Annotated in this window: 55 protein-coding genes, 1 pseudogene and 1 riboswitch (1 of these 57 cut by a window edge); of the genes and pseudogenes, 26 read left to right on the top strand and 30 right to left on the bottom strand. The window is 64.7% G+C overall.

Annotation, left to right across the window (positions count from 1 at the left end; genetic code table 11):
- Nucleotides 1-51 precede the first annotated feature (51 nt).
- Nucleotides 52-447, top strand: a pseudogene (locus V2L18_RS20725) (type II toxin-antitoxin system HicB family antitoxin).
- Between the two features lie 210 nt (nt 448-657).
- Here the strand turns inward: V2L18_RS20725 and V2L18_RS20730 are convergent.
- The 7 genes from V2L18_RS20730 to V2L18_RS20760 all read right to left on the bottom strand — a co-directional run bounded on the left by V2L18_RS20730 (nt 658) and on the right by V2L18_RS20760 (nt 8,034).
- Entirely contained in the window at nt 658-1,926 is a 1,269-nt protein-coding gene (locus V2L18_RS20730) for a cytochrome c peroxidase (protein WP_336180251.1), read from the bottom strand.
- A 194-nt stretch (nt 1,927-2,120) separates the two neighbouring features.
- Nucleotides 2,121-4,214 (bottom strand): CRTAC1 family protein, encoded by a 2,094-nt coding sequence (locus tag V2L18_RS20735; RefSeq protein ID WP_336180252.1) that lies wholly within the window; start codon nt 4,212-4,214, stop codon nt 2,121-2,123.
- Nucleotides 4,215-4,471: 257 nt separating this feature from the next.
- A complete protein-coding gene (locus V2L18_RS20740) occupies nt 4,472-5,434 on the bottom strand; it encodes a phospholipase D family protein (protein ID WP_336180253.1) in 963 nt (320 codons plus the stop codon).
- A 54-nt stretch (nt 5,435-5,488) separates the two neighbouring features.
- Nucleotides 5,489-6,001 (bottom strand): transcription termination/antitermination NusG family protein, encoded by a 513-nt coding sequence (locus V2L18_RS20745; protein WP_336180254.1) that lies wholly within the window; start codon nt 5,999-6,001, stop codon nt 5,489-5,491.
- Between the two features lie 14 nt (nt 6,002-6,015).
- The gene (locus V2L18_RS20750; protein ID WP_336180255.1) at nt 6,016-6,321 is read right to left on the bottom strand and encodes a hypothetical protein; all 306 of its coding nucleotides are present in this window, start codon (nt 6,319-6,321) and stop codon (nt 6,016-6,018) included.
- Between the two features lie 7 nt (nt 6,322-6,328).
- The gene (locus V2L18_RS20755) at nt 6,329-7,276 is read right to left on the bottom strand and encodes a DUF1376 domain-containing protein (RefSeq protein ID WP_336180256.1); all 948 of its coding nucleotides are present in this window, start codon (nt 7,274-7,276) and stop codon (nt 6,329-6,331) included.
- Nucleotides 7,273-8,034, bottom strand: coding sequence for a DnaB-like helicase C-terminal domain-containing protein (locus V2L18_RS20760; RefSeq protein ID WP_336180257.1), 762 nt, complete (start codon nt 8,032-8,034; stop codon nt 7,273-7,275). The genes V2L18_RS20755 and V2L18_RS20760 overlap by 4 nt, the downstream gene beginning before the upstream one ends.
- Before the next feature lie 55 nt (nt 8,035-8,089).
- On the opposite strand from V2L18_RS20760, the gene V2L18_RS20765 reads away from it, so the two are divergent.
- On the top strand, nt 8,090-8,854 hold the full coding sequence (locus tag V2L18_RS20765; RefSeq protein WP_336180258.1) for a site-specific integrase: 765 nt from the start codon (nt 8,090-8,092) through the stop codon (nt 8,852-8,854).
- 306 nt (nt 8,855-9,160) lie between these two features.
- Here V2L18_RS20765 and V2L18_RS20770 read toward each other — a convergent pair whose 3' ends face one another.
- Nucleotides 9,161-10,057, bottom strand: coding sequence for a LysR family transcriptional regulator (locus tag V2L18_RS20770; RefSeq protein WP_336180259.1), 897 nt, complete (start codon nt 10,055-10,057; stop codon nt 9,161-9,163).
- A gap of 106 nt (nt 10,058-10,163) precedes the next feature.
- On the opposite strand from V2L18_RS20770, the gene V2L18_RS20775 reads away from it, so the two are divergent.
- The 4 genes from V2L18_RS20775 (at nt 10,164) to bluB (ending at nt 15,261) form a co-directional block, all read left to right on the top strand.
- Entirely contained in the window at nt 10,164-11,450 is a 1,287-nt protein-coding gene (locus V2L18_RS20775; protein WP_336180260.1) for a TauD/TfdA family dioxygenase, read from the top strand.
- A 50-nt stretch (nt 11,451-11,500) separates the two neighbouring features.
- Nucleotides 11,501-12,697 carry an MFS transporter gene (locus V2L18_RS20780; protein WP_336180261.1) on the top strand — a complete coding sequence of 399 codons (1,197 nt, stop codon included), beginning with the start codon at nt 11,501-11,503 and terminating at the stop codon, nt 12,695-12,697.
- Nucleotides 12,698-13,203: 506 nt separating this feature from the next.
- Nucleotides 13,204-14,013, top strand: a complete 810-nt coding sequence (locus tag V2L18_RS20785) for a hypothetical protein (protein ID WP_336180262.1) — start codon at nt 13,204-13,206, stop codon at nt 14,011-14,013.
- Between the two features lie 259 nt (nt 14,014-14,272).
- A riboswitch (cobalamin riboswitch) is annotated at nt 14,273-14,477 on the top strand.
- Between the two features lie 49 nt (nt 14,478-14,526).
- A complete protein-coding gene (gene bluB / locus V2L18_RS20790; RefSeq protein ID WP_336180263.1) occupies nt 14,527-15,261 on the top strand; it encodes a 5,6-dimethylbenzimidazole synthase in 735 nt (244 codons plus the stop codon).
- A gap of 60 nt (nt 15,262-15,321) precedes the next feature.
- On the opposite strand, the gene V2L18_RS20795 is transcribed toward bluB, so the two are convergent.
- From V2L18_RS20795 to V2L18_RS20825, 7 genes are all read right to left on the bottom strand, one after another.
- A complete protein-coding gene (locus V2L18_RS20795) occupies nt 15,322-16,296 on the bottom strand; it encodes an MBL fold metallo-hydrolase (protein WP_336180264.1) in 975 nt (324 codons plus the stop codon).
- A gap of 142 nt (nt 16,297-16,438) precedes the next feature.
- Nucleotides 16,439-17,143: a MerR family transcriptional regulator gene (locus V2L18_RS20800; RefSeq protein WP_336180356.1), complete on the bottom strand. Its 705-nt coding sequence runs from the start codon at nt 17,141-17,143 to the stop codon at nt 16,439-16,441.
- Nucleotides 17,144-17,599: 456 nt separating this feature from the next.
- On the bottom strand, nt 17,600-17,905 hold the full coding sequence (locus V2L18_RS20805) for an integration host factor subunit alpha (RefSeq protein WP_336180265.1): 306 nt from the start codon (nt 17,903-17,905) through the stop codon (nt 17,600-17,602).
- Between the two features lie 205 nt (nt 17,906-18,110).
- Nucleotides 18,111-19,091: a beta-ketoacyl-ACP synthase III gene (locus V2L18_RS20810; protein ID WP_336180266.1), complete on the bottom strand. Its 981-nt coding sequence runs from the start codon at nt 19,089-19,091 to the stop codon at nt 18,111-18,113.
- Nucleotides 19,088-20,170, bottom strand: coding sequence for a phosphate acyltransferase PlsX (gene plsX / locus V2L18_RS20815; RefSeq protein ID WP_336180267.1), 1,083 nt, complete (start codon nt 20,168-20,170; stop codon nt 19,088-19,090). Before plsX ends, V2L18_RS20810 begins: the two co-directional genes overlap by 4 nt.
- Before the next feature lie 389 nt (nt 20,171-20,559).
- Nucleotides 20,560-21,177: a DUF177 domain-containing protein gene (locus V2L18_RS20820; protein ID WP_336180268.1), complete on the bottom strand. Its 618-nt coding sequence runs from the start codon at nt 21,175-21,177 to the stop codon at nt 20,560-20,562.
- 14 nt (nt 21,178-21,191) lie between these two features.
- The gene (locus tag V2L18_RS20825; RefSeq protein WP_336180269.1) at nt 21,192-21,752 is read right to left on the bottom strand and encodes a ubiquinol-cytochrome C chaperone family protein; all 561 of its coding nucleotides are present in this window, start codon (nt 21,750-21,752) and stop codon (nt 21,192-21,194) included.
- 213 nt (nt 21,753-21,965) lie between these two features.
- On the opposite strand from V2L18_RS20825, the gene V2L18_RS20830 reads away from it, so the two are divergent.
- The 19 genes from V2L18_RS20830 (at nt 21,966) to V2L18_RS20920 (ending at nt 38,737) form a co-directional block, all read left to right on the top strand.
- Entirely contained in the window at nt 21,966-22,391 is a 426-nt protein-coding gene (locus V2L18_RS20830) for an outer membrane protein assembly factor BamE (RefSeq protein ID WP_336180270.1), read from the top strand.
- 276 nt (nt 22,392-22,667) lie between these two features.
- Nucleotides 22,668-23,072, top strand: coding sequence for a hydrogenase maturation nickel metallochaperone HypA (gene hypA / locus V2L18_RS20835; protein WP_336180271.1), 405 nt, complete (start codon nt 22,668-22,670; stop codon nt 23,070-23,072).
- Nucleotides 23,073-23,403: 331 nt separating this feature from the next.
- Nucleotides 23,404-24,108: an ABC transporter permease gene (locus V2L18_RS20840; RefSeq protein ID WP_336180272.1), complete on the top strand. Its 705-nt coding sequence runs from the start codon at nt 23,404-23,406 to the stop codon at nt 24,106-24,108.
- Nucleotides 24,101-24,955: an ATP-binding cassette domain-containing protein gene (locus V2L18_RS20845; RefSeq protein ID WP_336180273.1), complete on the top strand. Its 855-nt coding sequence runs from the start codon at nt 24,101-24,103 to the stop codon at nt 24,953-24,955. Before V2L18_RS20840 ends, V2L18_RS20845 begins: the two co-directional genes overlap by 8 nt.
- Nucleotides 24,948-25,778, top strand: a complete 831-nt coding sequence (locus V2L18_RS20850) for a substrate-binding domain-containing protein (protein WP_336180274.1) — start codon at nt 24,948-24,950, stop codon at nt 25,776-25,778. The genes V2L18_RS20845 and V2L18_RS20850 overlap by 8 nt, the downstream gene beginning before the upstream one ends.
- 763 nt (nt 25,779-26,541) lie before the next feature.
- Nucleotides 26,542-26,865 carry a 4Fe-4S dicluster domain-containing protein gene (locus tag V2L18_RS20855; protein WP_336180275.1) on the top strand — a complete coding sequence of 108 codons (324 nt, stop codon included), beginning with the start codon at nt 26,542-26,544 and terminating at the stop codon, nt 26,863-26,865.
- A 4-nt stretch (nt 26,866-26,869) separates the two neighbouring features.
- Nucleotides 26,870-28,678, top strand: coding sequence for an aldehyde ferredoxin oxidoreductase family protein (locus V2L18_RS20860; RefSeq protein ID WP_336180276.1), 1,809 nt, complete (start codon nt 26,870-26,872; stop codon nt 28,676-28,678).
- A 55-nt stretch (nt 28,679-28,733) separates the two neighbouring features.
- The gene (locus tag V2L18_RS20865) at nt 28,734-29,006 is read left to right on the top strand and encodes a ubiquitin-like small modifier protein 1 (RefSeq protein ID WP_336180277.1); all 273 of its coding nucleotides are present in this window, start codon (nt 28,734-28,736) and stop codon (nt 29,004-29,006) included.
- 10 nt (nt 29,007-29,016) lie between these two features.
- The gene (locus V2L18_RS20870) at nt 29,017-30,876 is read left to right on the top strand and encodes an NADH-quinone oxidoreductase subunit L (protein WP_336180278.1); all 1,860 of its coding nucleotides are present in this window, start codon (nt 29,017-29,019) and stop codon (nt 30,874-30,876) included.
- A 70-nt stretch (nt 30,877-30,946) separates the two neighbouring features.
- Nucleotides 30,947-32,173, top strand: a complete 1,227-nt coding sequence (locus tag V2L18_RS20875) for a proton-conducting transporter membrane subunit (protein WP_336180279.1) — start codon at nt 30,947-30,949, stop codon at nt 32,171-32,173.
- Nucleotides 32,174-32,187: 14 nt separating this feature from the next.
- On the top strand, nt 32,188-32,673 hold the full coding sequence (gene nuoB, locus V2L18_RS20880) for an NADH-quinone oxidoreductase subunit NuoB (protein ID WP_336180280.1): 486 nt from the start codon (nt 32,188-32,190) through the stop codon (nt 32,671-32,673).
- Nucleotides 32,670-33,578, top strand: a complete 909-nt coding sequence (locus V2L18_RS20885) for a complex I subunit 1 family protein (RefSeq protein ID WP_336180281.1) — start codon at nt 32,670-32,672, stop codon at nt 33,576-33,578. The genes nuoB and V2L18_RS20885 overlap by 4 nt, the downstream gene beginning before the upstream one ends.
- 19 nt (nt 33,579-33,597) lie before the next feature.
- Nucleotides 33,598-34,116 carry a 4Fe-4S dicluster domain-containing protein gene (locus tag V2L18_RS20890; RefSeq protein WP_336180282.1) on the top strand — a complete coding sequence of 173 codons (519 nt, stop codon included), beginning with the start codon at nt 33,598-33,600 and terminating at the stop codon, nt 34,114-34,116.
- On the top strand, nt 34,116-34,586 hold the full coding sequence (locus tag V2L18_RS20895; RefSeq protein ID WP_336180283.1) for an NADH-quinone oxidoreductase subunit C: 471 nt from the start codon (nt 34,116-34,118) through the stop codon (nt 34,584-34,586). Before V2L18_RS20890 ends, V2L18_RS20895 begins: the two co-directional genes overlap by 1 nt.
- A gap of 11 nt (nt 34,587-34,597) precedes the next feature.
- Nucleotides 34,598-35,677: a nickel-dependent hydrogenase large subunit gene (locus V2L18_RS20900; RefSeq protein ID WP_336180284.1), complete on the top strand. Its 1,080-nt coding sequence runs from the start codon at nt 34,598-34,600 to the stop codon at nt 35,675-35,677.
- 9 nt (nt 35,678-35,686) lie between these two features.
- The gene (locus V2L18_RS20905; RefSeq protein ID WP_336180285.1) at nt 35,687-36,739 is read left to right on the top strand and encodes a ThiF family adenylyltransferase; all 1,053 of its coding nucleotides are present in this window, start codon (nt 35,687-35,689) and stop codon (nt 36,737-36,739) included.
- The gene (locus V2L18_RS20910) at nt 36,736-37,887 is read left to right on the top strand and encodes an aminotransferase class V-fold PLP-dependent enzyme (protein WP_336180286.1); all 1,152 of its coding nucleotides are present in this window, start codon (nt 36,736-36,738) and stop codon (nt 37,885-37,887) included. Before V2L18_RS20905 ends, V2L18_RS20910 begins: the two co-directional genes overlap by 4 nt.
- 107 nt (nt 37,888-37,994) lie before the next feature.
- Nucleotides 37,995-38,492 (top strand): DUF2478 domain-containing protein, encoded by a 498-nt coding sequence (locus tag V2L18_RS20915; RefSeq protein WP_336180287.1) that lies wholly within the window; start codon nt 37,995-37,997, stop codon nt 38,490-38,492.
- 62 nt (nt 38,493-38,554) lie between these two features.
- Nucleotides 38,555-38,737, top strand: coding sequence for a hypothetical protein (locus V2L18_RS20920; RefSeq protein WP_336180288.1), 183 nt, complete (start codon nt 38,555-38,557; stop codon nt 38,735-38,737).
- Nucleotides 38,738-38,912: 175 nt separating this feature from the next.
- On the opposite strand, the gene V2L18_RS20925 is transcribed toward V2L18_RS20920, so the two are convergent.
- From V2L18_RS20925 to V2L18_RS20970, 10 genes are all read right to left on the bottom strand, one after another.
- Nucleotides 38,913-41,045, bottom strand: a complete 2,133-nt coding sequence (locus tag V2L18_RS20925) for a sodium-translocating pyrophosphatase (RefSeq protein WP_336180357.1) — start codon at nt 41,043-41,045, stop codon at nt 38,913-38,915.
- Between the two features lie 178 nt (nt 41,046-41,223).
- Complete coding sequence (locus V2L18_RS20930) at nt 41,224-42,441, bottom strand: MFS transporter (RefSeq protein ID WP_336180289.1); 1,218 nt, start codon at nt 42,439-42,441, stop codon at nt 41,224-41,226.
- 626 nt (nt 42,442-43,067) lie between these two features.
- Nucleotides 43,068-44,060 (bottom strand): thiamine-phosphate kinase, encoded by a 993-nt coding sequence (thiL, locus tag V2L18_RS20935; RefSeq protein ID WP_336180290.1) that lies wholly within the window; start codon nt 44,058-44,060, stop codon nt 43,068-43,070.
- Nucleotides 44,061-44,069: 9 nt separating this feature from the next.
- Nucleotides 44,070-44,615: a transcription antitermination factor NusB gene (gene nusB, locus V2L18_RS20940; protein ID WP_336180291.1), complete on the bottom strand. Its 546-nt coding sequence runs from the start codon at nt 44,613-44,615 to the stop codon at nt 44,070-44,072.
- A 2-nt stretch (nt 44,616-44,617) separates the two neighbouring features.
- The gene (gene ribH, locus V2L18_RS20945; protein WP_336180292.1) at nt 44,618-45,064 is read right to left on the bottom strand and encodes a 6,7-dimethyl-8-ribityllumazine synthase; all 447 of its coding nucleotides are present in this window, start codon (nt 45,062-45,064) and stop codon (nt 44,618-44,620) included.
- A 291-nt stretch (nt 45,065-45,355) separates the two neighbouring features.
- Nucleotides 45,356-45,958, bottom strand: a complete 603-nt coding sequence (locus V2L18_RS20950; RefSeq protein ID WP_336180293.1) for a riboflavin synthase — start codon at nt 45,956-45,958, stop codon at nt 45,356-45,358.
- A 4-nt stretch (nt 45,959-45,962) separates the two neighbouring features.
- Nucleotides 45,963-47,168: a bifunctional diaminohydroxyphosphoribosylaminopyrimidine deaminase/5-amino-6-(5-phosphoribosylamino)uracil reductase RibD gene (ribD, locus tag V2L18_RS20955; RefSeq protein WP_336180294.1), complete on the bottom strand. Its 1,206-nt coding sequence runs from the start codon at nt 47,166-47,168 to the stop codon at nt 45,963-45,965.
- Nucleotides 47,165-47,656 carry a transcriptional regulator NrdR gene (gene nrdR / locus V2L18_RS20960; RefSeq protein WP_336180295.1) on the bottom strand — a complete coding sequence of 164 codons (492 nt, stop codon included), beginning with the start codon at nt 47,654-47,656 and terminating at the stop codon, nt 47,165-47,167. The genes ribD and nrdR overlap by 4 nt, the downstream gene beginning before the upstream one ends.
- A 9-nt stretch (nt 47,657-47,665) precedes the next feature.
- Complete coding sequence (gene glyA / locus V2L18_RS20965) at nt 47,666-48,979, bottom strand: serine hydroxymethyltransferase (protein ID WP_336180296.1); 1,314 nt, start codon at nt 48,977-48,979, stop codon at nt 47,666-47,668.
- Between the two features lie 462 nt (nt 48,980-49,441).
- Nucleotides 49,442-49,645 carry a serine hydroxymethyltransferase gene (locus V2L18_RS20970; RefSeq protein ID WP_336180297.1) on the bottom strand — a complete coding sequence of 68 codons (204 nt, stop codon included), beginning with the start codon at nt 49,643-49,645 and terminating at the stop codon, nt 49,442-49,444.
- Nucleotides 49,646-49,766: 121 nt separating this feature from the next.
- Between V2L18_RS20970 and V2L18_RS20975 the strand changes: the two genes are divergently transcribed.
- Nucleotides 49,767-50,225 carry a GFA family protein gene (locus V2L18_RS20975; RefSeq protein ID WP_336180298.1) on the top strand — a complete coding sequence of 153 codons (459 nt, stop codon included), beginning with the start codon at nt 49,767-49,769 and terminating at the stop codon, nt 50,223-50,225.
- A gap of 153 nt (nt 50,226-50,378) precedes the next feature.
- Here the strand turns inward: V2L18_RS20975 and V2L18_RS20980 are convergent, their stop codons facing one another.
- From V2L18_RS20980 to V2L18_RS21000, 5 genes are all read right to left on the bottom strand, one after another.
- On the bottom strand, nt 50,379-51,692 hold the full coding sequence (locus tag V2L18_RS20980) for a L,D-transpeptidase family protein (RefSeq protein WP_336180299.1): 1,314 nt from the start codon (nt 51,690-51,692) through the stop codon (nt 50,379-50,381).
- A gap of 402 nt (nt 51,693-52,094) precedes the next feature.
- On the bottom strand, nt 52,095-52,607 hold the full coding sequence (locus V2L18_RS20985; RefSeq protein ID WP_336180300.1) for a MarR family winged helix-turn-helix transcriptional regulator: 513 nt from the start codon (nt 52,605-52,607) through the stop codon (nt 52,095-52,097).
- Nucleotides 52,608-53,209: 602 nt separating this feature from the next.
- The gene (locus V2L18_RS20990) at nt 53,210-53,623 is read right to left on the bottom strand and encodes a DUF6163 family protein (RefSeq protein WP_336180301.1); all 414 of its coding nucleotides are present in this window, start codon (nt 53,621-53,623) and stop codon (nt 53,210-53,212) included.
- Nucleotides 53,624-53,734: 111 nt separating this feature from the next.
- The gene (locus tag V2L18_RS20995; RefSeq protein WP_336180302.1) at nt 53,735-54,799 is read right to left on the bottom strand and encodes an enoyl-CoA hydratase/isomerase family protein; all 1,065 of its coding nucleotides are present in this window, start codon (nt 54,797-54,799) and stop codon (nt 53,735-53,737) included.
- Nucleotides 54,800-55,209: 410 nt separating this feature from the next.
- Nucleotides 55,210-56,275, bottom strand: the 3' portion of a protein-coding gene (locus tag V2L18_RS21000) for an acyl-CoA dehydrogenase family protein (protein ID WP_336180303.1). Its footprint extends 74 nt past the window's final position; 1,066 of the gene's 1,140 nt are visible here — the last part of the coding sequence; its start codon lies off the right edge, out of view — the gene reads right to left on this strand; the stop codon is at nt 55,210-55,212.

Genomic DNA, 56,275 nt, shown 5'->3' on the forward strand with positions numbered 1-56,275 from the left:
GTCCCGGTGTTGGCGCAGGCCTGCTAGGGGCCGAATACCGATTGAAAGACAATGCAACTCCATTTCGCTCTTGTCCATCAGGACGAAGGAAGCGCCTTCGGCATTCAGTTTCCGGATCTCCCGGGCTGCTTTTCCGCAGCCGATTCCGAGGAAGACTTGATCACGAATGCGCAAGAGGCTCTGGCACTGTACCTTGAGGACGAGGCAGCACCTCAGGCTCGATCCGTCATCGAGATCAACAATGACCCAGAGGTCAAAGCCGAGCTGGCAAAGGGCGCTTTCCTGATCGCCGTGCCATGACTCACGCTTTCTGGCCGGACAAAAAAGGCAAACATCACCCTGGATGCGGGCCTGCTCGATGCTATTGATGAAGCCGCCAAAGCGAGGAAGCTGACGCGCTCAGCCTATCTTGCAGACCTTGCCCGGCGAGACCTCAACGCGGCGTGACCCATAGGTCTCACCACCAAGAGGCCACTATGGCTCGCAATCCTGATCGTTGCCCGACGCATCCGGGTGAAATTCTCCGGGAGGATGTGATCCCGGCCACGGGGCGGAGCAAGGCGGAATTGGCCCGCGTCCGTTCACGTTCGGCTTTGTATGCGTCGCCCGCGAATTTTCCTGAGTGACAGCGAGCCCGCAGTCAGCCCGCAGACACTCCTAATCAACGGGCAGGCCGCTGGGCACCGTGTCGGGGCGGCCCATCGGGCGTTTTAGTGCGGCTTCTCCGGTCAACGCATTCAGGAATGCAACGATATCTGCAATCTCGGCGTCGGTGACGGACGGCAGATCGATATCGACCCTCGACCGGACCCGATCATTCTCAGCCACGTTGTCACGCAGAGCGAAATCGCTGGAGGCAAGCCACGGAACCGGCGGCAGGATCGCCATCTTGGCGCGCCACTCGACATTGCTTTCCCGCGGCTTGAGGTGATGGCGCACCATCGCTTCAAGCGTCGGCATGGCGCCATCGTGACCATACGGTGCTGTCAGCGCGACATTTCGCAGGAATGGCACGCGAAAGCGGTAAGCATCCTCAGGCGCATCGGAAACGGCCATGCGGCCCACATCGCGGGCAATCGGGTCGTTCAGCAAAGTGCGCCCCGGCCCTAACGGCGGCAGCGCCAGCGCCTGAAAGCTCTGGTTCGACAGCATCGGTCCCGCATGGCAACTTGAGCAGCCGACTTTGCCGTAAAACAGTTCCATCCCGCGCTTTTGCGCATCGTTCAGGGCTGTTTCGTCACCCTCTAGGTATTTGTCGAAGGGGCTATCGAAATTGCGATACTCCGTCCCCTCGAAAGCGGCGATGGCATTGGCGATTTCGACGATCGTGATGTCGGAAGCCTCGTTCACATTGTCGAAGGCGTCTATGAACATCGGGACATAGGCATCGACATTGCGAACACGTTCCGCGACCAGCGGCCAGACGTAATGCGCGCCTTCATACGCCGCCCCCGCGATCGCGTTCTCGCCGGGCTGCCCGGCCATTTCCGTTTCCGAAGCCATCGGGAACAGAACCTGCGCCGCAAGAACAGAATTCAGCCCCTTTGGCAGAAATATCCAGGCCGGGGTCCTGAAACCGTTGCCGAAATCGTCGGAAACCTCGACCCGCCCATCAAGGAACATGAACCTGACATCCCGATGCCCCAGATTCCAAAGGGCCGGCGCATTGCGCGGCACCCGTTCGAGGATTCGGTTTGCCCCGGTTCCGCCAGAGCGATGCATGCCAAGCCCGACGCCGCCCTCACCGATACCAAGGCTTACACCGTCGGAGCCGTTGAAGTCGTGATGATGGCAGGTGGCACAGGCGATATTCTGGTTGCCAGAGAGAATCTTGTCGTAAAATAGCAACTGTCCAAGTTGCACCTGGGCTGGTTCGAACCGGATAAAATCGTCAAGCGTCAACGGGTCCGGCAAATCGAGCGCCATGGCAGGCGCAACCATGGTCACGGATAGCAGACAAGCGCACAATTTTGCTCGAACGGATATCACACTGCATTCCTCGTTTGAGCCTACTTCCCCAAGGTTACATGCATCCAAAGTACCGCTCCAAGCGCTTTTTGTTGCACTCCTCTTGGGTGGCAGCGCAGGAGGCACGGAGCCGCACCCCGTGGCACCGCGCATCAGTCGCGGGTGATGCGATAGATGGCGCCGGCGGCAAGGGGGCTAGTGATTTCGGTAATTCCGCCGTCGGCCCAGTGGACCGTGAGACGAGCGATTTCGCCAGCATCGCCAAGTCCGAAATGCGCCACCGGGGCATCGAACGACATGAAGCCGCCGCCCGATTGCAGCTCGCGCATCATCCGGGTGCCATCGGGCAATTCGGCGACCAACCGCGCCCCCAGCCCGTGGCTGTTGCCTTTGGCATCGCGCAGTTCCACCTCGATGGCATTGCCCGTCTGAGAACCGTTGAGAAACAGCGCCACCGGGCCGTTGACCGGTTGGGTGATGATATCGAGGTCGCCGTCATGGTCCATGTCGAAAGCCACCGCACTGGCGGTCATCAGGTAATCCTCCAGCCCGAAGGGGCCGGAAGCCTCGGTGAAGGTTCCATCGCCCTTATTGCGGAAGAACAGATTTGACGGACTGACCTCGTTCGGGACCCACGTACCGTTGACGATATAGACGTCCTGCCAGCCATCATTGTCGAAATCTGCGATTTTGGTATCCCAGGACCAGCCGCCGATCTCGAGCCCCTCGGCCGAGGCCGTGTCGGTATAGGCGCGGCCCTGCCAGGTCAGCAGGACGTTCGTGCGCAGGATCTGGCGGATCGTGGTATCGAAATCCGCCTGCTGCGGCCTCTTCCATGGCTTGAAATGGATGTCGCAAAAGGCGCGCGTGGTTCTCTGGTCGGCGGGGATCAAGGAGCAGATCGTCGGATCCTGTTTCTGGATCGCCAGATCCTTGACCAGCATCGCCTTGCACTCGGCCTGCAGTGCGCCCTTGAGCTCCTGGCACTTGGCCGCATAGACCGGGTCGAACCGGTTGCCGGACTTATACCAGGACTTGATGGCCATGTTACGGAGGCAGAGCGCCTTGGCCGCGGCGTCTTCGATGGCATCGCAGTATTTCGACAGAGCCTGCATTTTCAGCCGCTCGGACACAAGCGACGACCGCCCGGCGATCTGCGCGAAAAAAATCTCCGGCATCCCGTCGTTGTGAAGATCCGCCGTCTTTATCGCCATGGTGGTTGTGGTGGTGTGCGGGATCAGGTTGTCAGCCCGGGTGACGGCTCTGAAGCCGCCCTCTCCGTCACCGAGATAGATATAATCCGGCAGTTCGAAATCGTTGCCGACCAACAGATCGGCGGTGCCATTCAAATCTATATCGCTGAACAGGATGACGAGCGTTTCGCCGGGCAGACCCGGCAGTTCGGCGAAGTGACTGCCATCCAGCGTGCCGTTTTCATTGAATATCAAACGGTTGCGCGATTCTTCGCCGGGGATGCGCCGATACCAGCCGGCGGCCCAGTTACCCAGGGCGACGTCCAGGTCGCCGTCGCGGTCGAAATCGGCGAAGCTCAGCGAAATCGACAGCATCGCGTCGTCGCGATTGGCCACCCGTTGCAGCTTGTCGGTAACGAAGGTGCCCTGCCGGTTGTGAACGATGAAATTGCCGTCCAGGTATGTGGCGAGAAACAGGTCGAGCCAGCCGTCATTGTCGATATCGACCAGTGCGGCATTGAAAACGTCCAGATCGGCCAGCGGACCAGGCTCGTACGGCAGCCGACTGAACCTGCCGGCGCCGTCATTTTCGTAGATATAGACGCCGCGTTCGGTGGAGGCGATCACCAGATCGAGATCGCCGTCATGGTCAATATCGCCGGTCGACAGGCTGCGCCCTTCCCAGAACGGCGGCCACATGTCCTTCATCGACAATTCCAGTGGCTTATCGATGCCGCGGGTTGACGCTTCGACGCGCTGGAAGACCGTCTCATAGCCGGGCGAACGCCGGGCGAAAGGGCGCGATGTAATCCGGACCGGGCGATCGGACGACATTTCCGCCGCCTCCGCCGCCGCAGGCAGGATCAGCCGTTCCAGCCCCCAAAGGATGCCAAGCGCCCCTGGGCTCTGAAACTGGATGGCGCCCGATATCCGCGTCTTTTCATCGAGTTGTGGCAAGCGCGACAGGGGCCCGAACAACGCCGCAAGGACCGCAACCAAGATCACGGCAAAGCCCACGCGCCGTTTGGCGTGTCGCGCGTCTGATCCGGTCATCAATCCCCCCTTACGGCCCGCGCCAAGTCCAAAAAAGCCGCGCCGCTTGCTGCTCGCAATACCCCGATCATTCGCTAATCAGGCATGCATTTCAACTGGCCTCCCCAATTTAAATTACCCTACGTGATTCAGAGACCGTCGAAAGCGCGTCTCCAGATATATTTGGTCTCGATCCCTTGTGAGGGGTGACACGCCGACCGTTTTGCTATTGATGACCTCCACCATCGCCTCCTGCCCGTCGAGCTATCCCGAGCGGATCACGGAGATAAGAGTTTGTAAGCATCCGCGAGATCAATAATGGCATTGCGCCCGCCGTCTGCCGAATGCCCCATCAACACCGCTGGTGCAATTTCACCAAGCCGAGAGATGTCGCCTTCATTTAATTTCAGACGTCCCATGCACTCCAGGGTCACATTTTTTACTTCATTTACCAGCTGTAGATTGGAACGGTGGGATTTTTCAGGCCACGCTTTCCAAATGCCCGTGAAGCACGCGCGCCCTTCAGACATGTCGAAATCCAACAACCAATCATTCGCTGAAATCCGATCGTTCCAGCCACTATATGCGGAGATTGTATGCGGGAGTCGTCCGGCCTCCTCCTCTCTGTCAAGCCAAGCCTGATCGCGTTTTTCGAGCAAATCCGTCCAATACGCCAATTTGACTCGTCGCCAAGCGGGATGATCGGGAGCGTTGGCAAAGGCAGTCATCAGATTTCCCGTCAACGGCTTACCCGTTGGCGCCGCATTCACCCGACTTTTCCATACGAGTTCAGCCCGGTCGAGGTCGGCATCACAGATCACTATTCCCTCAGCAAATATTGCATCGAACCACTCCCCGATATCATTTAACTCTTCCGGATCATCTAGCCGAACATTGGCTTCGGCCCAGGCTTCAGCAGCATCGCCCTCGAGCGCGAGACCGTTTGCCGATGCGTTAGACGACCCAATTACAGCCCCTTCGGGGGGCCAGTAGACCTTGGCATGGAGCTTCGCGTACGATCTCAATTCAACATTTGAGAGCTTTCGGATCCGTCGCAGCTCATCCGGATTGCAGGCCCCCGACTCGAGATTGCAGAGAATTTTCAACGTCAACCCAGCCCGGTCGAGACCGAGCCGATCGACAGCCCCCGCGCCCCAAAAAGCGACGGCTAGCGAGGCGCGTTTAGCTCCGCTAAGTAGCTCGCGAATCTCCGTTAAGGCAGCATGTTCATCGAGGAGCATCATAGATCCCTTGCAGGTTAGAGCACCGCACCAGCGCTTTGACTGACTTTAGCGCTAAGCCGCCTTCTCGACCCCCTCAAAATCCACCACCACCCGCAAGCCCGTCTCCAGCGACACGGCAACCGTCTTGCTGTTAACGACCTCCACCGTCGCAGCCTGCCCATCCAGCCATCCGGACCGGATGACGACGTGCTCCCCAATCTCGAACTGCACCCGCTGCCGGGCCTTGCGGAAGTCAAACATCCCCATATCCTGGGCGACCTGGAGTGCTTCGACGCGGTCCGCGCGGATCTCGACCGGTCGGCCATGGGCCGCGATGAACTGCGCAACGCCATCGCATTTCCGCGCAGCTCCGAACGCCAGATCATCGGCCGAAAACCCCGCGAACACGTATCCGCTGAAGAGCGGCATTTCGATATCCTTCGTCCGGCGCTTGCCGCAGATCACCCGCTTGCGTCGGACCTGCTGCATTGGGCAGAAGGCTTCAATGCCGGCCTCTGCGAGTGAGACGATAGCCCGCCGCTCGCAACGCGGATTGGCCCGGATGACGTACCAGCGCTTTTCCATGCTTCCCCCTGCCCTTATGCCGCCCACTCGATGCGCCGGCCCATTTCCTCAAACCGTTGCGCGTTGAAGTGCGCTTCGACTTCTGAGAACGCAGGCGCCGCGTCGTCGTGCATGCGGCCATCGCGCAGGATCTCGATTGCCCGGTCCCGGTGGTGATGGAGCGCGCGCCGAAGAAACCCCTCGTCGGCCGCACGGGCTTTCAGGCGCCTCTCGGCGTCGCCGGCCAACCAGAGGAATTCCTGCCTCTCATCGAGCGGCGTGGGCTCTGCGTAGCTGCGCACTTCGATGTGCGGCCCGGTTCGTTTGCTGGTCACATCCAAGCCTTTCTCAAGCGATCATTCGCGGCTGAAACGGGATGATTTCGGATTTGGGCTTCGAGCGCTCAGCGATGACGGCCCGAACCTCGGAAACGAGCGCCGGCGGGATCACGCAGCCCGGCTTGCCCGGCTCGAGCCCGAGCTTGTCGGCCGGCCATGTGCGGGCGCCCGTCAGTGCCTCGAAGACAACGCGCTTGATGCTCTGAGCGGTGTAGACGCGGCCGTTGAGGGTGACGGCCTGTGCCGTGTCCGGGGCGCTTGTGCCGGCGCCGGCCCGCACGTCTTCGGGCTTGAGCCAGTCGGCCCGAAAGCCGCGCCAGCCGCGTTCGCAGCACAGCGCAACGGCGCGGGAGAACGATATCCCCGCCTTGTCGGCTTCGCGTTCGATGCCGGCCCATGCGGTTGCCGTGACCGGGGCACGATGCTTGCGACGAAGGGCGAGGAAATCGGACCAGAGCTGTTCGGGAATGCTCTCCGGTTTTTCGATCTGATCCTTTGACCGCCTGGACACAGGGCGCGCAGCGCTTTCCCCCTCGGGGGGATTAAGGGGGGTATTATTCTTATTTGTATTTTTATCGTTGGGCACCCGCTCAACACCTGTTGAAGCCGCCCTTTGTTTTTGCTGCCTTTTTTCGGCTGAAATTTCGCCAGCCCGTTTCTTGTTTTTCAGATTGTCCGCACGGTTTGAAATTTCGAATTCGGCGCGCGCATTCGTCAGGCAGTCGCCCCGGATCTCCAGCTTGCCCAGCTCGACGAGCTTTCCCAACACCTTGCGAAACGTGCTCTCGCGCATCCCGCAATAGGTATACAGGCGCAGATAGTGGAGATCGACCGGGCCGTTCTCCTCGTAGATGCGGCACAGGAGCATCGTGTAGACGCCGACCTCCTGAGGCGACAGCCCGCGCACCCCGTTCATGAAGTCCGCCGGGTAGAAGTTGAAGTAGGGAATGCCGCTCATCGTGCGCTCCCGTTGTCGATGAAGTTGATTGCAATGTCGCAGTAGAGATCGAGCGAGCCCGTCGCCCCGTCGCGGGACTTGGCGACAATCGCCTCAAGGCGGTTCTCGTCATTGAAGGCGAGAGGCGTTGCATCGCGGATCGCGTAATATTCCGGGCGGTAGAGAAAGACGACGGAATTGGCGTCCTGTTCGATGGAGCCGGACTCGCGAAGGTCGGAGAGCTGCGGCCGGCAGCCCTCGCGCTTCTCAACCTCGCGGTTCAACTGGCTGAGGAGGACGAGGGCAACGCCGAGCCGCTTTGCCATGGCGAGGCAATGGGCCGTGATTTCGGTCAACTCCGCCGTGCGGTTGCCGCGGTAGCGGGCCGAGGGGCGCAGAAGGCCCAGATGATCGAGAAAGATCACATCGAGCGATTGCCCGCGCCGCCCCCACGTCGTCCTGAGCGCCCGCGCTTTCGCCTCCACCTGGGCGATGGTGACGCCCGGCCGGTCATAGATGCGGATGGGCAGGTCTTTCAGCTCGTAATGGGCCTCACAGACCGCGTTCGCTTCCCTGTCGCTCAGGCCGGCCTTGCGCTTGATCTGCTGATATTCGATCCGGGCCTTGTGCCGGCGGAAGATCTCGTGAGAGGCCATGCGCGCCCAGAGATCGGCGGCGGGAACCTCCAGCGAGAAATAGGCGGCACCGAACGGGCTCCCGTCGCGCCTCATCGCCGCCATCGAGCGCCCGGCGACAAAGAGCTGGACGGTCGGAGACATCTGGGAGGAATGCCGGAAGGACAAGGAAGCGCTCGGCCAGATCACCGCGACCAACATGCGCTTCCACTGGCGGGCTCTGCAGCCGGAGTTCGTGGCCAAATTGCCGGACGGGATCACCATCCACGATTGCCGCGCCTATGCGGCGCGACGCCGCGAGCAGGGCAAGGCCCTCAACACGGTGATTGCCGAACTCAAGCACCTGCGGCTCGCCCTGAACTGGGCGGTCAAGCACAGCCTCATCGACAAGGCCCCGTTCATCGAGGTGCCTTCGGGCGGCGAGACCCGCGACCGCTATCTCACGAAGGACGAGTTCCGCAGGCTCTACGATGCCGCGATCATGCCGCACATCAAGCTCGCGATGGATCTGCTGATTGCGACCGGCGCCCGCGTCGAGGCGATCCTGAGCCTCACCTGGGACCGGGTCGATCTGGAACGGCGCAAGATCCACCTGAACGATCCCTTCACCGGCCGGCGCATGAAGGGGCGAACCTCCATCGTCATTCAGGAGGATCTGTTGCCGGTGCTCCTTGCCGCGGAACGGGGCCGCACATGTGCGTTCGTCATCGAACGCGGCGGGACGCGCGTCGGGTCGATCCGCCGGGGCATCGGGAACGCGGCTGAGCGCGCGGGCCTCTCCGGCGTCTCTCCGCATGTCTTCCGCCACACCGCCGCCGTGTGGATGGCGGAGGACGGCGTGCCGATGGAGGAAATCGCCCAGTACCTCGGCCACCGGGACGTGAGCACGACGCGAAAGGTCTATGCGCGCTATTCGCCGGAATACCTCGCGAAGGCCGGGCGGTCGCTCAGCTGGCGGCAGTAAAGTGCACCTTGTATCACTCGAACCAAAACGGGGGCGGCAGGGGTGAACAAAAGGGGGAAATGGCCAAAAATAAAGTGTTCCTCTCACGGAAAGTCAATGGGTTAGCAGGGGATCACGTGACTGAGGGTCAAGGGGTCGTGGGTTCGAATCCCGCCGCTCCGACCATTTTTCTTCAAAAAATCGTCGGCCTCTCCGCAACGCTCTTCTTGCGCGCTCTCCCGGCAGGACACCCGCGAGACATTTGAGTGCGCGGGCCCGTCGCCTTACCCAAAGCTGAATTCGCAGGCCTTTGTCACGACCAGCACGTCAAAGCACAAGCTGGCGGAAGTGATCGACCAGGAAATCGACAAGCGCCCGGATACGTCGCGGGACCAGATCCATTTCCGGGCGGACGATCGAGATCGACGTGTCCGATTCAGGATCGCGGTATTCGTCGAGCAGCGGAACGAGCAGACCCGCGTCGATATCCTGTGCCACCAGAAACATCGGCAGCCATGCGATCCCGTGGCCCGCCCGACAGGCGGTGTGGAGGGTTTCGAGCGAGTTGCACGCAAAACCGCGGCCGAGCTCATGGCGCTGACCGCCCTCCCACTGAAGCCCCCAGTCGTTGAACGCACCGGGAAGATTGAGCCGCATGCAGCGATGATCCGCCAGATCGCGCGGCCGCCGCGGCCGCCCGTGCCGGTCGAGATAGCTTGGCGCGGCGCAGACGATCCGCCGGTTGGTGATCAGCTTGCGGCTCATAAGACTTGAATCGGGCAGTTTCGCGCTGCGGATCGCAATGTCCATCCGCTCGCGCAACAGATCCACGATCCCGTCGGTGATCGTCAGATCGATCTCCACCTGCGGATGCTGGCGCATGAATTCCAGCAATGCGGGAACGACATGCATCTGCCCCAGCGCGTTGGAGGTCGTCACCCGGATCCCGCCCCGGAGCTCCCCAGTCCCTTCCGAAATCTCGTCCTCGATCGTCTCCAGCCGGCGCAGGATTTCACGTGTTTCGCGGGAATAGAGCTCTCCGGCCTGTGTCAGATGCATCTGGCGGGTCGAGCGGACCAGCAGTTGCACGCCAAGCCGCTCTTCCAGCTGGCTGACCCGCTTGCTGACGGCGGAGTGGGTCATGCCGAGCGCCCGCGCGGCGGCCGAAAAGCTGCCGGCGTCAAGCACCGCATGAAAGATCGAGATATCGAGATCGTGCCTCATCTGTTCCAGTTAGGCACAGGTGATGACGAGGTTCAATAGCTTCTCAGGCAAATCGAGCGAAATTACTCTTGGCCTATTCCGAACCGAATACTTTTTGGAGGCCAAAATGTTCATCTTCCCCACCGTTGATCAAAGCCAAAGCACCCCGATCGAGACAGCGCCGGACCGCAAATGCGACGGGCAATGCAAGGGGCAATGCAAGTGCGCGTTGCCCTCGGTCGATATGGCCGATCTTCGCCGCTACCGTTTCGATATTCCGCTGACCCGCGTCACCAGGATCTCCGATGAAGCGATCCGGGTGACCTGGAAGGATGGCGAGGAAGACGACTTCCACTTCGCGTGGCTGCGTGACAACGATCCGCATCCCACGTCGCGTCATCGCCATTCCCGCGAACGGCTGGTGCGTCTGCTCGACGTGTCCTGCGACATTCGCCCCGCCGAGGTGTCCATTCAGGACGATGGCGCGCTTCTGATCCGCTGGTCGCAGACCGATTGCGACCATCAAAGCGCCTTCGACGCGGGCTGGCTGCGTGCGCATCGCTACGGCCACGTGATCCGCAACGGGTCCCGGAGCGCGGCCCGCATGCCCAGCCGGCCCCGCCCGATCGAGGTCGACTGGAACGCCGTCATGAACGACGATGACGCGCTCTTTTCCTGGCTCGAAGGATATCTGACGCGCGGCTGGTCGATCATTTCCGGCGTGCCTGACGAAAAAGGCCCGGCGGTCGCTTTTGGCCAACGCATCGGCACCGTTCGCTCCAGCAATTTCGGCTTCTGCTTCGACGTGCGCTCCAAGGCGGCTCCGATCTCGAACGCCTATACGGCGCATTACCTGCCGCTGCACACCGATCTGCCGCATTACGAACTGCCGCCGGGCCTGCAGATCCTGCATTGCCTTGCCAACGAGGCCGAGGGCGGCGCATCGCTCATGGCGGACGGGCTCGCGGTCGCCCACCTGCTGCGCCGCACCGAACCGGACGTCTTCGCCCGGCTGTCGGGCACCCCGGTCGCGTTCCGTTTTCAGGATGCCGAAAGCGAATTCAACGCGCGCCATCCCATCATCGAATGCGATGGGGCGGGAAACCCGGTCCATGTGAACTGGTCGAACAGCACGCTCGCCCCGCTCGATGCTCCTTTTGAGGACATGCCGGCACTGCGCGCCGCGATCCAGCGCTTCGTCGCGCTGATCGAAAGCCCCCGCTTTCTGATCGAGCGCAAGCTGGAAGCCGGCGAGATGCTGGTTTTCGACAACCGGCGGATGCTGCACGGCCGCACGGCCTTCAAGCCGGAGACCGGCGCCCGGCACTTCCAGGGCTGTTACCTCGATACCGCCGAGGTGCTCAGCCGGCGGAACGCCCTCGCCCGCCGCGATCCGTTTCTGCGCTTTGTTTGAACCATTCCACCCCGCTCGCATGTCGGGCGGGGCCTATCGGGAAAAGTCCAATGTCCATTCACACCTCCTCCCCTACCCGCATTGCCGATAACGCGAACATTTTCGGTCTCGTCCGCGCCTTTGGATACATCCTCACCGGTGTCCTCGCCTTCGGGCTGGCAACGGGCGGGCTGTTTCCGCTGATCGGATTGCGTCTTCAGGAACAGGGCGCAAGCGACCTGCTGATCGGGCTGATCACCTCCGTCTTTTTCGCCGGAACCTTCGCCGCCTCCCTCCTGACGGAGCGCATCATCGCGCGGATCCGCCACGTGCGGACGTTCTCCTTCCTCGCGGCGACCGCGGGCATCAGCACCATCGGCCTCGCCCTGAGCGACGCGGCGATCGTCTGGGTCGTGCTGCGCTTCGTCACCGGCTTCTGCCTCGGCGGCTATTACGTCGTCGTCGAAAGCTGGATCAACTACGCGGCGTCGAACAACACGCGTGCCCGTGGCATGTCGATCTATGAGGCCACCCGCATGCTCGGCATCGCCATCAGCCCCTTCGTGCTGGGCTTCGGCCTGGGCGGAGAACCCTACGTGCTTGCGGGGCTGCTGTTCATCCTCGCGATCATCCCGCTCGTCTTCTGCACGCTTGAAGAGCCGCGCCAGAACGCGCCGGGCACCTTGCCGTTCACCCGGCTTCTGGCCGCCGCGCCGCTTGGCATTCTCGCGGCCTTCGTCTCCGGCTCCGTCAATGCCGCCTTTTACGGCATGTCGGGGGTGTACGGTGCGCGGGCCGGACTGTCCTCGACCGAAATCGCCTTCTTCATCGCCGCGATGCTGATCGGACCGACCTTCAGCCATCCCATCATGGGCGCCGCGGCCGACCGTGTGGGACGCCTGCCGGTTCTGCTGATCGCAGCCGTGGGCTCGGCCACCGCCGCGGCGATGATCGCGCTGCTGACGCCGGGCTTCTGGGGCCTTGCCGGCCTCAGCTTCCTGGTCGGCGGCTTCAGCCACCCGGTCTATTCCCTCGGCGTGGCCTACGTGAACGATCAGCTCGATCCGGGCGACTTCGTGCGCGCCGGCGGGGCTCTCCTGATCGCCTTCTGCCTGGGCACGACATTCGGCCCGACGGCGGCGGCGCTCACCATGTCCGCCTTCGGCGATATCGGCCTTTACATCTTCCTGGCGGCAATCCTGCTGAGCGTCGCAGCCGCCGTCGTCGTGACGCAAGGCCGCACGAACCGGGTCATGCAGACCCTGTAACGTTCACGACCGCCCCTCCAAACGACAAAGACAGCCGGCCACGCGCCGGCTGTCTTTTCGTGCTGTCGTGTTGTGGAAATGGCTGCCGATGAGATCGAGCGACCTCCCGTTGAAAATGCACTGCCCGCACGGTGGAAATCGTCACACCGCCCCCTTCCCCTCTGACCGACCTTGCGAAGATCGGTCCGGCGACGCGTCCGCACCAGAGCACGGGTATTCGGAAAGCACGTATCGGGAAAACGGCGTCCCCGGCCCGGCCGTGCCAGAAGGTTCAAACTTGCCGGACGTCTCGGGCGCCCAGAGCCCGCATGCACGCCCGACGTCCCGTTCAAATTCAGCCCGCTTTTTTTCGTATTCCTGAAGTTTTGATTTTGATGTATGAAAATATACCTCGATCCAATAAATAATAAATATATTATTAGTTAATATATTTATTGAATACGAAAATATCGAATTGATATATTCCGTTTATATGCAATTTTACTCATCTCCCGGGAGGATTTTCGATGCTTGGAAACCGCCGCCTCGGAAATATTCAGCACATCATCGACAAGTTCCAGCTGGATCCGTCGAAACCCGCACCGGATTCGCTCTTCTTCAAGATGTGGGATGCCGCCAAGCCGATCGCCGAGGCCACCTATGAGCTGCCCTTCTTGCAGGGCATTCTGAAAGGCACGCTCGACCCGAACAGCTATGGCGCCTACAACGTTGCCGACGCCTATTATTGCGACAACGGTGCTGAGGACTACGGTACGGCAGCCGGCCGCGCCGACGGATTTCCGGTGCTCCGGGAGTTCCTTCTCTACAAGAAGCAACGATACGAGAAATACAACGACAGCTTCTCGCAGACCTGGCATCTGAAAGGCACCGACGGCATCGCGCCGCCGAAGGCGGTGAGCATCTATGTTCGCTACGAGGAGATCGTCACATCCCTGCTGACGCCCGCCTATTGCCTGGTGGCGATGCTGCCGTGCGAATACCTTTGGTACTGGCTGGCGCATGAAATGGGCACCCCGAAAAGCGGCAATCTCTATGCCTCCTGGATCACCGGCAACGATTATCCCGATGGCGCCTATGCCATGGGCAATGTTCTGGACACTTACCAGAAGGAGTATCCCCACCTCGTGGAAACCGATCAGGCCGTCTGGCTCTACCAGTTCGCCACCTATTGCGAATACGCGGATTTCGCGTCCGGCACCGGCGCCATCACCCGTCTGCCCAGCAGCCTCGGGCTGAAGGCGCCCAACACCGCCTGGGCCAATGGCTGGAGCGAACTCAACCGCCTGTACGAGGAGTTCGAAAACCTCGCGATCTGACGCGACTTCGCTCTCGTCCACGCCTCGCCGGCGCGGAAATCGCTTGGCCGGGAGAAGGCGAATGCCTCTCTTCCGGCCCACCGCGGCCACACGTTTCCCCCGTCACCTTCCCCCTGGCAGACGCAAGTGGCCTGCCCTTCCAGACGACCGCCCGGATGAGCGCTTCCGCACATTCCTCAGAGCCCAGCGCCTCAGACCCCCTCGCCTCAGAACCCGGCACGAAAATGATATCGATCGCTTCCGCCGGACCATGAAACCCTTTATCACGAGCCCGTCCGGTGCCCCCATGCGCGATGCGGCGGGAATAATCGGGAACACGGTGAAAATCCGTGACGTGCCCAACGCTGTGAGGTGGACCGGGCGGCTTATGCCACTGGCTTGCGGGGAACAGCCCCCAAGGCCGGGAAGGCGCCGCTGCGGGGCGAAGCCAAGTCAGAAGACCGGCCGGACGACATTGCCCCCGACGCACGGACAGCGTCGGAGGGCTCAGGCGTGTCGGACAGGGGATATGTCATGCAGCCAACGGAAAAGCCCGCCTCATCGAAACCGGCCCAACCGAACCAGGCCCAACGGAAACCGGACCATCTGAAACCGGCCGGCCCCTTCAGCGCACAGGAACGCGCGGCCGTCTACCGCGCCATCCACGAACGCCGCGATGTGCGCGGCCAGTTCCTGCCCCATCCGATCGATGACGACGCGCTTGCCCGCATTCTCGGCGCGGCGCACGCAGCACCCTCGGTCGGCTTCTCGCAGCCGTGGAACTTCATTCTCGTGCGAGATCCCGGCGTGCGCGCGGCGGTGCGCCAGGCCTTCGAGCGCGCCAACGCGGAAGCCGGCGCTATGTTTCAGGGCGAGCGCCGGGCGCTCTACCCCAGGCTCAAGCTGCAGGGTATCGACGAGGCGCCGCTCAACATCTGCGTCACCTGCGATCGCGAGCGCGACGGCCCGGTCGTGCTCGGCCGCACGCACGACGCCGACACCGATCTCTATTCCACCGTCTGCGCCGTGCAGAACCTGTGGCTTGCCGCCCGCGCGGAGGGCATAGGCGTAGGCTGGGTGAGCATTTTCCACGGCGAAGACCTCGGCCGCATCCTCGCCCTGCCCGATCATGTGGTGCCCGTCGCCTATCTCTGCCTTGGCCACGTGCGCGAACTCTACGAGGTTCCCGAGCTTCAGTTGGCCGGCTGGGGGCGCAGGCAGCCGCTTCAGGATCTCGTCTTCACCGACCGCTGGGGCGGCAAGCCCTAGCGCGACACGTCGCGGGGCGCGGAGCCCGAAGCTCAACGTCCCGCGCCCGGTATCCTGCGTTCAGCAGCCCGCCACGCAGGTGCCGCCTTCGTCGAATTCCATCGTCTTGCCGGAAAGCGGAACGTGGGCCGGCACCTTCACCGCCATCAGGAAGGCTTCGGTGCGGGTGCCCTTCACGACCTCGCCGTTCTGCGTCGCCTCCTCGTTGGCGTGCGAGGGGATGACGGAGGCCGGGTGCACCAGTTCGTCGACAACCCAGGCCGCTTCCTTGGGGCCCGTGGTGAACGTGTCGCCGATATTGATGACGACGAGCTTGGCGTCGTAGAAGCCGCGCACGACGGTTTCCTGCTCCGCCGTCATGCCGGTGTCGCCCGACAGGTAGGCCACGAGCCCGTTGGAAAAGCGCAGGATATAGCCGGTCGGCGGTCCCGCATAGCCGGCGATGCCGGCCGCTTCCATCGCCTTGCCAAGGTCGCCGCCGATGAGATCGGGCGAAACGCCGTTGGAATGCACTGCCGGCACGGTGGAAATCGTCACACCCCCCACCTTCACCGAGCCGCCGAAGCGCGCCAGCACGGAATTTTCCGGGTCCCCACCAAGCGCCTTCAGCTTGGCTGCGAAGAAGGCCGGCATCTCCGAGCCGGTGACGATCTTCGCGCCCTTGGCGAACGCGATCTGGGCGACGTTTGTATCCGGGCGCGCATCGACGGAAAGATCGGGCTTGGCGCAGGTTCCCGCGTTCACCGCACTGGTGCGGCGCGGGCCGACATGGTCGCCGTGCAGGTGGGAGACCAGCAGCGCATCGATGTCGCCGAGGCGCGGATCGTCCGGCCCGGCAACGGTCATGCCCGCATCGTAGAGAAGCCGCGTGCCATCGGGATCCTCGAACAGAAGCGCCCGGTCGAGCCGGCAGAACTCCCCGGTCTGCCCCCCAAGCGGCGTGACCTTGACGGTCTCGGCCGCCGAAAGGCTTGCGCCGGGCAGAAAGCCGAGCAGAAGGGATGCGGCGCCCGCGGCAAGGATCGTGCGTTTCATCGGTACCCCCAAGTCTGTCCAACGCGTAAGTCTGGTCAACGCGTCCGGATTCGCGCGATGCGGTGAAGGATTGCGCAGCACTTTGCGGACAAGATGGCAACATGCTGCCCCATCCCGGACCGATTGAGAGCCCGGCGATGCGTCAGCGTGCCTGATCGAGGATCCGCTTGCACTCCAGCAGTTCAAACAGCGTCGCCTGCAGCCGGCGCACGTCGTCCTTGGCAAGCGTACGGTCGCCATCGCCCCCCGTATCGCCGCGCAGGCGATCGAGCAGCCGGAAGGAAGAGCGCTGCGGCTCGCCGCCCACCTCGTCGGCCAGCACGTCGCGCGGCAGCGGTTCGTCAGGGACAAGCCCCGGCGCTGCCCGCTGCGGCGCGGGCGCGGTCTCGCCGGCAAATGGCGCGCCAGGCTGAGCCGGGATCATGGCAGGCTGGGCGGGCGGGCGCACGGCGGTCTGGGTCGGCCGCAAGCGCGGCTGCGGGGCGTTGCCCGCAGGGCCCGGCGGCTGGGAAGGCGCCGCGGTCGGCTCGTCCTCGTCATCCTCGGGCTGCGGGCCGCCCGGCGCCCCGCTCTCGATGCCGCGGCCGACATCCATCACCCAGTGCACGCCGTTTTCCTTCAGAAGACGCTGCACGCCCTTGATGGTGTAGCCTTCGCCGTAAAGCAGCTTGCGGATGCCGGCCAGCAGATCGACATCGTCCGGCCGGTAATACCGCCGGCCACCACCACGCTTCAGCGGCTTGATCTGGGTGAAACGGGTCTCCCAGAAGCGCAGCACATGCTGGGGCAGGTCGAGTTCCGCTGCGACTTCACTGATCGTTCGAAACGCGTCCGGGCTCTTGTCCACTGGCTTCAATCACGTCTGCTGTCGGGGGATCTGCCCGATGGGCCGGAAGGGAGACGGTCCGTCCCCGCGACGCGGGAAGCGGGCCGTGCGATACGGCAAGGCCTGGAGATGCGAAGGCCTGCAGGTGCAAAGGGCCGTACCGGCCGGCCTGAAGAACATATCCCCGTTACGTTTCGTTCGTGCGGGAGAAACCGGCCTTTCCTGTCCCGCCCGCGCCCACCGGGACCCGAGCCACAGCCACGAGGCGCCGAGGCATCCGGATACCGGCCCCCTGCGCCCCAGGCTTCACGTCCGTCGCATCGGACAGCCTGCAAAACGGCACGGCTTCACGGCGACGCGACGTCGAGCACAGCCCCTGTCGTGTTCCCGATTACCCGCTGATGAAAGATGAGCCCCGTGCGGAAAGGTCGTACGACCGTCTCTGCGCGAGACTTTTCTTGCGGATGGCGCCGGGGGTCAGTCGCCGACCAGCGACTCGTTGATCTTCTGCTTCAGCACGTTGGACGGCCGGAAGACCATCACGCGCCGCGGCGAGATCGGCACCTCTTCGCCCGTCTTCGGGTTGCGGCCGATGCGCTCGCCCTTGGATCGCACGAGAAACGATCCGAACGACGACAGCTTCACCGCTTCACCGGTGACGAGACAGTCGGAAATCTCCGACAGCACCTGTTCGACGAGATCCGCGGATTCTGTACGCGACAGGCCGACCTTCTGATAGACGGCCTCGCAAAGATCCGCGCGGGTCACCGTTTTGCCGCTCATGGCCCCTCCTTCGGGCAAAAACGTTCACAAGTTTGAAATTCTTACGAAACTACAGCCGGCGAACACGGTATGCGTTCCCGTTGTAAGGGTCAACTGCCCAGGGGCGCCTGCCTGCACAAACCGTTGTCGCACCCGCCCCCGCGTGGCGATCGCACAACACCGGCGGCGCGGCGGGCCTTTATCGGAGCAAAATGCGGCACGCGCCTTACCAGCGCACCAGCACCGCGCCCCAGGTGAAACCGCCGCCCATCGCTTCCAGCATGACGAGATCGCCCGCCTTGATCCGCCCGTCCTTCAGCGCGGCGTCGAGCGCCAGCGGGATGGAGGCAGCCGAGGTGTTGCCGTGCCGGTCCACCGTGATCACGCACTTCTCCGGCGCGATGCCGAGCTTCTTGGCCGAAGCGTCGATGATCCGGCGGTTGGCCTGATGCGGCACGAACCAGTCGAGGTCGTCGGCCGTTGTGCCGGTTTCCTCGAACGCGGCGCGGATCACGTCGGTGACCATGCCCACCGCATGCTTGAAGACCTCGCGGCCCTCCATGCGCAGATGGCCCGTGGTCTGGGTGGAGGACGGCCCGCCATCCACGTAGAGCTTTTCCTTGTGGCGGCCGTCGGAACGCAGGTGACTGGTCAGAACGCCACGGTCGGAATGGATGTCGCCCGGCATCTCCTGCGCTTCAAGCACCACCGCGCCGGCGCCGTCGCCAAACAGCACGCAGGTCGCACGGTCGTTCCAGTCGAGAATGCGCGAGAAGGTCTCCGCCCCGATAACCAGCGCACGCTTGGCAAGGCCGGTGCGCAGATAGGCATCTGCCGTCGTCATCGCGAAGACGAAGCCCGAACACACCGCCTGCAGGTCGAAGGCGACGCCGGTGGTGATGCCGAGTTCCTTCTGCACGGTCACGGCGGTCGCCGGGAAGGTGTTGTCGGGGGTCGATGTCGCCAGCACGATCAGGTCGATCGTGTCGGCGGCGACGTTCGCGTTGGCCAGCGCAGCCTTCGCCGCGGCAACCGCCAGATCGGACGTCACCTCGCCTTCGGCCGCGACATGGCGCTCCTTGATGCCCGTGCGCTGGACGATCCAGTCGTCCGAGGTGTCGACGATCTTCGCCAGATCGTCATTGGTCAGCACTTTTTCGGGAAGATAGCTGCCGCATCCCAGTACGACGGATCGCGTCAAGCTCACTGATCACCTGCCTTTTGGCTTTCCGCCTTTTCGTTGTCGATCCGGTCCTGGAAACCGCCGCGCTGATAGGACACCATGTCCTGCGAGATCTTTTCCAGAAGTTCGTTGCGCACCATGTCGTAGGCAAGCTCCACGGCGCTGGCGAAGCCCTCCGCGTCGGTGCCGCCGTGGCTCTTGATGACGATGCCGTTGAGGCCCAGGAACACGCCGCCATTGACCTTGGAGGGGTCCATCTTCTCGCGCAGCATGTCGAAGGCGCCCTTGGCCAGCAGATAGCCGAGCCTCGTGCGCCATGTGCGGCGCATGGCGGAGCGCAGGTACTGCCCGATCTGCTTGGCCGTGCCTTCCGCCGCCTTCAGCGCGATGTTGCCGGAGAACCCTTCCGTCACGACCACGTCGACCGTGCCCTTGCCCAGATCGTCGCCCTCCACGAACCCGGCATAGGTGAGCGAGGAGAGATCGGCCTCGCGCAGCAGCCTGCCGGCGGTGCGCACTTCCTCCAGGCCCTTGACCTCTTCCACGCCGATATTCAGCAGGCCCACGCTCGGCTTCTGAATGCCGAACAGGGCGCGCGCCATGGCGCCGCCGAGAATCGCATAGTCGATGAGCTGCTGCGCGTCGGCGCCGATGGTCGCGCCCATGTCGAGAACGATGGATTCGCCCTTCAGCGTCGGCCAGATGCCGGCGATCGCCGGGCGCTCGATATTGGCCATGGTGCGCAGGCAGAACCGCGACATCGCCATCAGCGCGCCGGTGTTGCCGGCGGATACGGCGACATCCGCCTCCCCGCTCTTCACCGCCTCGATGGCGCGCCACATGGAGGAATGGTAGCGCCCGTTCCTGAGCGCCTGGCTGGGCTTGTCGTCCATCTTCACCGAAACGGTGCAATGGTGGACCGTGGAGGCCGCCTTGAGGCGCGGGTACTTTTCCAGAAGTTCGTTGATTTGCGCCTCGTCGCCGTAGAGCGCGAAGCGAATGTCCGGCCGGCGCTCCAGCGCCAGATCGGCGCCGGGCAACACCACTTCCGGCCCGTGATCGCCGCCCATCGCGTCAAGGGAAATGCGAACTTGATTTGCCATGAAACGTACTTGCCGGATCCCGAATGATGAAAACGAACCGAGCCAGGCGCACCGGGGCAGGCGCTTCGGGCGCGGTGCTTGGCGGAGGCCGTCGGAACATAGCGATTTAACCGCTAGTGACAACAGCTTTGTCAGACCGTGGAACAGCGCGGAAGAGCCCGGCAAGGTCCGCCCGCACCGCGCGAGTCACGCCGCCGGTTGCATCTCCTGACTGTTCCACGCCGGGCCGCCGCACTCAAGCGCCCCGTCTTGTCCGCACGCGACAAATGTCCGTTTTACCCCCGGCCTGTTCTCCTGCGGCAGGTTCCCCTGCGGTCCGAGCGAGGGGCCTTGCGCGCGATCGTCGGCGCGCGCCCGCTCCTCAGTTGCGCCCCCTCAGTCGCCCCCCCTCAGTCGCCCCCTTTGTCCTTGGCCTTCATCATGTCCTTCAGCGCCGCGAACGGCTTCTGCCGTTCCTCGTCCGCATCCGGCACCGCCGCCTCGCCCGCGCCTTCGAACATCACGCCCGGCGCGCGCGGATAGGGATCGAGCCCCAGCGCGAAATATTCCGCCGCCAGCGCCCCAAGATCGAGCGCGTTGCCCTCGTAAAGCTCCGGTGGATCCTCCGCCTCCACATCGACGACGATCTCGCCCTCCTCGTCCGGCCGCTCGCGCCATTTCTCCGCCTCGCGCGCGGGCACGAACTTGACGTCCACCTCCTCGTCCACCGTCTGCGCCACCGGCTCCAGCGTGACGACGCAGGCCTGCACCACGTCCGCGCTCACCCGGCCCTTCACCGAAAAGCCGGTCTTGCGCCATGGCTTCACCGTGAAATGCGCCTCCATCCGCTCCACCGCGACGAGGTCGCAGATCTCGCGCAACGCTTCCCGCTCGGCCTCATCGGCCGTGCGGTCGAACGCCGTGCCCGCCGCCGTCACCGCATCCACCGGCTGGCGCCAGTCGAGCACGACATCCGGAGTGACGTCCTCCTGGTTCTTGTCCTTTGCCGGGCGATCGCGATCCGCCATTCTCGGCCCTTCCTTCATTGCGTATGCTGTTTCTGGCTGGCGAACGGCGCCGGATCGATCCATGCGATCCGTCCGGCCACGATTGCAGCCACCTCCTGCCCGGTGAGATGCCGGGCGGAGGCCCTGACATAGCGCGCCAGCGCTTCCGCCTCACTGTCGCATTCCGTACTGGCGCCATAGACGTTGCGCCGGAGCGCGGCGGCAAGCGCCTCGTCTCCGTCCGCGCCGAGCGACGTCATATAGGCATCGGCCGCCCCGTAGAAAAGTTCCGCCATCCGCGTCACCTTGCGCGGCACGGAGGTATCGCTCGCTCCCAGCTCCCTGAGCGCATGGTCCATGTCGCGAAAGAAGACGTCGAAGACGGCCTGCGCACAGGCGCCCGCCGCCTCGCCCTCGCCCTTCATCCGTGCGAACATCAGCGTCGCGTGCAGCACGATCATGTCGAAACGGCCGTCGATGGTGTCGGGCACGCGAAGGTTCGCATAAAAATGCGGCTGCCGCGCCTGTGCCACGATCGCGGCATAGAGCTCGCGGGTCGCCCGGTCGTCGCGCCGGCGGAAAAGGGAAAAGACCATCGCAAATCGCTTCTTGTGGTGGACCGCTTCCGGCGGCGCGCCTATGAGGTCTGCGCCTGTGTGACCTTGCCAAGTGGCCTAACGCAGGTTAGGGACTTTGCCAAGTTCTGTTGATGACAAGTCAAGCGGGTCTTTGAGAAGGGTATCTGCAGCATGCGCCTGAACGTCGCCGGAAATGGTCATAGGACAGCCCGTGCTGGCATCGTCCGCGGCTTGAGAAACGTCGCGCTTGTCGCTGCCGTGTCTCTGGCGCTCGGCGGCTGCTTCACCAAGACACTCAACCGTGGCAACGTCATCACCCCGGAAGGGTTGCAGCAGGTGCAGGTCGGCGCCAGCCGCGAGGAAGTCCAGCTCGTCCTCGGCACCCCCTCCACCACCTCCGTCACCGACGGCGAGACCTACTACTACATCTCCCAGAAGGAACAGCAGACCGCCTTCCTCGCCCCCGACGTGGTCGAGCAGCGCGTGGTCGCCGTCTATTTCGACAAGGACGGCCGCGTCGCCAAGGTCGCCGATTACGGCCTGAAGGACGGCAAGGTCTTCGACTTCATCTCCCGCACGACCCGCACCGGCGGCTCCGACTACGGCCTGATCAGCCAGATCATCCGCGGCGCCACCAAGCCGAGCCTGGGGCTCTAGGCCAAGCCGCCGCCCCGCCTGAAGAGCCGCCCGCCCGCTCCGGGTGCGGCGGCCTCCTCATGGCCCGGCGCACGGGGCCCGCCGGCCCGGACCGAAACCACTCGCCCCCTCTCTCCGAACACGCACGGCCCGCGCGCAAGGCCTCATGCCGGGCACTCCGCATCCGGATGCGGAGCGATCCCCCTTGTCAAATCGACCGAATATCCAGGGCCGGCGCCGCAACGCTATAGTGACGCCTCGACAGAGCAAGTTGGGCCGGGCCAGTCGGAGCGCACCATGCATGAACTTTCCCTGTGCCAGAGCATCGTGCGCATGGCGGAGGCCTGCCTGCGCAAGGAGCCGGGAAAGCTGAGGGTCACCCGGGTGGCATTGGAGGTGGGCGATGCCGCCGCCATCGAGCTTGAAGCGCTGAGATTTTGCTTTCCCCTCGTCGCCGAAGGCGGGCCGGTGGAAGGCGCGGCGCTCAACATCGAGACCGTGCCGGTCCGCCTGCGCTGTCAGGGCTGCGGCTGCACCTATTCGCCCACCCCCGGCCCGACCGCCTTCGCCGCGCCCTGCCCCGAATGCGACGGCGTCCTCCATCAGTTGCTGTCGGGCCGAGAACTCAACGTTCGCCATATCGAAGTGGAGGAGATCACGAGCTCCCCTGTCCCAGGTGGCAGCGACACAGCCATGGCCTGAGCCGGGCCGGCGGACGCCGGACAGCCGCGCAGACAGCCAAGCTCCCGGAACCCGACGATCGTACAGACTGAAAATCGCGTTTCAGCTTACTGTCGAAAATAACAATTATAGGTATATTTACCGATTAATGTAAAATCGACGATAGATCGGCTTTTTTCTACTGCAGGACAAGTCGATTTCAAATGTCTAATTACGACAAATTCACGCATCCATTCATTATCGGAACGATACGATCTTGCGGCGCAGGATGAAAGGCAACATTTTATACTGCGCATGCTCCGGGTTCTCGAAGACATGCGCGTAATCACAGAACACCACAGAATCGGTCGCCATGGATTTCTGGTCGAGTCTGACAAGCGCTGCCGGTCTGATCGTCACGCGCGACCCCGATCTGATGGAAATCATCGGTCTGTCGCTGCAGGTCACCCTGAGCGCTGTGGTGGTTTCGTGCCTGATCGGCCTTCCCCTGGGCGCGGTCGCCGGCACGTTCCGGTTTCCCGGGCGCATGATTTTGCAGATCCTTCTCAATTCGCTGATGGGTTTGCCGCCGGTGGTCGTCGGGCTGCTGGTCTATCTGCTGCTTTCCGCCTCCGGCCCCCTGGGGGTTCTGGGCCTGCTCTACACGCCGACGGCAATGGTCATTGCCCAGACCATCCTGGTCACGCCGATCGTGGCCGCGCTCTCCCGCCAGGTGATCGAGGATCTGCACGGCGAATATGCGGAACTGTTCACCTCTTTCGGTGTCGGCGGCGGCGGTCGTGTCGCCGCCTTGCTATGGGATGCGCGTTACTCGCTGCTGACCGTGGCGCTGGCGGGCTTCGGCCGCGCTGTGGCCGAGGTCGGCGCGGTGATGATCGTCGGCGGCAACATCAACCACGCCACCCGCGTCATGACCACCACCATCGCGCTGGAGACATCGAAGGGAAACATCGAGCTCGCCCTCGCTCTCGGCGTGGTCCTGCTGACGATCGCCGTGCTCGTGAACGCGGCGGTGATGCTGCTGCGCACCTCCGCCGCGAAGGCCGCCTATGCGTGAGCCCGTGCAAAGCCACGCGCCGTCCGCGCGCCCGCTGCGGCCGACATACGGGCTCCGTGCGAAGGGACTGTGTTTCGACGTCGGCGAACAACGTCTGATCGACAGCGTCGACCTCGACATCCGCGACGGCGCATGCACCGTGATCATGGGCGCGAACGGCGCTGGCAAGAGCCTTCTGCTGCGCCTCCTGCACGGCTTGATCGCTCCCAACGAGGGCCAGGTTCTGTGGCAGGAACGGCCGCTCGATGCGGCCGCCCGGCGGGTACAGTCGATGGTGTTCCAGCGGCCGGTGATGCTGCGCCGCTCCGTTCTGGCGAACATGCGTTTTGCGCTGAAGGTGCGGGGCGTGCGTGGGCGGGAACTCGCCCGGCGCGCCCATGAGGCCCTCGTCGAGGCCAATCTGGCAGATATCGCATCGCGCCCCGCGCGCGTGCTTTCCGGCGGCGAGCAACAGCGCCTTGCGGTTGCCCGCGCCCTGGCCACCCGCCCGCAAATCCTCTTTCTCGACGAACCGGCCGCAAGCCTCGACCCGTTGTCGACCCAGGCGATCGAACGGCTGATCGCGGCCGCGAAAAGCCGCGGCGTAACCATCGTCCTGATCACCCATGACATCGGTCAGGCCCGACGTCTGGGCGATGATCTGGTCTTCATGCACGACCGGCGCATCGTCGAGCGCGGCCCGCTCGAGCGCGTCCTGCGCGCGCCGCAATCCATGGCGGCGCGGGCCTGGCTCGAAGGACGGCTCTATCTCGACGGCGCCGATCCCGATCCCTCCGACCAGACAGCCGATCTGTTTGCCCAGACATCCAGCCTTCCTGCCGAAACGAAGGAGATATCTTATGCTTAGACGTGCGTTCCTTGGCCTCGCCGCAACGGCATTGGTCACATTCGGGCTGACCGCCTCGAGCCTCGCCGCAGACAAGTTCATCACGGTACAGTCGACCACCTCGACCCAGAACTCCGGGCTCTTCGAGTACATGCTGCCGATCTTCGAGAAGAAGACCGGCATCGAGGTCCGCGTCGTGGCGGTGGGCACCGGTCAGGCGATCAAGAACGCCACCAACGGCGACGGCGACGTGCTTTTCGTCCACGCCAAGCCGGCGGAAGAGAAATTCGTCGCGTCCGGCCAGGGCGTGTCGCGCGCCGACGTGATGTACAACGATTTCATCATTGTCGGCCCGCCCTCCGACCCCGCCGGCGTCGACGGATCGAAGGACGTCGTCGCCGCTCTCAAGAAGATCGCCGAGACCCGCTCCATCTTTGTCTCGCGCGGCGACGATTCCGGCACCAACAAGAAAGAGATCGCCCTTTGGAAGCAGACCGGCATCGATCCGGCAGCCGCTTCCGGCGACTGGTATCGAGAGACCGGCTCCGGCATGGGTGCCACGCTGAACGTCGGCACCAGCATGGGCGGCTACATCCTGACCGACCGCGCGACCTGGATCAGCTACGGCAAGAAGGGCGACTACAAGATCGCGGTGGAAGGCGATCCGCAGCTCTTCAACCAGTACGGCATCATTCTGGTCAATCCCGAGAAGCACCCGAACGTGAAGGCCAAGCTCGGTCAACAGTTCATCGACTGGGTGCTCTCGAGCGAGGGCCAGAAGGTGATCGCCTCCTACAAGGTCGACGGTCAGCAGCTCTTCTACCCGAACGCCAAGGGTATGTGAGCACCAGCACGACCTAAAGCGCGAGGCGCGCGGGCGACGGCCGCCTTCGCGCCCGCCGGCAAGATCAGCGACAAGCCGGCGGCCCCGGGACCGCCCCCTCCCCGCAAGCCGACCGCGCCGGCAGTCGCACCATTCAAATGACAATATAAAACACACCGGCATTTATTACATAGAATAAATGCCGAAAAACTGTGCTTCTTGCATACTTTTTCTAAAGCAAGAATAGATTCATCGAGAGAGGGCACGCGATTTTGCTTTAGATCAATGAGTATAGTTTGCCCGGTCTCGATAGTGCGTTGTGTGGATGAGACTCGTGCAACCTCCGAGACGCACGGCTCGCACCCCACCGCCGGATCTCTCTTCCTCCTGTCCGATCTCGTGGACGGGACCGGACAGGAGGAAGAGGGGACCAGACCAGCCTGCCAACCGGGAGAAACAGGCGGTTTCCTCCCGGCTCCTGCCCCGACCGCCCTGCCTGGCAGAGGCCTGCAACTGAGGAATTACGCGACCTGACGGCGAGACGACCGCGTTGCATCCCATCGCATGACATCCGTCACGCTCGCAATCGCGTAACCGCGAGGCCCCGCCCCTCGGAGTAAAGAGGTACGACGAAATGGCGAAAATGTTAGTGCTTCACGCAGCCAAATGCACCGGCTGCCAGAGCTGCGAACTAGCCTGCTCATTCGAGCATGAGGGAATATTCCGACCCGACGCTTCCCGTATCCACGTCTACAAGTGGGAAGCGGAAAGCTTTTCGGTTCCAATGATGTGCCAGCAGTGCCGGGATGCCGCCTGCGTCACCGTGTGTACGCCGCACGCCCTGACACGAGACCCTGTCACCGGGCTTGTCGGGCTCTCCGAAGACAAGTGCATCGGCTGCAAGATGTGCGTCCAGGCGTGCCCCTTCGGCGGTGCGATCTGGGACGAAATCTCCTCGCGCATCATGAAATGCGACACCTGCGGCGGCGATCCCGCCTGCGCCCGGATCTGCCCGACGGGCGCGATCGAATGGGTCGACGACGTCGCAGCCGTACGCGAACGCAAACGCGGTTTCGCGGAAAAATTCAAAGAAGCTTTTTCGGAGTAAGACCATGTATGCGTGGCAAGGCAAGGTCCTTCGCGTCGATCTGACCCGAGGCACATTCAGCACCGAACCGCTCAGGACCGACTGGGCGAAGACCTATGTGGGCGCCCGCGGACTGGGCACCAAGTACATGTACGAGGAGGTCGACCCGACGGTCGATCCGCTCTCGCCGGAAAACAAGATGATCATGCTTTCCGGTCCGCTGACCGCGACGTTCGCGCCCTGCGGCGGTCGCTACGAAGTCGTGACCAAGGGCCCGCTGACGGGCGCGATCGCGGCGGCGAATTCGGGCGGCGCATTCGGCCCCGAGCTGAAATTCGCCGGTTATGATGCCATCATCTTCGAGGGCAAGGCGGAAAAGCCGGTCTATCTGTGGATCAAGGACGACAAGGTCGAGATCCGCGACGCGGGCGCCCTGTGGGGCAAGAACGTGCCCGAGACGACCGACGCCCTTCGCGAGGTGACCGATCCGGACGCCCGCGTGGCCTGCATCGGTCCTGCGGGCGAGAAGCTGTCGCTGATCGCCTCGATCATGAACGACCACCATCGCGCGGCCGGTCGCAGCGGCGTCGGCGCGGTGATGGGCGCAAAGAACCTCAAGGCCGTCGTGGTCAAGGGCTCGGGCGCGGTCCAGGTGGCCGACCAGAAGGGCTTCTACGAAGCCTGCCTCGCCGCCCGCGAAAAGATCAAGGCCCATCCGGTCGGCGGCACCGGCCTCAGGATGTACGGCACCAACGTGCTCACCAACATCCTCAACGAGGTGGGCGGCTATCCGACCAACAACTTCCAGACCGGCACTTTCGCCAACGCGGATGCGGTCGGCGGCGAGACCGTGGCCGACAAGCAGCTGGAGCGGCCGCGCGGCTGCTACGGATGCGTGATCTCGTGCGGCCGCGGCACCAAGGTCACCAATCCGAAATATGCAGGTGAAGGCGAAGGTCCCGAGTACGAATCCGCCTGGGGCTTCGGCGGCGATTGCGGCGTCGACGACATCGATGCGGTGACCAAGGCCAACTACATCTGCAACGAGCTCGGCCTCGACACGATCTCCATGGGCTCCACCATCGCCTGCGCGATGGAGCTTTACGAGAAGGGCTGCTTCACCAAGGAAGACACCGGCGGCATCGACCTCAGCTTCGGCAATGCCGAGGCGATGGTGGAAATCACCCGCCTGACCGGTCTCGTGGAAGGCTTCGGCAAGGAACTGGCCCAGGGGTCCTATCGCATGGCCGAGAAATACGGCCATCCCGAACTGTCCATGTCCGTGAAGAAGCAGGAGATCCCGGCCTATGATCCGCGTGCGGTCCAGGGCATCGGCCTGAACTACGCGACCGCCAACTGCGGCGCGGCCCACGTGCGCGGCTACACCATCTCGCCGGAAGTGCTCGGCGTGCCGGTCAAGGTCGACAAGGACGATATCGAGAGCAAGCCCGGACTGGTCAAGACGTTCCAGGATCTGACCGCCACGATCGACTCCTCCGGTGCCTGCCTGTTCACCACCTTCGGCATCGGCGCCGACGAATATGCGGCGATGATGACGACGGCGACGGGGACGACCTACTCCACCGACGACATCATGACCTGCGGCGACCGGATCTTCACGCTGGAGCGGTTGTGGAACCTCAAGGCGGGTCTGACCAAGGCCGACGACACCCTGCCGCCGCGCCTGCTGAACGAGGCCCTGACGGAAGGCAACTCCAAGGGCGCGGTCAGCCACCTCGACCAGATGCTGCCGGCCTACTACGAGCTGCGCGGCTGGGACGCCGACGGTGTTCCCACGCCTGCAAAGCTGGAAGAGCTCGGCATCCAGGCGTGATCGGCAACGTCGAGAGACCGCGCAAGAGCGACGACGCCAAATCGAGCGATATCCGATGAAAGTGCGTTATTTCGCGCTTCTGCGCGACATCACGGGCTGCAAGGAAGAAGAGTGGACCAGGCCCGCCGACACGGTCGGCGGGCTGATCCACGACCTTGTCGCCCGCTACGGTTCGAGTTTCGAACGCTGGGTCATGAAGGACGGCAAGATCTGGGATCTGGTGATGATCCTGGTGAACGGTCGCGACGTCCGACAGATGTCCGGCTTCGAGACGCCTCTCAAACCCGACGACACGATCGTAATCTTTCCGCCGGTGGGCGGAGGTTGAGGTTGGCGCTATGATCACGACACTTCTGCCGTCTCCCGCCTTCTGGCCGACGGCGCTTCTCTTCGGCGGTGCCATACTTGAGGTGCTGCTGGCCGGCTTCCTGTCATCACGCGGCAAGGGATGGCTGGCCTTTATCGCGACGGCGGCGGCGCTGGCCGCGTCGTTTGCACTGCTGCCCGCCGTGCAGGGCGGCGCCCATCTGGAGGCGACCGCCTTCCTGTGGGACGGCGGTGCTCCGCTGACCTATTACGTCGACGGGTTGAGCGTCCTGTTCATGATCATGGGCACCGCGCTTGGCGCCCTGATCCTGATGTTCTCGATCGGCTACATGGCCGACGAACCCTCCGGCACGACCCGCTTCTTCTTTCTGATGCTGATCTTCATCGGCGGCCTGACGCTGCTCGTCGGCGCCCAGAGCCTGCTGATGACCTATTTCGCCTGGGAGCTGATCGGGCTGTGCTCGTACTTCCTGGTCGGATTCTGGTACGCCAGGCAGGAAGCGACCGACGGCGCGCGCAAGGTGTTGCTGATCACCCACATCGCGGGCTTCGGCTTCATGGCGGCGATCCTGATGATCTACGCCCAGGCCGGCACCTTCATCTGGTCCGACCCGAAGGTCGCCGCCTCGCTGTCGACGACGATCGTCATCCTGCTGCTCGTCGCCTCCATGGCGAAATCCGTGCTGTTTCCGCTCCACACCTGGATCCCGGAAGCGATGAACGCGCCGACCCCGGTCTCCGCGCTGCTGCATTCGGCCTGCTACGTCAAGGCCGGCGTCTACCTCATCGCCCGCATGTACGCCATCGGCGACTGGCACCCGGCCGGCGGCGCGTTTCTGCTGGTCGTCGCCTGCCTGACCATGATCGTCGGCGTCGTCTTCGCGCTCGCGCAGACCGACCTGAAGCGCCTTCTGGCCTTCCATACCGTCAGCCAGCTCGGCTACATCGCTGCCGGTCTTGCGATCGGCACCGATCTCGGCGTCGCCGCAGCCCTCTACTACACGATCAGCCACGCCCTGTTCAAAGGCACGCTGTTCCTGTGCGCCGGCTCCATCCAGCATGCCACCGGCACGCGCGATCTGCGTGAGCTCGGCGGCCTCTACTCCAAGATGCCGGTGACGACCTGGGTCTGGCTCATCGCTGCCGCCGCCATTTCCGGCGTGCCGCTGACCACGGGCTTCGTCGCCAAGTGGCTGTTGCTCTCCGCCGCACTCGACGACGGTCAGGCCGTGGTCGTGATGGTCGCCTGGTTCGTGTCGATCCTCACCGCCTTCTCGTTCATGAAGGCCACCGTCTCCGCCTTCTACGGCGATCCCTCGCCCTCGCTCGCCGGCAAGCACATCCACGAAGCCACGCCCACCATGCAGGTGGGGATGGGCATCACCGCCGTGCTCTGCGTCGTCTTCGGCATCGCGCCGCAATTCCTGATGGACCCGGTGATCGCGCCGGCCGTGGAAGGGCTCGGCTTCAACTGGCAGATCGCCACGAGCTGGGGCGGCGTCCTGACCCGGGCCGGCAGCATCGACGTCAGTCTCGGGGCCATCGGCGTCATCGTGTTCTCGGTCGTGGCCGCCTTCGGCGCCTACCAGCTGACGCGCAGCCGTCCCGGTACGGCGGTCAACGTGTTTACCGGCGGCGAGTCCCTGCCGGAGGGCGACCGGCTGTCGGCGACGGACTTCGCCGAAATGGCCGAGGTCGCGTTCGAGCCCGTCTACAAGACCGATCCCGATCCTCTCTGGCTCCGGTTCGGAAGCTGGCTCGGCGCCGTGGCGGGCAAGGTCGGCCAGACGGCGCTTTGGGCCGAAGACAAGTTCATTGCCGTGACGCTGGCCGGTGCCGCGGTTCTCTGTGTCTGGATCCTAGCTCTGTGATCGCCGCCCGGGGCGCTGGGGCCGGCAGGTCCGAGCGCCCCGCAAGGCGGCGCCCACGAGGGAGAATAGAATGCTCCTGTTACTTGTTGCCTTCCTCGCGCTGATGGCGGCGGCGGTCGGCCTCTATGCCCTGAGCGTCCGCCAAGGCGGAGGACGCTGGTGGGGTCTTGCCACGCTCACCGTGGTGTTCGTTCTGGCCGGACTGGCGAATGAGGGAAGCTGGACGGGCATCGCGCTTCTGAGCCTGGCCGAACTGGCCGCCGGCGCGCTGATCCTGTCCGATGGCGGCGCCCCGGCCCGCGCGGCCGGACGGCTCTACCTGAGCGCGATCGTACCCGCCATCGTGCTGACCATGCTTGCCTTCACCCTCGTCGGCATTCACGGCGCGGAACCGGGCGGCATCACCGCCAAAATCGCGATCTGCCTGCTGCTCGTGGGCTTCGCGCTCAAGCTCGGCCTGATCCCCTTCTCGTTCTGGGTGCCGGCCGTTGCCCGCGGCGCGCCCACGACGACCGCCATCGTGATCATCTCCATCGTCGATATCGCGACCTTCGGCGAACTCGCCTCCCTGCGCCACGAGGCCGCCTGGCTGTTCGACGACGCGCAGGCCGTCTGGGTCACCCTGGCGCTCGTCTCCATGTTCGCCGGCGCCCTGCTCGCCTATGCGCAGACCGACCTGAAGCGGATGCTGGCCTTTTCCACGATCACCGATCTGGGGCTCCTCGTGCTGGGCGTCAGCCTCGGCACGCCGCTTGCCATGGCCGGTGCCCTGCTCGGCGCGCTGAGCCATGCGCTGTCGAAGACGGTGCTGTTCGGCACGGTCGGGCTGGCGGAACGCCACATCGGCATGCCCGTCACGCTGGAGACGCGCGGCCTGGGCGGGCGGATGCCGCTCGCATCTGCCGCCTTCATCCTGGCCGCCATCAACTTCATCGGCGTGCCGCCGGGCTTCGGCTTCTCCGCCTACTGGCGGATCTATGTCGCGGCCACCGATTTCGGCGGTGTCGCGATCATCGCGGTCCTGCTGGTCGTCGCCGCGATCGACCTGCTCTGCTACGCCCGCGCGATCCATCGCTGCTGGCTGGGCACGCCCCAGGTCGAGCTGATCTCGGCGCTGCCGCGTCTGGCGCCTGCCGTGCTGGCTGCGCTGGTCGTCCTCACCGTCGCCCTCGGCTTCTATCCGCGGCCCGTCACCTCCGTCCTGGAGGCGCGCCCGGCGGGAGAGGCCGTACACGTCACCTCGAACGCTCTGCCCTCGGCGTCCGAGCAAGGCGAACGCCTTGCCGCGCTGCATTGAGGAGAAAAGAAGAAATGGGCGTCCTCACAAAACTCTTTTCCAGTCTCATGGCGACCTCGCGGCGCAAGTCGCCGTGGATCTACACGATCAACTCCGGCTCCTGCAACGGTTGCGACATCGAGATCGGCCCCTGCATCAGCCCGCGCTACGACGCCGAGCAGATCGGCATGCTGCGTCACGCCAGCCCCAAGCACGCCGATATCCTGGTGGTGACCGGAGCGGTCTCCAAGCGGATCAAGCCGGCGCTGCTCGACATCTATTCGCAGATGCCGAGCCCCAAGGCGGTTGTCGCCGTGGGATCGTGCCCGGCGAGCTGCAACGTCTTCGCAGGCAGCCCGGTCCTTGACGGACCGCTCGACAAGTTCATTCCCGTCGACATCTGGGTCCCCGGCTGTCCGCCGCGGCCGCAGCTGATCATCGACGGCATCGCCAAGGCGGCGCAAATGCTGGCGGACGGCCAGACGGCGGACCAACTCGGCAAGAAGGTGGCAGCAGAATGACCGAGATCCTCTCGCTTATCGTCGGCTTCCTGATCTGGCCGGGCCTGATCGTCGCCGCGGCTCTGGGCTTTTTCTACATGTGGCTGATGCGCAAGCTCACCGCGCGGATGCAGGGGCGCAAGGGTCCGCCCTTCTATCAGCCGTTTTTCGATTTCGTGAAGCTGGTGGGCAAGCGCTCGCTGGTGCCGCGGGACAGCAGCCGGGTGCTGTTCTTCCTGCTGCCCTTCATCTCGCTGACATCGACGGTCTTCGGCCTGATGATCCTGCCGCTGCCGGGCAGCGCGGCGCCCTCGTTCTCGGGGGATCTGGTTCTCCTTCTCTACCTGATGGAGATGCCGGTCCTGTGCGACGTGCTCGCCGGCTTCGTCAGCCGCTCCATCTACGGCCAGGTGAGCGCCATGCGCGAGGCGGTGATGTCGCTGGCCTATTCGGTGCCGCTGCTGGCCTCGGTGATCGCGCTCGCGCAAGCCGCCGACACCTTCCGTCTCGCCGAACTGCACACCGCCCCCTTCGGGCTGGTGACGGTCATCGCCTTCATAGCCTTCGCGATGGCGATCCCGGCACGGCTGAAATCGAACCCCTTCTCGATCCCCAACGCGGAGCACGAGATCGGCCACGGCGCGCACATGGAATACAACGGCCTGCCGCTCGCGGTCTTCGAGCTGTCGCATGCGCTGGAACTGATGCTGCTCATCGGCACGCTCTACGTCCTGTTCCTTCCCGGTACCGGACATGTGGCGACCGACGCGCTGGTCTATCTGGCCGCGGGCTTCGCCGTCGTCGCCCTCGTGGTCTTCGCCAAGGTCAGCACCGCGCGGTTCACGGTGAAGAGCGCGTTGAGATTCTATTGGCTCTGGGGCGGTTTGGCAGCCGGAGCGGCGATGGTCGTCGCCATCGTGAGCTAGCCAGGTACGGGGTTAAACCATGAGCATCTTCTCCATCCTTCGGCACAATCTGGGGCACGGTTCGCGCACCCGGAAGCCGGATGACCTGCCGCCTCGCGCAGCGCCGTTCCGCGGTTTGATCGAACAGGACCCCACGCTTTGCACCGGGTGCCGGAACTGCAGCTACGTCTGCTCGCCGAAGGCCATCCAGTTCGACGACACCGGCGAACTGGCTCTCGAATGGGCCTATGCGGCGGACCAGTGCTGTTTCTGCGGTCTTTGCGTGATGTACTGTCCGACGCAGGCGCTGAGCAACAACGGCGTCCTGCCCCAGGTGGGCCACGATCAGTCCGCCCTGCACTTCACCAACGAGGTGCCCTATCACTCGTGCATCAGCTGCGGCACGCAGATGATCCCGATACCGGCGCAGGCGGCTGCCAAGTTCTTCGGCGAAGTTACTGAGAACACGGAAGAACTGCGACTGATGTGCCACGAATGCCGTCGTCGGGCCGCGAGCGAGAAAATCCGCGACGCTTTCATCACAGGCGAGAAAAGCTAATGGCGAGCGAAACAGATCTGAACATGAACGCGCTTCGGGAACGGCTGGAATCCCTTCGCGGAGCCACATCCTTCGAAGAGCGCTGCGACGGGGTCTGGATGGAAGCGCCCGATCTCGATGTCGAGGCGATGATGCGCGAGATGAACGCCGAGGGCTTCCGCCTCGCGACCATGACCGGACGCCAGGCGCCGGAGGGCGAGACGACGATCATGTACCACTTCAACCGGGGCCCTCATCTCCTCCACTTCAAGACCCGTTCCCATGGCGGCTCGCACCCCTCGCTCGCCCTCGTCTCGCACCCCGCCTCGTGGTGCGAGCGCGAATTGCATGACTTTTTCGCGGTCAAGTTCGACGGCCACCCCAACCTGGTGCCGCTGTTCCGCCCCGCCTGCCTGAACGAGGGCTTCTTCCGCGACGACATCACGCCCGAAAACGGCCCTGAAAACGGCCCCGAAGCCAGCCAAGCCTGAGGGAGAGAGACATGCCCTACCAGATTCCGATCGGACCGTTTCATCCGGCTCTGGAAGAGCCCTACAAGCTTTCCTTCAACTGTGTCGCCGACACCGTGGACAAGGTCAGCGTCGACGTTGGCTTCAGCTTCCGCGGCATCGAGATCCTCGCGCAGAAGCGCGAGTGGCTGCCGGCGATCACGCTGGTGGAGCGGGTGTGCGGCATCTGCTCCAACGTCCATGCGACGAGCTTCTGCATGGCGGCGGAACGGATCGCCGGGATCGAGATCCCGAAGCGCGCGCAGTATATCCGCACGATCATGGGCGAACTGGAGCGGATGCACTCGCACCTCCTGTGGGCGGGCCTCGCGGCCGAGTTCATGGGCTACGAGACCGCTTTCATGGAGGTCTTCAACCTGCGCGAAACGATCATGGACATGCTGGAATCGATCTCGGGCAACCGGGTCAACTACGGCATGAACAGGATCGGCGGCGTCAACCGCGACATCCCCGACCCGCTGCAATACGTTTCCACGCTCGAAACCGCGGCGAAGACGCTCGAAAAGGTCGTGATCCCCGCCTTCATGGACAATCCAACCGCACGCAGCCGCATGGGCGGCGTCGGCATCCTGACGAAGGAAGACGCCATCGCCTGGGGCACCGTCGGCCCGGTCGCGCGTGCCTCCGGTCTCGCCATCGACGTTCGCAGCGACCTGCCCTACCTCGCCTACGAGGAGCTGGGCTTCCGGATCGTCACGCAGGAGAGCTGCGACGTGCAGGCCCGCGTCGTGGTGCGTGCGCTGGAGCTGCTGGAGAGCATCCGCCTCATCATCGCCGCGCTCAAGGGACTGCCGGCGGGGCCGCTGCGCGCCTTCGAGGGGCTGCCGACCATCCCCGCCGGCGAAGCCACCACCTATTGCGAGGCGCCGCGCGGCGAGGTCTTCTACTATGTCGCCTCCGACGGCAGCGACAAGCCCGCCCGCGTGCGCATCCGCACGCCGTCCTTCGTCAACATCCCCGCGCTGGAGGCGATGATGCCGGGTCAGCAGTTCGCCAATACCTCGCTGATCCAGGCATCGGTCGATCCCTGCCTCTCGTGCACGGACCGCTGAGGAGGGCCCATGGCGACGGGAGGACAACACCGCAGCGGGCGCTACGCCCGCCAGCAGGTGCTGGCGGAAATCGGAGCCGAGGGCCAGGCCAGGATCGCCGCCGCGAAGGTGGTGATCGTCGGCGTCGGCGCGCTCGGCTCCAACAGCGCCAATCTGTTGGCACGCGCGGGCGTCGGACAGCTGACGCTGATCGACCGCGATTTCGTCGACTGGACGAACCTGCAGCGCCAGTGCCTCTATGAGGAGGCCGATGTCGAGGCGACAACGCCGAAGGCGGAGGCCGCCGCCGCCCATCTCGGCCGGATCAACAGCGACATCGTCTGCGAGGCGATCGTGGAGGATTTCAACGCCGGCAACGCCGAGCGGCTGATTTCCGGCGCCGACCTGGTGGTCGACGGGCTCGACAACTTCCACAGCCGGGCCGTGCTCAACCAGGCCTGCGTGAAACTGGGCATCCCCTGGGTGCATGGCGCGTGCCTGGGCACCTACGGCAACGCGGCGACCATCGTCCCCGGCCGCACCGCCTGCCTGCATTGTCTGATGCCGGAGGTCGGCCATGCCGCCTCCCCGCCGCTGTCGTGCGAGACCGTGGGCGTGATCGGCTCCGCCCCGGTCATCGTCGCCGCCTGGCAGGTCGCCGAGGCGATGAAGATCCTGGTGGGCGATCTCGATGCGATCTCCACCAGTTTCACGCATTTCGACCTCTGGCCGGCCGGTGTGGAAGAGTTGCCCGCCGTGCGCCGCCCCGACTGCCCGACCTGCGGCAAGCGCGACTTCGACCTGCTTTCCGGCCCCGACCGCCTGGCGTCGGCCTCGATCTGCGGTCGCGACGCGGTGCAGATCGTGCCCGCGGCTGACGCCGCTCCCGATTTCGACCTGCTGTGCGAGACATTGGCGAACACGGTCGAGATCGCGCGCAACGACTTCCTCGTCAGGTTCACCGGAACCGACCATGCGGGCACGCACGACATCGTCGTCTTTCGTGACGGCCGCGCAATGATCTTCGGAACCGGCGACACCAAACAAGCGCTTGCGCTTTATGGAAAATACGTCGGAGGGTGAAGCCGATCCGTACTCCCATCTATCTCGACAACGGCGCAACGAGCTGGCCCAAGCCGGAGCCGGTCTATGCGGCCGCCGATGCCGCCCTGCGCGCCGCCGCCAATCCGGGGCGAGGCGCCTACCGTCAGGCGGTCGAGGCGCAGGCCCATCTGGAACGGGTGCGCCAGGAAGCCTGCGCGCTCTTCAACGCCCCCGCGCCGGAACGGGTAATCCTGACCTTCAACTGCACCGACGCGCTGTCGATGGCCCTGAAGGGGCTGATCGATCCCGACAGCCGCGTGGTGCGCGGACCCTGGGAGCACAATTCCGTCACCCGCCCGCTCGATGCGTTGCGCAAGCTCGGGGCGGATGTCCGCATCGTCGATCCGACACCCGATTGCGGCATCGACCTCGACCACCTGCGCGAATTGTGTCGCAACGGCATCGATTACGTGGTGATGAGCCATGTCTCCAACGTCACCGGCGCCGTGATGCCGCTCGCCGAGATCGCCGCCATCGCCCACGAGGCCGGCGGCCTGTTCATCGTGGATGCGGCGCAAAGCGCGGGCAGCCACGTGATCGACATGAAGGCCCAGGGCATCGACGTGCTGGCCACGGCCGGCCACAAGGGCCTGATGGGCCCTATGGGCACGGGGCTGCTCATCCTGCGTGAACCGCTGCCATTGCGGCATTGGCGCGAGGGCGGAACGGGTTTCAGGGCGGAGATGGACGGTCAGCCCGAGGAATACCCCTGGCGGCTGGAGGCGGGCACCGCCAACGTGCCCGGCCTTGCGGGCCTCGCCGCCGGCATGGCCTGGGTGCGCGAACGTGGCGTGGAGGCAATCGGCGCGCACCAGTCTGCTCTGGCGCGCCAGCTTGCCGAGGGGCTTCAGGCGCTGCCCGGCGTTACCTATGACGGCCCTGCGGGCGGTCCCGACAGCGGCGTCGTGTCGTTCCGCCTCGCCGCGCATTCTCCGGCCATCGCGGCGGGCATTCTCGATTCCGGCTTCGGCATCGCGTTGCGCAGCGGCCTGCATTGCGCGCCCTCCGCCCACCGGGCGCTCGGCACCCTGCCGGAGGGCACGCTGCGCGCCAGCTTCGGCGCCTTCAACGCCCCGGAGGACGTCGAGGCCCTGCTCGCGGCATTGCAGGCGATCGCTACGCTTTGAGCATGGACGAGAGCAAGGCTTCACTCGCAAGGCGATTGTGTTGATCTAACTCAGGACCATGCGCGACCCGATAGGCTAGAATGCGATTGACGACAGGAGCGACCACGATGCGTTTGGGCTTTTTCCTATACTCGGAGCACGGACAGGCGGAGCGGCTCATGCACGCGCTGGCCGAGAAGCTGCTCCAGGCGGGCCTGCCGCTGGTTGGCCTGACCGTCGAACCGGCCGAGGAAGAGGCGCGGACCAAGTTCGTCCGGCTGCTGCCCGGCGGCGAACGGATCAACATCTGGCAGGATCTCGGACAGGACACGACGAGTTGCCGGCTGAACCCGGGCGCCCTGGAGAGCGCGCTGGAGATCACCCGGCGCGCGATCGAGGCGGCGCCTCCCGGCGCGATCGTTCTGATCAACAAGTTCGGCAAGCACGAGACCGAGAGCAGCGGCACCCGTATCCTTATCGGCGCGGCGCTCGAAGCCGACCTGCCGGTCCTGGTGCCGGTCGCCAACGATGCCCGCACCGTGTTCGAGGCGTTTGCCGGCGATTTCGCCGAAGAAGTCACCCCCTCGCCGGCTGCGCTCGAGGCCTTCGCCAAGGGCACCGCGTAGACGACGCCCGCACGTGAACGCGAGGACAGGCGGCGCACGGCGGGCCGACAGCCCCTGGTTGGATGCTGCCCTGCACGCTGCTGCACCACCTGCTGATCGAGGTGCGCGGCAAGCTGGCGGCAATCGGCGATGCGTTCCCGATCCACAACCGCAACATCGCGCCGCTTCGACGACAACGTCGAGCGCATCACGTGGCACGCGCCCGATGGCGCACCGCCGCGCCGGGCTCAGACCCGCGCCGCTGATCGGCGGCTGTTTCCAGAATGCGCCGCCGGCGCGCGTCGTTCACTTTTCCCGTCGCAGAAGGGAGCAGGCCTCCGCCTTGCTTGCGTAAAACCACTCTTGCGCCGGCGTGCGCCCAACGAAAAGCCCCTCGCGAGCATCCTCGCGAGGGGCTGTCCTTCAATCCGGATGATCGGATCAGTGCGCCATCACCGCGAGCAGCAGCAGCGCGACGATGTTGGTGATCTTGATCATCGGGTTGACCGCAGGGCCGGCCGTATCCTTGTAGGGATCGCCCACCGTGTCACCCGTGACCGACGCCTTGTGCGCCTCCGAGCCCTTCTGATGGACCACGCCGTCCTTGTCGGTGAAGCCGTCCTCGAACGACTTCTTGGCGTTGTCCCAGGCACCGCCGCCGGCCGTCATGGAGATGGCGACGAAGAGACCCGTGACGATCACGCCGAGCAGCATGGCGCCGAGCGCGGCGAACGCGTCCGACGGCGTGGCGACCGCGTAGATCACGCCGAACACCACCAGCGGCGAGAGCACCGGCAGCAGCGAGGGGATGATCATTTCCTTGATCGCGGCCTTGGTCAGCATGTCCACCGCGCGGCCGTAGTCCGGCTTCTCGGTGCCCTGCATGATGCCGGGCTTGGCCTTGAACTGGCGCCGCACCTCTTCCACGACGGAACCCGCCGCACGCCCCACGGCGGTCATCGAGATGCCGCCGAAGAGATAGGGAAGCAGACCGCCGAACAGCAGGCCGGCCACCACATAGGGGCTGGAGAGCGAGAACAGCGAGGACACGTCGATGCCCTCGAAGATCGAGCCCGGCTGGGCCGTCTCCGCGAAGTGCGCCAGATCGGAGGTGTAGGCGGCGAACAGCACCAGCGCGCCGAGACCGGCGGAACCGATCGCGTAGCCCTTGGTGACCGCCTTGGTGGTGTTGCCGACCGCGTCGAGCGCATCGGTGGTGGTGCGCACTTCCGCCGGCAGATCCGCCATTTCGGCAATGCCGCCCGCATTGTCGGTGACGGGGCCGAAGGCATCGAGCGCGACGACCATGCCCGCCAGCGCCAGCATGGTGGTGACCGCGATGGCGATGCCGAACAGGCCTGCGAGCTGGAAGGTGACGATGATGCCGGCGATGATGATGATCGCCGGCAGAGCGGTCGCCTCGAGCGAGACGGCGAGGCCCTGGATCACGTTGGTGCCGTGACCGGTGACCGAGGCCTGCGCGATGGAACGCACCGGCCGGTATTCGGTGCCGGTGTAGTATTCCGTCACCCAGATGATCAGGCCGGTAATGACGAGGCCGGAGATGCCGCACAGGAACACGTCGGTGCCGGTGAAGGTCTTCGGTCCGGCGGTGAATTCGGTGCCGAAGCCGAGCCAGAAGGCGACGATCAGCGCCAGCGCCACCGCGGAGAGCACGGCGGTCGCGATGAAGCCCTTGTAGAGCGCGCCCATGATGGAGTTGGAGGCGCCGAGCTTGACGAAGAACGTGCCGGCGATCGAGGTCAGCACGCAGGCGCCGCCGATGACCAGCGGAAGCATCATCATCTGCGCGGCGACATCGCCCACGAAGAAGATCGAGGCCAGAACCATGGTGGCGACGACGGTCACCGCGTAGGTCTCGAACAGGTCGGCCGCCATGCCGGCGCAGTCGCCGACATTGTCGCCCACGTTGTCGGCGATGGTCGCCGGATTGCGCGGATCGTCTTCGGGAATGCCCGCTTCCACCTTGCCGACGAGATCGCCGCCGACATCCGCACCCTTGGTGAAGATGCCACCGCCGAGACGCGCGAAAATGGAGATGAGCGAGGCGCCGAAGCCGAGCGCGACGAGCGCATCGATGACTTCGCGGTCCGTGCCGTTGAGGCCGACCGGCCCGGTCAGGATCCAGAAGTAGACGGCGACGCCAAGAAGCGCGAGGCCCGCGACGAGAAGGCCGGTGATGGCGCCGGACTTGAAGGCGATGGCAAGGCCCGCGCCGAGCGAGCGCGAGGCGGCCTGCGCGGTGCGCACGTTGGCCCGCACCGAGACAAGCATGCCAATGAAGCCGGCGCTGCCGGACAGGATGGCGCCGATCAGGAAGCCGATGGCCGCGGTGATGGAGAGAAGCCACCAGGCGATGAAGAAGACGACCACGCCGACGATGGCGATGGTCGTGTACTGCCGGGTCAGGTAGGCCTGAGCGCCTTCCTGGATCGCTCCGGCGATCTCCTGCATTCTCTGATTGCCGGCATCCGCCGCCATGACCGACTGGATCGCCCAGACGCCATAGACAATGGACAGAAGGCCGCACAAAATTACGACATAGAGCACGATAGGGCCCCTCCCCTTATTTTATAGAGGTCACGCCCGGATAACCTTGCGGCCCTGCCGGGCACTTCACTGCACCCGCCGGCAGACTCGTTCCGCCCGCGGGATTTCACGCAGGCAAACCGTATCGCGACTTCTCACGAGGTCAAGCAGAGGTTGAGGGATTGGGGCGAAAGTAGGGGTGTCAGAACGCCGCGCGACGCTCCCGGTAGGCCAGCCAGCCGAGCAGGCACAGACAGAACGCCACCACCGGGAACAGGATCCAGTTGATCGTCTCCCAGCCGTAGTCGTTGAGCACGTTGCCCGACGCGAACGAGGCGGCGGCGACGAAGCCGAACACCAGGAAATCGTTCGTCGCCTGAACCTTGGTGCGCTCTTCCGGACGGTATGTGTCGGTGACCATGGAGGTCGCGCCGATGAAGCCGAAGTTCCAGCCGAGCCCCAGCAGGATGAGCGCGAACCAGAAGTCCTCCACCGTGACGCCGGACAGCGCGACGATGCCGCAGCCGACCAGCAGCAAGAGCCCGAAGGCGACGATCCGCGACTTGCCGAACCGCGCGATCAGCGAGCCGGTGAAGAAGCTCGGCACGTACATGGCGAGCACGTGCCACTGGATGGCGAGCGCCGCATCGGTCTGGGTGTGGCCGCAGGCGATCATGGCGAGCGGCGTCGCCGTCATCACGAAGTTCATCAACGCATAGGAGCCGATGCCGCAGGCCACCGCCACGATGAAGCGCTCCTGCCGGATGATCTGAAGGATCGGCCGACCGCTATCCGCCCGCTCCGCCGCCGTAAGCCTCGGAATGCGCACGAAGAAGACGAGGCAGAAGGTGAGCGCGTTCAGGACCGCGATCGCCGCGAAGGAGCCGGCGAACATGATCGGCGCCAGCATGTCCTTGGTGGCGATCACCGTCTGCGGACCGACGATGCCGGCGATGAGCCCGCCGGTCATGACCCAGGAGATCGCCTTGGGACGGAAGGTGTCGGAGGCGGTATCGGCGGCGGCGAAACGGTAGCTCTGCACGAAGGCGCCGGCGATGCCGCAGCCCATCGTGCCCAGAAGAAGAGTGACGAAGCTGCCCTGAATGATGCCGAAGCAGGCGAGAAGCCCGCCGAGCCCGCCCAGCACCGCTGCTCCCATGTAGGCGGTGCGCCGGCCCAGATGACGCATGATGTAGCCGGCCGGCAATGTTCCGCAGGCCGTACCCAGCACGAAGAAGGTGATCGGCAGCGTCGCCAGGCTCTTGTCGGAGCCCAGCAGCTCGTGCCCGGCGAGACCGCCGAGCGCGACGACGATCGACGCGGTCGCCCCGCCGAGCGACTGGGCGATCGCCAGCAGCAAGGCGTTGCGGCGCGCAAGCCTGTCACCGGCTTCGGTTTTGAGCTGAGCTTCGACGGTCATGGCGGAATCCGGATCGTAGGCGGGACCTTCCGATACGTTCGATGGCGTGTCAGCGCAACACATTTTGGAATCCGACCAGTTCCAGGGCGTTTAAATACCCACGTTTGATGCCGTTGATTCAGTTTCTCAACGACATGAATCAAACTTCAAGCGGAATATTGCAAGTTACTGATATCAGGGGATTTACGGACACGCCTGACGCAACCGGAGGTTTTGTGCCGCAAAAGCGGGCGACAGAACGAAGGAAATCCAGTGCGCCCGCAAAGCCCGCCCCATCCAACACGCCCCCAGCGTCGTCCCGGAGCCTGCCGCTCGAGATCCCGGGTCTGCGCAGCAACGTTGCACGTTGCAGCGCGCCCGGGATGACGTCGGAGAGGTCGGCACGAGCCCGAAAAGGCCTGGATTTCCGTTCCAATCTGCCCACATTCACCCCACATTCGATTGTCATCCCCGCGCAGGCGGGGATCCAGCAACCGCAGGATCAAGCCATAGCGCGCGAACCGCAAACGTCTCTGGAATGCTGGATTCCCGTTTGCGCGGGAATGACACCGAATGGGTGACAACTGCACGGGGCAACATCAGAAGCGGGCAGTGCCAGAACCGGGCAAAATCAGAATCGGCACGCCTCAGAAATGCGAATATCCCGCCGCCGCGCCGAAATCGTAGACCTCGCCGCCACGCCGGTAGGCGACGCGCGCCCCCGCCTCCATTCTGCCGATGCGCGACAGTGCCACCCCGCTTTCCGCCACCGCCGCCTCGAAGGCCTCCGTCTTTTCCGGTGCCACGGCAACGAGCAACTCGTAATCGTCGCCGCCGGTCATGGCCGCGATGAACGCCGCCTCGTCCTTCACGGCCAAGGCCGCAGCACGGGAGAGTGGCACCGCGTCGAGATCGACCGCAGCGCCCACGCCCGAGGACGACGCCATCTTGGCGAGATCGCCGACGAGCCCGTCGGAAATGTCCATCGAGGCGCGCGCGTAAAGGCGCACCGCCTCGGCCACGGCGTTGCGCGGTTCGGGCAAAAGGTAGCGCTTGAGAAGATGCCCGCTCTCGGCCTCGCCAAGGCCCCAGCGCTCTGCCTTCGCCGGCTCGTGGCGCAGCGCCAGCCCCAGCGCCGCATCGCCGATCGTGCCGGTGACGTAGAGCGCATCGCCGGCCCGCGCCGCGGAACGCCGCACCGCTGTGCCCTTCGGCACCGCGCCGATGGCGGTGACGGACAGCACCGGCCCCGCCTTCACCTTGATCGTGTCGCCGCCATAAAGCGGAAAGCCGTAGGCCTCCTGGTCGGCCTTCAGCCCGGCGCAGAAATCCGCCACCCAGCGCTCGCTCCAGTCAGGCGCGAGTGCGAGCCCCAGCAGATAGCCGACAGGCCGCGCGCCCTTGGCCGCGAGATCGGAGAGATTGACCCGGAGCGCCTTGCGCGCAATCGCGCCGGCCGGATCGACGGCGAAGAAATGGATGTCGGCGGCCAGAGCGTCCTTGGTGAGGACGAGGTCCTCGCCTTCGACCGGCGTCAGCACGGCGGCGTCATCCACCAGGCCGACGCTGCCGGGATCGGTGGCGAGCGGCGCCAGATAACGCTCGATCAGTTCGAACTCGTGCGCCCGCTCCTCCCCCATGGCGCCCCGCTACGCGCCCGAGCCAGCAGCGGGCCTGGGATCGAACTCGCCAGGCCGGATCTCGCGACCGATGCGGTCGAGAACGCCGTTGACCACCTTCGGCTCGTCTTCCGCGAAGAACGCCTTGGCGACCTCCACATATTCGGAAATGATCACCCGGGCCGGCACTTCCTTGCGCCGCATCAGCTCGTAGACGCCGACGCGCAGGATCGCGCGCAGGATGGAGTCGATCCGCTTCAGCGGCCAGTCCTCCTGCAGCGCCTGGTGGATGCGTGGATCGATCTCGCGCTGTTTCGCCACCATGCCCTGCATCAGATCGCGGAACCAGTCGGGATCGGCCTCGCGGTACTGCTCGCCGTCGATCTCCTTGCCGAGCCGGTACATCTGGAATTCCAGAATGGTATCGGCGAGCGTCTGGCCGGAGATCTCCATCTGGTAGAGCGCCTGCACGGCGGCGAGACGGGCAAGCCCGCGCTTGTTCGCCGGCCGCGCCTCGCGCACGCCCCGGGCGTTACCGGTTCCGTTCTCGTTCCCGGACTTGTCGTCAGCCGCCATCGTCAGGCCCCGATTTTCTCACGCACGGCGATCATCGCCAGCGCCGCCTCGGCGGCGAAGCCGCCCTTGTTCTTTTCCTCGACCCTGGCGCGCGCCCAGGCCTGTTCGTCGTTTTCAACGGTCAGGATACCGTTGCCGAGCGCCAAGCCCTGGTCGACGACCATGTCCATCACGGCGCGGGCGGATTCGCCGGCCACAATATCGTAATGCGAGGTCTCGCCCCGGATCACGCAGCCGAGCAGCACGAATCCGTCATAATCCGTGCCGCCGTCATCCGCCGCGATCAGCGCCATGGAGAGGGCTGCCGGGATTTCGAGAACGCCGGGCACGGAAATCCGGTCATAGGTCGCACCGCCCCTCTCCAGCGCCGCCACGGCCCCGCGCACGAGTTCGTCGGAGAGATCGTCGTAGAAGCGCGCATCGATGATGAGCAGGTGCGGAGCGGCCATGGCTTTGTGCTTTCGTATTCTTGTGTGAGGTGGCGACAGGAACCACTTATGCGGGCCTTTGTCCAGACCCTCGGTGGCGCAGTCGCGGTGCTGGGTAAATGGGGTGCGGCGGCATGGGGACAAGGCACCACACCGCCTCCGGCGCTCTCCCTGTCATCCCCGCGAAGGCGGGGATCCAGCAACCACAGGATCAGGCCGCAGCACGCGAACCGCCCACGCCTCTGGGATGCTGGATTCCCGCCTTCGCGGAAATGACATCGAAAGGAGCGAACGCCGCCGGGTCCCCGCCCCTCAGTCGAACTCGCGCAGCCGCGCCACGTAGCGCGCCATCATGTCGACTTCCAGGTTGATCGCATCGCCCGTCTGCCGGTCGCCCCAGGTGGTCACCGCGACCGTGTGCGGGATGAGAAACACGGAGAACTCGTCGCCCTCCACCTCGTTCACCGTCAGCGACGTGCCGTCGAGCGCGACAGAACCCTTCTTGGCGATGAAGCGCGCAAGTTCGTGCGGCGCGCGGAAGCGGAAATAGACGCTGTCGGGGTGATCGCGACGCTCCACCACTTCCGCAAGCCCGTCCACGTGGCCGAGCACCAGGTGCCCGCCGAGCTCATCGCCCATGGCAAGCGAGCGTTCCAGATTGATGCGCGTGCCCTCGGCCCACGTCCCCGCCGTGGTCAGCTTCAGCGTCTCGGCGGCCGATTCCACCTCGAACCAGGCCTTGCCGCCGTCCTCGCCCTTCGCCGTCACCGTATGGCAGACGCCGGAACACGCGATGGAGCTGCCGATGTCGATGCCCGCCGCATCGTAGGCACAGGCGATGCGCGTGCGCCGGCCGGCCGGGATCTCCACGGCGCTGACGACCCGCCCGATATCGGTGACAATGCCCGTGAACATGACGCTACTCCTCGCGACGATAGTGAACGACCCTGTCCCGCCCCAGCCGGCGCGTACTCACGCGCGTGAAGGCGGGGTTATCGGTTATGGCCTCCAGCGGCAGATGTCCAAGCGGCCGAATGCCGCCCTCGCCGATCTTCTCCGGCCCCGTGGAGATGACGACCTCATCGACGAGCCCGCTCGCCACGAAGCTCTCCGCCGTCGCCGCCCCGCCTTCCACCATCAGCCGCGTGACGCCGCGATGGGCGAGCGCGTGAAGCGCGGCGCGCACCTCGATCCGGCCCGTCTCGTCGGCGGGAACGGTGATCACCTCCACGCCGGCCTTGATCAGCGCCGTGGTGCGCTCCATCGGCGCGGCGGCCGAGGTCAGCACCTTCACCGGCACCTGCCCCGCGCTCTTAACAAGCTGCGAGCCGACGGGAAGCCGCGCGGTGGAATCGAAGACGTAGCGGACCGGCGAGCGGTCGCCGAGCCCGTCGAGACGAACGTCCAGCATCGGATCGTCCGCCAGAACCGTGCCGATGCCGACGAGGATCGCATCCGCTTCCGCCCGCATGATGTGGACGAAACGCTGCACCTCGCGGCCCGTGATGTGGACCTGCCCGTCGCCCTTGCGGCCGATGAAGCCGTCGGCGGAAACCGCGAGCTTCAGCGCAACCTGCGGCCGGCCTTCGGCGAAGCGCCGGAAATGGCCGATATTGGCGGCCCGGCATTCCGCCCCCAGCACGCCGCGCACGACCTCAACGCCCGCCTCACGCAGCATGGCGGCGCCCTTGTCGGCGACCCTTGGGTTGACGTCGGAGGTACCAATGACGACGCGGGCGATGCCGGCTTGCGAAAGCGCCAGCGCGCAAGGCCCGGTGCGGCCCCAGTGGGCGCAGGGCTCGAGCGTTACGTAGGCGGTTGCGCCCCGCGCCTTGTCGCCGGCCTGCGCCAACGCCACGACCTCGGCATGCGGGCGGCCCGAAGGCGCCGTCGCCCCGCGTCCCACCACCACCGGCACGCCGTCCTTCTCCGCCACGATCACCGCACCGACGGACGGGTTGGGCCAGGTGATGCCCCGCGTGCGCCGCCCCATGGCGAGAGCCATGCGCATGAACCGTTCGTCATATGGCAGGACCCGCCCGCAATCGGGCGCCACGTCGTATCCCGTCGCTTCGGATGCCGTGTCCTGCGCGCCGCTTGCCATTTCCACGCCCCCGACGCTCACGACGGATCGCGCTCCGCACGCCCCTCCGGCGGCAGGTCGTCGGCGTTGAGTTCGCCGAGCAGCGTCTCGAAGTCCTTGGCCTCGCGGAAGTTCTTGTAGACGGAGGCAAACCGCACATAGGCGACGTCGTCGAGCTCGCGCAGGCCCTCCATCACCAGCGTGCCAATCTGTTCCGCCGGAATGTCGCTCTCGCCGGAGGATTCCAGCTGGCGCACGATGCCGGAGATCATCCGCTCGATGCGTTCCGGCTCCACCGGGCGCTTGCGCACGGCAATCTGCACGGAGCGGGCGAGCTTCTCCCGGTCGAAGGGCGCGCGGCGCCCGTTGCGCTTGATCACGCTCAGTTCGCGAAGCTGCACGCGCTCGAACGTCGTGAACCGCCCGCCACATGTGGAGCACACGCGGCGTCGCCGGATCGCGGTGTTGTCCTCGGTCGGACGGCTGTCCTTGACCTGGGTTTCCTCACCGCCGCAATAGGGACACCGCATGCACGCTTCCTAGTATTGATAGATCGGAAAACGGTCGGTCAGCGCGATGACGCGCGCCTTCACGCGCGCCTCGACGTCCGCGTTGCCCTCTTCGGAATTCGCAGCCCTGAGGCCGTCGAGAACCTCCGCGATCATCGCCCCGATCTCACGGAACTCCGCCTGGCCGAAGCCGCGCGTCGTGCCCGCAGGCGTGCCGAGGCGAATGCCGGAAGTCACGAAGGGCTTTTCCGGATCGAACGGAATGCCGTTCTTGTTGCAGGTGATGTTGGCGCGGCCCAATGCAGCCTCGGCCTTCTTGCCGGTGGCGTTCTTCGGGCGCAGGTCGACCAGCATGGAGTGGTTGTCCGTGCCGCCCGAGACGATGTCGAGCCCCTGCTCCTGCAGGCTGGCGGCAAGCGCCTTGGCATTGGCCACCACATTCGCCGCGTACGTCTTGAACGAGGGCTGCAGCGCTTCCTTGAGCGCCACGGCCTTCGCCGCGATGACATGCATCAGCGGTCCGCCCTGAAGACCGGGGAACACGGCCGAATTGACCTTCTTGGCGATCGCCTCGTCGTTGGTCAGGATCATGCCGCCGCGCGGGCCGCGAAGCGACTTGTGCGTCGTCGTCGTCACCACATGCGCATGCGGGATCGGAGACGGGTGCACGCCGCCGGCCACAAGCCCCGCGATGTGGGCCATGTCGACCATCAGGTAGGCGCCCACCTCGTCGGCGATCTCGCGGAAGCGCTTCCAGTCCCAGATGCGCGAATAGGCGGTGCCGCCGGCCAGAATCAGCTTCGGCTTGTGCTCGCGCGCCTTCTCCGCCACCGCGTCCATGTCGATCTGGTGATCGCCCTCGCGCACGCCATAGGAGACGACGTTGAACCACTTGCCCGACATGTTGACGGGCGAGCCGTGGGTCAGGTGTCCGCCGGAATTGAGATCGAGGCCCATGAACGTGTCGCCGGGCTGCAGCAGCGCCAGGAACACGGCCTGGTTCATCTGGCTGCCCGAATTCGGCTGGACGTTGGCGAAGTCGCACTCGAACAGCTTCTTGGCGCGCTCGATGGCCAGCGTCTCGACGATGTCGACATACTGACAGCCGCCGTAGTAGCGCTTGCCGGGATAGCCTTCGGCATACTTGTTGGTGAGAATCGTGCCCTGCGCCTCCAGAACGGCGCGGCTGACGATGTTCTCCGACGCGATCAGCTCGATCTCGTGGCGCTGGCGGCCGAGTTCCTTGTCGATCGCATCGGCAATCTCCGGATCGGCCTCGGCAAGCGGCTGCGTGAAGAAGTCCAGCTGAACGGGCTCATCGACGGAAGATTTCGAAATCGACATGAGGCGCGCCTTCCTGCGTTTCCGGTATTCGAGTGTTCGCGTTCGCTTGCGGCATCCGCAAGGCCGGATCGGGACCGTCTTCGGCCCGCGCGACCCGCGCCGCCGCCAATAGCATACCGCCCGGGGCGAACCAAGCCCGTTCGCTAACCATAAGGTCGGATATCCGGTCGGATGTGCGGTTTGTCTTTTGCCGGCGTCTGCCGATTTATGTGGGGGCGTGCCGGCAAAAGACAAACCGGCGCCTCAGAACCTCCCGCTCGGCGCCGTGCCCGGCCCACGACAGGAGAGGCGATCGCAGGATCCCTGCCATTTCGGCAAAACCCTCCGGCGTCATCCCCGCTCATGCCTCTCAATCGTCATCACCCGGTGCCCGCGAAAGCGGGTGCCGGGCAATGACGGCGGAGGGACATGAAGGGAAATGGTCGAAAGACCACAACCGTTACCATTTGCGAGCCCGCCCCCTCAGGCCCCGCCCTGCTCCAACCGCCGCTTCAGCTTGCGCACGGCGAGCCGGCCGAGTTCGTCCTGCGAGACGTTGAGCGGTCCGATCATCGACACCTCAACGCCCGTCGCCTCGTCGATGGCCGAAACCTTCACCTGCCGCCCGACGCGCGTGAATTCCAGAAAAATCCGGCCCGGCCCGGACGGCGTGCCGCCCTGTGTCATGCTGTCTTCACTCCTGTCGTCCGTCTTCGTGACGCCCGCGCGCGCGTCGCGTCACAATGCTTGTGCCTCCAATGCACGTTTCGTATATGCAATTCGCGCAAGCACCAACATGGGGTCTGATATGGATATGCTGTCGTCTCCCCGCGAAGGGACATGCCGTTGCGGACAGATCCGCATGAAGATTTCCGCCAGGCCCATTGGCACTTTCGCCTGTCATTGCCGCGAATGCCAGCGCATGAGTTCAAGCGCCTTCTCGCTGACCGCGATGGTTCCCGCCGAAGGCTTTGAGGTCATCGCGGGCGAGCCCGTCCAGGGCGGGGCCCGCAGCCCCGGCATCGACCACTACCACTGCCCCCATTGCATGAGCTGGCTGTTCACCCGCGTCGCCATGATGCCCCAGTGCGTGAATGTCCGCTCCACGATGTTCGACGAGCCCGACTGGTGCGTCCCCTTTGCGGAAACCATGACCCGCGAAAAACTCTCCTGGGTCACCACACCGGCCACCTACAGCTACGAAGGCTTTCCCCCGCCGGAGGAATTCCCCGTACTGCTTTCGGAATACGCGGCGGCGAGCAGCTGAGCGCCCCGGCGCCTCCGCGTCCTGCCCCTCAACTTTGCCGCCCTGCCCTCCGCTTTTCCGCAGTGCCCGCCCCTGAAAGAGCCCGCCCCTGAAACCGAAAAGGGCGCCCTCTTTCGAAGGCGCCCATTCAAATCCGGCCGGTAAACGCCCGCCCTATTGCAGGACGATCTGCGGGCCCTCGATTTCGGAACCGTTGAGCCCGTCGCGGTTGTAGATGTCCTCGCGGAAGTTGACCACGCCCTTGTCGGTCGCCCAGGCGGTGACATAGGCGAGATAGAGCGGCACCTCGTGATCGAGCGTGACATCCACCCGCTCGCCCGAGGCGATGGTGGAATCGACCCGCGTGCGGTCCCAGCCCGGCGTTGTCGTCTCCAGAAGCCACGTCACCATGTCGCGCACGTTCTGCACGCGCACGCAGCCCGAGGAATCGAACCGGTAGTCCTTGGTGAACAGGCTCTTGGACGGCGTGTCGTGCAGGTAGACCTGATACTGGTTGTGGAAGTTGATGCGCACCGAGCCCAGCGAATTGTCCGCGCCCGGATCCTGCCGGAAGCGCAGCTTGGTTGCCTCGTCGGTGTTCCAGTCGACGTCCGTGGCCTGCAGCTCGTTGCCGTGCCAGTCGTAGATGCGGATGTGGTTTTTCGCCAGATACTGCGGATCGCGCTTCATCTTCGGGATCAGATCCTTGCGGATGATGCTGACCGGCACGGTCCAGAACGGATTGAAGTTCAGCTGGTAGATCTTGGAGGCGAGGATCGGCGTCTGCCGGTCGATCTTGCCGACGACGGCGGTATGGCGCGAGCGCACCACGCCATTGTCGACCGCCTCGATCTCGGCCGCCGGAATGTTCACCATCACGTAGGTATCGCCGAGATAGCCCGACATGGCGCGCACCCGCACCAGGTTGGTCTGCAACTGGCGCAGGCGCACCGCCGCCGGAACGTTCATCACCGACTGCACGACCGGGCCGACCACGCCGTCCGGCGTCAGGCCGTGGCGAATCTGGAAACGGCGCACCGCGGCATCGACGTCGCTGTCGAAGCGCTGGCCGTTGATCTTGTCCGCGGACAGATCGCCGGAGGAGACCAGCCGATGGCGCAGCGCCACGACCGCCCCGTCCCACGAACCGAGCCTCAGGGTGCGGCCCGGCGTGCTGACTTCCGCCCAGCCGCCGTTCGACACGATCTGCTGATACTGGTGGATCGCCTGCTCGATGTAGGTCACCGTGGACGGCGAAAGCGTCGGCTGGTGGGAGCGGATCTGCTCCAGATTCTTCATCGTGTCGTCGAGCTTGGATTCCCACTGCTCGTGCTGCTGGTAGTTGCGCAGCGCCTCAAGCGGGGATTCCGCACTTGCCGTCCCCGTGCCGAGCGCCGTCGTCGCGGACGCGGCCATCAAAAACGCGGCGGCAACCGCCAGGCGGCCTGTGGTCGGTCGGGTCTCGCCGGCGGCGAAAAGTCGGTTCACGGAGCTGTCTCCCGGATGCAAATCGCGCGATCGCCCCACATCGGGCCCCGCGCCATGACGGATTTCTGGTTTGCGGTACCACCTGCGCCCGGGCGAGGCAACAAAAGCAGGCGTTCGGCTACGCATTCGTGAACATGGCGACCTTGCAAGGTCCGCCGCACGGCTCACACCCCGGCTCGTTTCGAAAGGTTCGGCCTAGGCGCCCCTTGGGCCTCCCTTGCCGCGAATCATCCGCGCACGACACCCGGCGGCAGTGCCGGCGACCCTTCCTGCGGCGCCTCTTTCCACGCCATTATGGCAAGTTCATGTCGCAAGCGAAAGTCGCAGGATTGCCGAGCACAAGCAAAAACGCCGCCCGGCAGCCCGGACGGCGTTCGATGGGAGACAAGTCTCGAAATAATTCTAGAGCCGATAGAGGATCTGGTCGGTCCAGAACCGCTCCAGCCGGCGCAGCGACTGGTTGAGCTGCTGGAAGTCCTCCGGCGCGATCTCGCCGACCGTCTCCACCGAGCGCATGTGACGCTCGTAGAGGTCGTTGACGATGTTGGCCACTTCCAGCCCCTTCTCGGTGAGGCTGACGCGGACCGAGCGGCGGTCGACGCGGGAGCGCTCGTGGTTGATGAAGCCGGTATCGACGAGCTTCTTCAGGTTGTAGGACACGTTCGAGCCGAGATAGTAGCCGCGGGTGCGCAATTCGCCGGCCGTCAGCACGCTGTCGCCGATGTTGAACAGCAGCAGCGCCTGCACGCTGTTGACGTCGGAACGACCCATGCGATCGAACTCGTCCTTGATGACGTCAAGCAACCTGCGGTGCAAACGCTCGACAAGAGTAAGCGCCTCCAGGTAAAGCGGCTTGATTTCCGTATTACCTTCGTCCTGCGCCAGGACCTCGACTGCCCTTTTTGCCGTGATCATCTGGTTACGCCCCTTGTATCCTGTTTATGTGCGGTTTTGTTCCGCTTGATGAGGACAATAGTCGGGCTGTTATAAAATCTGCTTAAAAAGCAGCATGAATCTTCTCTTAAAGACCCATTGGAAACTTTAGAAGAATCCGATCTTGCAAACCTGCGGCCTGCCCCTCGAAAGCGAGGGAATCCGCCGTTCGGCAGGCGCTATTTCAAGCTAAACAAGATCTTACGGTGCTGATCGCGGCTCAGCCGCAGTACATTTTTTTTCTAAAATCGGAATTTCCGGGGCAACCTCCAGGCGGTCCCGCCCGCCTCGCGACAGGCGACGACGTGCACGGCGGAACGTGTTACCCGCGCCGCCTCTTCCCCCGCCTCGCGCGCGTTACGGCACCAGGAGGAGCGGGCGCCGGGCGTCTGGGCGAGGCGCAAGCTGCCCATCCTTCGAGACGGCGCTGCCGCGCCTCCTCAGGATGACGTTATCGAGTTGCGATTTCCGTGAAGCCTGCAACATATGCAACGTCATCCTGAGGAGCGCTCGCCAGAGCGCGTCTCGAAGGATGGGCCACAAGCCGTGCCCGCGCGCCCGCCCCGTCGTACGCTCGCGCAAACCTATTCCTTGCGCCGCTCGCGCTCCGACAGGACCGTCAGCGCCACGTAGACCGCGATCGTCACCATGTAGAAGGAGATCTCGTAGGGCCGGGAGCCGAAGGTGCTCTGAAAGAGGGTGTGCATGATCACCTGCGAGAGCAACCTGATCAGCCACATCACCGGCCCCCAGGAGGCGGCGAGCCACAGGCCGATGCCGGCGACCATGTCGAGCACGCCGAAATAGACCGTCGCCACCTGCCAATCGACCGGCATGTCGACGAACATCACCCCGCGCCACGGCACGTAGCCGACGATGCGGGCCCAGTGAATGATGCCGCCGCCAATCAGCAGGATCGCCAGAAAGCGCAGATACCAGATCAGCACCGTGCGCCACGGCGGGCGCACCCGGGCGAAATCCTGCAACAGCGTCAGCATCGACGGCACATTTCCTTCAGTTGTCCGGCCCTCATGGCCGGGACGCGAAAAAGCCGGAAGGGGGAGCGGCCCGAGCCCGCCCCCAAAGCCGGACCGGCCCGGTATCGCGCCTCAGTCGAGGATCAGATCGCCTTCCTGCGGTTGCATGAAATGCCGGTCGATGGCAAGCGATTCCACCTCTTCCAGCCGGGCCGGCCGCCAGTCGGGCGCGTTGTCCTTGTCGACCAGAACGGCGCGTACGCCTTCATAGAAGTCGTGTCCGTCGAGAATATGGCTGAGGATCCGGTATTCCATGATCATGCAGGCGTCGAAGTCGCGCAGGGCGCCCTCGCGAACCTCCTTGAAGGAAACCTTCAGGCTCGTCGGCGAGCGCCCGCGCATGGTCGCGGCCGTCTCCTTGGCCCATTCCGCATCCGCGCCGCTCACCGCATCGAGCGCCGCCAGCACTTCCTCCACGCTGTCTTTCGAGAAGCAGGCCTCGATGGTATCGGCGCGCGCCGCCAGTTCCGGCTCGCCCGCGGGACGCACGGCAAAGCGTGCCAGCACCGTCTTCGCGTCGCTTTCCTGCACCAGCGCCTCGACGATCTGGTCGAACTGGTCGGCCTCCGCGCAATGAGTCAAAACGCCCGCCCACAGTGCATCGGCCTGCTTCAGCCGCCCGCCCGTCAGCGCGCAGTAAAGACCGAGAGCCTGCGTCCTGAGCCGCGGGAGCAGGTAGCTCGCCCCCACGTCGGGAAAGAAGCCGATGCCCACTTCCGGCATGGCGAACAGCGTCTTCGCCCCGCCCACGCGAAAATCGCCATGCGCCGAAAGCCCGACGCCGCCGCCCATCAGGATGCCGTCGATCAGCGACACGATCGGCTTGGAATAGTGCCTGAGGCGCGCATTCAGCCGGTATTCGTCGGCGAAGAAGGCGTTGCGGGCCGCCCGGTCGCCGTCGCGCATCTCGTAGACGGCGCGAATGTCACCGCCGGCGCAGAAGGCCTTGGGATGCATGGAGCGGATCACGATGTGATCGATCTCCGGATCGCTCTCCCAGGCGTCCACCTGCGCACGCATCGCCTTGATCATGCCGTGGGTGAGCGCATTCAGCGCCTGCGGCCGGCAAAGCGTGATGATGCCGGCGTGACCGCGGGCATCGAACAGCACTTCGAACTGGGCAATCGGATCGTTCACGCGTGATTTCCTTCCTGATTGTTCTTGTCGATCGGCGGCCTGACATCCGCTGCGAAGACGTTATCGCGTTGTCTGCACGGAAGAAAAGGGCGACATAGACGACCGGTTGCGGAAAAGGGGGGCGTGCCGGTGCAGGGCCCACCACACTCTCAGCTTGTCATCGCCGCGAAGGCGGGCATCCAGCACCCCCGGGACAACCTGTTGCACCACCAGCCTCTCCCCCCGTCATTGCCGGCTCCGACCGGCAATCCATTCCGTGATGTCTCAGCGCGGCAAGTGGATGATTGGGGCGAACAAACGGCCTGCAATCCGAGTTGATGAATAACGGCATGGATTGCCGGTCGGAGCCGGCAATGACGGGTGAGAGATCTGCGAAACGCAACCAAAGTCCGTTCACAGCTCCCCCGCCCTCACCCCGCCAGCAATTCCCGCGACACGATCAGCCGCATGATCTCGTTCGTGCCCTCCAGAATCTGGTGAACGCGAACGTCTCGCAAGTAACGCTCGATCGGATAGTCGCGCAGATAGCCGTAGCCGCCGTGAAGCTGCAAAGCCTCGTTGACGACCTTGAAGCCGGTGTCGGTGGCAAGCCGCTTGGCCATGGCGGCGAACCGGGTGGCGTCGTTCTCCTTGGCATCCACCTTCATCGCCGCCTTGTGCAGAAGCAGGCGCGCCGCCTCCAGCTCGCTCGCCATGTCGGCGATGCGGAACTGCAACGCCTGGAATTCGGCCAGCGCCCGGCCGAACTGCCGGCGCTCCTTCATGTAGGCAATCGCCCGCTCAAGGCACGTCTGCGCCGCCCCCAGCGAACACGCGCCGATATTGAGCCGCCCGCCATCGAGCCCGGCCATGGCGATCTTGAAGCCCAGCCCCTCGCCGCCGATCAGGTTTTCCGCCGGCACCCGGCAGTCGGAGAAATTGACCTGCGCCGTCGGCTGGCTCTTCCAGCCGAGCTTCACCTCCTGTGCGCCGAAGGAGAGACCGGGCGTCTCCTTCTCCACCACGATGCAGGAGATGCCCTTCGGCCCGTCCTCGCCCGTGCGCACCATCGCGACGTAGAGATCCGCCGCCCCGCCACCCGAAATGAACGCCTTGGAGCCGTTGAGAACGTAAACGTCGCCGCCGCGCACGGCTTTGGTCCTGAGCGCCGCCGCATCCGATCCCGAGCCAGGCTCGGTCAGGCAGTAGGCGGCGAAATGCTCCATGGAACAAAGTCTTGGCAGGAAACGCTGGCGCTGTTCGTCATTGCCGAAGCGGTCGATCATCCACGCGGCCATGTTGTGGATGGAGATATAGGCGGCCGTGGAGGTGCAGCCCTTGGCCAGTTCCTCGAAGATCAGCGCCGCATCGAACCGTGTGAGCCCGGAGCCGCCGACATCCTCGCCCACGTAGATGCCGCCGAAGCCGAGAGCGGCCGCCTTGCGCAGCGTCTCAACGGGAAAGGTCGAGGTCTCGTCCCATTCGCGCGCGTACGGC

The sequence above is a fragment of the Breoghania sp. JC706 genome, assembly GCF_037026715.1.
Taxonomy (GTDB): domain Bacteria; phylum Pseudomonadota; class Alphaproteobacteria; order Rhizobiales; family Stappiaceae; genus Breoghania.

Bases quoted from the DNA above. Each gene is read 5' to 3' on its own strand.
- V2L18_RS20930 (WP_336180289.1), bottom strand. From the start codon at position 42,441: ATGACCGTCGAAGCTCAGCTCAAAACCGAAGCCGGTGACAGGCTTGCG.
- V2L18_RS20780 (WP_336180261.1), top strand. From the start codon at position 11,501: ATGTCCATTCACACCTCCTCCCCTACCCGCATTGCCGATAACGCGAAC.
- glyA (WP_336180296.1), bottom strand. From the start codon at position 48,979: ATGTCGATTTCGAAATCTTCCGTCGATGAGCCCGTTCAGCTGGACTTC.
- plsX (WP_336180267.1), bottom strand. From the start codon at position 20,170: ATGGCAAATCAAGTTCGCATTTCCCTTGACGCGATGGGCGGCGATCAC.
- V2L18_RS20990 (WP_336180301.1), bottom strand. From the start codon at position 53,623: ATGCTGACGCTGTTGCAGGATTTCGCCCGGGTGCGCCCGCCGTGGCGC.
- V2L18_RS20865 (WP_336180277.1), top strand. From the start codon at position 28,734: ATGAAAGTGCGTTATTTCGCGCTTCTGCGCGACATCACGGGCTGCAAG.
- V2L18_RS20730 (WP_336180251.1), bottom strand. From the start codon at position 1,926: ATGGCGCTCGATTTGCCGGACCCGTTGACGCTTGACGATTTTATCCGG.
- V2L18_RS20840 (WP_336180272.1), top strand. From the start codon at position 23,404: ATGGATTTCTGGTCGAGTCTGACAAGCGCTGCCGGTCTGATCGTCACG.
- V2L18_RS20775 (WP_336180260.1), top strand. From the start codon at position 10,164: ATGTTCATCTTCCCCACCGTTGATCAAAGCCAAAGCACCCCGATCGAG.
- V2L18_RS20820 (WP_336180268.1), bottom strand. From the start codon at position 21,177: ATGGCGGATCGCGATCGCCCGGCAAAGGACAAGAACCAGGAGGACGTC.
- V2L18_RS20920 (WP_336180288.1), top strand. From the start codon at position 38,555: ATGCTGCCCTGCACGCTGCTGCACCACCTGCTGATCGAGGTGCGCGGC.
- V2L18_RS20770 (WP_336180259.1), bottom strand. From the start codon at position 10,057: ATGAGGCACGATCTCGATATCTCGATCTTTCATGCGGTGCTTGACGCC.
- V2L18_RS20765 (WP_336180258.1), top strand. From the start codon at position 8,090: ATGCGCTTCCACTGGCGGGCTCTGCAGCCGGAGTTCGTGGCCAAATTG.
- V2L18_RS20740 (WP_336180253.1), bottom strand. From the start codon at position 5,434: ATGCTCCTCGATGAACATGCTGCCTTAACGGAGATTCGCGAGCTACTT.
- V2L18_RS20975 (WP_336180298.1), top strand. From the start codon at position 49,767: ATGGATATGCTGTCGTCTCCCCGCGAAGGGACATGCCGTTGCGGACAG.
- V2L18_RS20905 (WP_336180285.1), top strand. From the start codon at position 35,687: ATGGCGACGGGAGGACAACACCGCAGCGGGCGCTACGCCCGCCAGCAG.
- nusB (WP_336180291.1), bottom strand. From the start codon at position 44,615: ATGGCGGCTGACGACAAGTCCGGGAACGAGAACGGAACCGGTAACGCC.
- V2L18_RS20885 (WP_336180281.1), top strand. From the start codon at position 32,670: ATGACCGAGATCCTCTCGCTTATCGTCGGCTTCCTGATCTGGCCGGGC.
- V2L18_RS20950 (WP_336180293.1), bottom strand. From the start codon at position 45,958: ATGTTCACGGGCATTGTCACCGATATCGGGCGGGTCGTCAGCGCCGTG.
- nuoB (WP_336180280.1), top strand. From the start codon at position 32,188: ATGGGCGTCCTCACAAAACTCTTTTCCAGTCTCATGGCGACCTCGCGG.
- V2L18_RS20745 (WP_336180254.1), bottom strand. From the start codon at position 6,001: ATGGAAAAGCGCTGGTACGTCATCCGGGCCAATCCGCGTTGCGAGCGG.
- V2L18_RS20915 (WP_336180287.1), top strand. From the start codon at position 37,995: ATGCGTTTGGGCTTTTTCCTATACTCGGAGCACGGACAGGCGGAGCGG.
- V2L18_RS20860 (WP_336180276.1), top strand. From the start codon at position 26,870: ATGTATGCGTGGCAAGGCAAGGTCCTTCGCGTCGATCTGACCCGAGGC.
- V2L18_RS20895 (WP_336180283.1), top strand. From the start codon at position 34,116: ATGGCGAGCGAAACAGATCTGAACATGAACGCGCTTCGGGAACGGCTG.
- V2L18_RS20900 (WP_336180284.1), top strand. From the start codon at position 34,598: ATGCCCTACCAGATTCCGATCGGACCGTTTCATCCGGCTCTGGAAGAG.
- V2L18_RS20795 (WP_336180264.1), bottom strand. From the start codon at position 16,296: ATGAAACGCACGATCCTTGCCGCGGGCGCCGCATCCCTTCTGCTCGGC.
- V2L18_RS20735 (WP_336180252.1), bottom strand. From the start codon at position 4,214: ATGACCGGATCAGACGCGCGACACGCCAAACGGCGCGTGGGCTTTGCC.
- V2L18_RS20875 (WP_336180279.1), top strand. From the start codon at position 30,947: ATGCTCCTGTTACTTGTTGCCTTCCTCGCGCTGATGGCGGCGGCGGTC.
- V2L18_RS20785 (WP_336180262.1), top strand. From the start codon at position 13,204: ATGCTTGGAAACCGCCGCCTCGGAAATATTCAGCACATCATCGACAAG.
- V2L18_RS20870 (WP_336180278.1), top strand. From the start codon at position 29,017: ATGATCACGACACTTCTGCCGTCTCCCGCCTTCTGGCCGACGGCGCTT.
- V2L18_RS20845 (WP_336180273.1), top strand. From the start codon at position 24,101: ATGCGTGAGCCCGTGCAAAGCCACGCGCCGTCCGCGCGCCCGCTGCGG.
- V2L18_RS20755 (WP_336180256.1), bottom strand. From the start codon at position 7,276: ATGAGCGGCATTCCCTACTTCAACTTCTACCCGGCGGACTTCATGAAC.
- V2L18_RS20985 (WP_336180300.1), bottom strand. From the start codon at position 52,607: ATGATCACGGCAAAAAGGGCAGTCGAGGTCCTGGCGCAGGACGAAGGT.
- bluB (WP_336180263.1), top strand. From the start codon at position 14,527: ATGCAGCCAACGGAAAAGCCCGCCTCATCGAAACCGGCCCAACCGAAC.
- V2L18_RS20970 (WP_336180297.1), bottom strand. From the start codon at position 49,645: ATGACACAGGGCGGCACGCCGTCCGGGCCGGGCCGGATTTTTCTGGAA.
- V2L18_RS20850 (WP_336180274.1), top strand. From the start codon at position 24,948: ATGCTTAGACGTGCGTTCCTTGGCCTCGCCGCAACGGCATTGGTCACA.
- thiL (WP_336180290.1), bottom strand. From the start codon at position 44,060: ATGGGGGAGGAGCGGGCGCACGAGTTCGAACTGATCGAGCGTTATCTG.
- V2L18_RS20760 (WP_336180257.1), bottom strand. From the start codon at position 8,034: ATGTCTCCGACCGTCCAGCTCTTTGTCGCCGGGCGCTCGATGGCGGCG.
- V2L18_RS20890 (WP_336180282.1), top strand. From the start codon at position 33,598: ATGAGCATCTTCTCCATCCTTCGGCACAATCTGGGGCACGGTTCGCGC.
- nrdR (WP_336180295.1), bottom strand. From the start codon at position 47,656: ATGCGGTGTCCCTATTGCGGCGGTGAGGAAACCCAGGTCAAGGACAGC.
- ribH (WP_336180292.1), bottom strand. From the start codon at position 45,064: ATGGCCGCTCCGCACCTGCTCATCATCGATGCGCGCTTCTACGACGAT.
- hypA (WP_336180271.1), top strand. From the start codon at position 22,668: ATGCATGAACTTTCCCTGTGCCAGAGCATCGTGCGCATGGCGGAGGCC.
- V2L18_RS20825 (WP_336180269.1), bottom strand. From the start codon at position 21,752: ATGGTCTTTTCCCTTTTCCGCCGGCGCGACGACCGGGCGACCCGCGAG.
- V2L18_RS20805 (WP_336180265.1), bottom strand. From the start codon at position 17,905: ATGAGCGGCAAAACGGTGACCCGCGCGGATCTTTGCGAGGCCGTCTAT.
- V2L18_RS20855 (WP_336180275.1), top strand. From the start codon at position 26,542: ATGATGTGCCAGCAGTGCCGGGATGCCGCCTGCGTCACCGTGTGTACG.